Here is a 57,671-nt window from a genome sequence, read left to right as displayed (position 1 = left end):
CGAGGTCTATTTCATGGGTGTACTGGTGGCCATCGTCAAGCTGGTCGACCTGGCTGAATTGACCGTAGGGTTGGGGTTGTTCTGTTTTATCAGCCTGTTGTTGATCCAGGTTTGGCTGGAAGTGGTGATGTCACCGCACCAGATCTGGAGTGCGCTATCGGGGGAGGACCTGCATGCGGGCGATTGATGCGGGCATTCTGGTCTGCAATGAATGCCATGAGCTGAACCGGCAGGCGCCGGACAGTAAATCGCAAAGCTGCACACGTTGTGGCGCTGTAGTGCATGCGCGGCGTCCGAACAGCATCGTGCGCACCTGGGCGCTGCTGATTGCCGCGTCGATTCTGTACATTCCGGCCAACGTGTTGCCCATCATGACCGTGAGTACCCTCGGCCAAGGCAGCCCGGACACGATCATGTCCGGGGTCATTACCTTGCTCAAGCACGGCATGGTGCCGATCGCTGCAGTGGTGTTCATTGCCAGCATCCTGGTGCCGACCTTCAAGCTGGTAGGCATCGGTTTGCTGCTGTACTCCGTACAACGGCGGCAGCCGCTTTCGGCCCGGCAACGGATATTCATGTACCGCTTCATCGAATTCATCGGGCGCTGGTCCATGCTGGATATCTTCGTCATTGCCATTCTCGTGGCAGTGGTGAATTTCGGCCGAATAGCCAGTGTCGAAGCCAATTTGGGCGCCGTCGCCTTCGCAACTGTGGTGATCCTGACAATGTTTGCTGCTTTAACTTTCGATCCCCGACTGATTTGGGATAACACGGAGTCGGATGACGACCATGAGTGACCTGCCAACGGCTAAAACCCGCCCAGCCTCGAACTGGTCGGCCATCTGGATCTTGCCTTTGATCGCCTTGATGATCGGTGGTTGGCTCGCTTGGCAGGCTTACCGCCAGGCCGGTGTGGAGATTGAAGTGCGCTTCGAGTCGGGCGACGGGATCGTCGCCAACAAGACCGAGGTGATCTACAAAGGGATGCCGGTTGGCAAGGTCAAGAGCCTGGTGCTCGATGCCGAGGGTGAGAACCAGGGTGTTATCGCCACGATCGAAATGAACAAGGATGCCGAGCCGCATCTGACCAAGGGGACGCGCTTCTGGCTGGTGAAGCCCAGTGTCACCCTGGCGGGCATTTCAGGCCTGGAGACCCTGGTGTCTGGTAACTACATCGCAGTCAGCCCGGGCGAAGGTGAGCCTACCAAGCGCTTTACCGCGCTGAAGGTGGCGCCGCCACTGTCGGACAGCGAACCTGGCCTGCATCTTGTACTCAAGGCTGAACGGCTAGGTTCGCTCAACCGTGACAGCCCAGTGTTCTATAAACAGATCCAGGTCGGCCGGGTGAAGAGTTATCGCCTGTCCGAAGACCAGAGCACGGTGGAGGTCAAAGTATTCATCGAGCCGGCTTACGCCAGCCTGGTGCGCAAACACACGCGCTTCTGGAATGCCAGCGGGGTAAGCATCGACGCTTCGCTTTCGGGTGTAAAAGTGCGTAGCGAGTCGCTGTCGAGCATCGTTGCCGGAGGTATCGCCTTTGCAACCCCGGAATATCGCAAGGACAGCCCGCCTACCGACCCCAGCCTGCCGTTCCGTCTGTATGAAGACTTCGATGCAGCTCAGGCGGGGATCCGGGTCAAGGTCAAGCTCACCGATTACGAAGGCCTGCAGGCGGGCCGTACCCCGGTCATGTACAAAGGCATCCAGGTTGGCTCGCTGAAAACGCTGAAGATGGAAGACAACCTGGCCAGCGCTTCGGCCGAGCTGACACTGGACCCGCTCACCGAGGACTACCTGGTGGAAGGGACCCAGTTCTGGGTGGTCAAGCCTTCGATTTCCCTGGCGGGTATCACGGGGCTGGAGGCGCTGGTAAAAGGTAACTACATCGCCATTCGCCCCGGCGAAAAGGGCGCGCGGCCAGAGCGCGAGTTCGAGGCGCGTGCCAAGGCGCCGCCGCTGGACCTCAAGGCGCCTGGCCTGCACATGGTGCTGTTCGCCGACACCCTCGGTTCGCTGGAGGTCGGCAGCCCGGTGATGTATCGCCAGGTCAAAGTGGGGAGCGTGCAAAGCTATCAGTTCGCCCGCAACAGTAACCGCATCCTCATTGGTGTGCACATCGAGAAAGAATACGAAAAACTGGTCAACGGTTCGTCGCGCTTCTGGAACGCCAGCGGTATTACCCTGACTGGCGGTTTGTCGGGCATCAAGGTGAAGAGCGAGTCGCTGCAAACGCTGATGGCCGGTGGCATTGCCTTCGACACGCCGCGTGCGGATGTTCCGCTGAAGCGGCACATTCCGCGCTTCCGGCTGCACGAGAGCCAAGAGGCGGTGAACCGTGCGGGCACCTTGATCACCATCCGTGTCGACCGCGCGGATGGCCTGAAGCCAGGCACAGCGATTCGCTTCCGGGGCCTGGATGTGGGCAGCATCGAGAGCGTCGACTTGACCAATGACCTGCAGGCGGTGCTGCTGCGGGCGCGTATCACCGAAGCGGCGAATCGCATCGCCCGGGCCGGGACGCAGTTCTGGGTAGTCAAACCTGCGTTTGGCCTGGTGCGCACTGAGAACCTGGATACCCTGGTGACCGGCCAGTACCTGGAAGTGCAGCCGGCTACCAAAGACCGCGGGCCGCAAAGTGACTTCATTGCACTGCCCGAGGCGCCGCAGGTGGCAGGGCCAGAGGTCGGCCTGCCGTTGACCCTCAGTGCACCACGCCGTGGCTCGATCAAGCCCGGGGTGCCGGTTACTTACCGCGAGGTAGCGGTGGGTAAGGTGACAGGCTTCGAGCTTGGGCAGAGTGCTGACCGCGTGCTGATCCATATCCTGATCGAGCCGCGTTATGCCGCGCTGGTGCGCAGTGGCAGCCGCTTCTGGAACACCAGCGGCTTCGGCTTCGACTGGGGGCTGTTCAAAGGCGCGACCGTGCGCACCGAGTCGCTGGAAACCGTGATCGATGGTGGCATCGCCTTCGCGACGCCGGACGGCGAGCGGATGGGCAACCCGGCCAGGCCGCAGCAGACCTTCGCCTTGTTCGACAAGGCCGAGGACGAGTGGCTGCAATGGGCGCCGAAGATTCAGCTAGGCAAGTAACAGCAGGCAAACACAGTCACTGGGGCTGCTTTGCAGCCCGGTGGCGACCAAGGCCGCTCCTGCAAAATTGCGGTTACACCTTGGCGCATGCCCAAATCGCAGGCAACAAAAAGCCGACCCTAGGGTCGGCTTTTCGACTTTAACGTCGCTTAGGCAGCTGCAGCTTCTTTCAGCGCCTTGATGTGGCCATTCAGACGGCCTTTGTGACGAGCAGCCTTGTTCTTGTGGATGATACCTTTGTCGGCCATGCGGTCGATTACAGGTACAGCCAGAACATAAGCGGCTTGTGCTTTTTCAGCGTCTTTTGCGTCAATGGCTTTAACTACATTCTTGATGTAGGTGCGGACCATGGAACGCAGGCTGGCGTTGTGGCTGCGACGCTTCTCAGCCTGTTTTGCACGTTTCTTGGCGGAAGGTGTGTTGGCCACCGTCGAGCTCCTCGAAAGACTTTAGGTAAATAGCAAACAAAATAGGCCGCGAATCATGCCGATCAGTCGAGCGGATGTCAAGGCCACCTGCAAGGTTCCGCCGAGCGGTGCGCCAACAAGCGGGAAAGATTCCTTTCTGCTGCGCGACCTGTACACTCGGGAATTTTTGGCTCCCCTGCGAAGGCGCGGGAGTATCGCACATTCGGATGCTGTCTGGCAGCGTCCTCTGTCAATGGCGTGAATCTTTTCGATGAACCTGCTCAAATCCCTGGCTGCAGTAAGCTCGATCACCATGATTTCGCGGGTGCTGGGCTTCATTCGCGACACCATTCTGGCGCGTATCTTCGGTGCCGGCATTGCCACCGACGCTTTCTTCATCGCTTTCAAGTTGCCCAACCTGCTGCGGCGCATTTTCGCCGAAGGTGCATTCTCCCAGGCCTTCGTGCCGATCCTGGCCGAATACAAGACGCAGCAAGGCGAGGAGGCGACCCGCACTTTCGTTGCCTATATCACCGGTTTGCTCACCCTGGTCCTGGCGCTGGTGACCGCCATCGGCATCCTGGCGGCACCCTGGGTGGTGTGGGCCACGGCCCCGGGGTTTGTCGACAGCACGGAAAAGTACGAACTGACCACTGCCCTGTTGCGGGTGACCTTTCCTTATATATTGCTGATCTCCCTGTCGTCCCTGGCCGGGGCGATCCTCAATACCTGGAACCGTTTCTCGGTACCGGCCTTTACCCCGACCTTGCTCAACGTGGCGATGATCGCCTTCGCGGTGCTGCTCACGCCGTACTTCAACCCGCCGATCATGGCCCTGGCCTGGGGCGTACTGGCCGGTGGCCTGGCGCAACTGTTGTACCAGTTGCCGGCGCTGAAGAAGATCGGCATGCTCGTGCTGCCCCGCCTGAACCTGCGCGATACCGGCGTGTGGCGGGTGCTCAAGCAGATGCTGCCGGCCATTCTAGGGGTGTCGGTGAGCCAGATCTCGCTGATCATCAACACCATCTTCGCCTCGTTCCTGGTGGCTGGCTCGGTATCCTGGATGTATTACGCCGACCGCCTGATGGAGCTGCCTTCCGGCGTGCTGGGCGTGGCCTTGGGTACCATCCTGCTGCCGACCCTGGCCAAAACCTACGCCAACAAGGACCGCGAGGAGTATTCGCGGATCCTCGACTGGGGCTTGCGCCTGTGCTTCCTGCTGGTGTTGCCGTGCACCCTGGCACTGGCCATTCTGGCCGAGCCGCTGACCGTGGCGCTGTTTCAGTATGGCAAGTTCAGCGCGTTCGATGCCGCCATGACCCAGCGGGCGTTGATGGCCTACTCGGTGGGCTTGCTGGCGATCATTCTGGTCAAGGTACTGGCACCCGGCTTTTATGCGCAGCAGAATATCCGCACGCCGGTGAAGATCGCGGTCTTTACCCTGGTCTGCACCCAGCTGTTCAACCTGGCCCTGGTCGGCCCGCTGGCGCATGCCGGGCTGGCCTTGGCCATCAGCCTGGGTGCCTGCCTGAATGCCGGTTTGCTGTTCTGGAAGCTGCGCAGTCAGCGCCTGTTCGAGCCGCAGCCGGGCTGGGCGATGTTCCTGGCCAAGCTGGTGCTGGCCGTGGCGCTGATGTCGGCAGTGCTGCTGGTGGGCATGCACTACATGCCGGCCTGGGAGCAGGGCATCATGCTGCAGCGCTTCATGCGCCTCGGCGTGCTGATCGTGGCGGGGGTCGTGACCTATTTCGGCTGTTTGTTCCTGTGCGGTTTCCGCCCCCGGCATTTCGCTCGCAAGGCCTTGCACTAGGGCTACCTGCGGGTCAGGCGTCGGTTTTTCGCATTCCACGCCGCCCCTGGGCGCTGCTGCCTGTCACCGGCGCCCGGGTGTGGTTATAATCGGCCACTTTATGAGCAAGAAGCGCGTTATGCAGCTGGTTCGAGGTCTTCACAACCTGCGCCCCGAGCACCGGGGCTGTGTCGCCACCATTGGCAACTTCGACGGGGTTCACCGTGGCCACCAGGCAATCCTGGCGCGCCTGCGCGAGCGCGGCCAGGCCTTGGGCCTGCCGACCTGCGTGGTGGTCTTCGAACCGCAACCGCGCGAGTACTTCGCGCCCGATACCGCACCTGCGCGCCTGGCCCGCCTGCGCGACAAGCTCGAGCTGCTGGCCGCCGAAGGCATCGACCGGGTGCTGTGCCTGGCCTTCAACCAGCGCCTGAGCAAGCTCGGCGCCGGTGCGTTCGTCAAGACCATCCTGGTCGATGGCCTGGGCGTGCGGCACCTCGAAGTGGGCGACGATTTCCGCTTTGGCTGCGACCGCGCCGGCGACTTCGCCTTCCTGGTCGAGGCCGGCAAGCAATATGGCTTTACCGTCGAAGCTGCCAACACCGTGATTCAGGACGGCCTGCGGGTCAGCAGCACCGAAGTGCGCCAGGCCTTGGCCGACGGCAACTTCGAGCTGGCCGAGCACCTGCTGGGCCGCCCGTACCGCATTACCGGCCGTGTGTTGCACGGCCAGAAGCTGGCTCGCCAGCTTGGCACGCCCACTGCCAACATCCAGCTCAAGCGCCGCCGCGTACCGCTGTCCGGGGTCTACCTGGCCAGCATCGAAATCGACGGCAAGGCCTGGCCGGGTGTCGGCAACATTGGCGTGCGCCCCACCGTTGCCGGTGATGGGCGCCCGCACCTGGAAATTCATCTGCTGGACTATGCCGGCGACCTTTACGGCCGGCGCCTTACGGTGGAGTTCCACCACAAGCTGCGTGAAGAGCAGCGATTCGCCTCCCTGGAGGCGCTGAAGTCGGCGATCGATGCGGATATCGCCGCCGCACGTGCACATTGGCACGCTCAACCGCTAACGAAGAGCCTGAAATGACCGACTACAAAGCCACGCTTAACCTTCCGGACACCGCCTTCCCCATGAAGGCCGGCCTGCCTCAGCGCGAACCGCAGATCCTGCAGCGCTGGGACAGCATTGGCCTGTACCAGAAGCTGCGCGAAATTGGCAAGGATCGTCCAAAGTTCGTCCTGCACGACGGCCCGCCCTATGCCAACGGCAAGATTCACATCGGTCATGCGCTGAACAAAATCCTCAAGGACATGATCGTCCGTTCCAAGACCCTGGCCGGTTTCGACGCGCCGTACGTGCCGGGTTGGGACTGCCATGGCCTGCCGATCGAGCACAAGGTCGAGGTTACCCACGGCAAGCACCTGTCGGCCGACCGCACCCGCGAGCTGTGCCGCGAGTATGCTGCCGAGCAGATCGAAGGGCAGAAGACCGAGTTCATTCGCCTGGGCGTGCTGGGTGACTGGGACAACCCGTACAAGACCATGAACTTCGCCAACGAGGCGGGTGAAATCCGTGCCCTGGCCGAAATGGTCAAGCAAGGTTTCGTGTTCAAGGGCCTGAAACCGGTGAACTGGTGCTTCGACTGCGGTTCGGCGCTGGCTGAGGCGGAAGTCGAGTACGCCGATAAAAAATCCCAGACCATCGACGTGGCCTTCCCGGTTGCCGACGAAGCCAAGCTGGCTGCCGCCTTCGGCCTGGCGTCGCTGGCCAAGCCTGCCGCCATCGTGATCTGGACCACCACCCCGTGGACCATTCCAGCCAACCAGGCGTTGAACATCCATCCCGAGTTCACCTACGCCCTGGTCGACACCGGTGAGCGCCTGCTGGTGCTGGCTGAAGAACTGGTCGAGTCGTGCCTCAAGCGTTACAACCTGGAAGGCTCGGTCATCGCTACCGCCCAAGGCGCGGCGCTGGAGCTGGTCAACTTCCGTCACCCGCTCTACGACCGCCTGTCGCCGGTGTACCTGGCCGACTACGTCGAGCTGGGCGCCGGTACCGGGGTGGTGCACTCCGCGCCAGCCTACGGTGAAGACGACTTCGTCACCTGCAAGCGTTACGGCATGGTCAACGATGACATCCTTACCCCGGTGCAGAGCAACGGTGTGTATGTCGAGTCGCTGCCATTCTTCGGCGGCCAGTTCATCTGGAAGGCCAACCCGGCCATCGTCGAGAAACTCGGTGAAGTCGGTGCGCTGATGCACACCGAAACCATCAGCCACAGCTATATGCACTGCTGGCGCCATAAAACCCCACTGATCTACCGCGCTACCGCGCAGTGGTTCGTGGGTATGGACAAGCAGCCGACTACCGGCGAGCCGCTGCGTGAGCGCGCGCTGAAAGCCATCGAGCAAACCAAGTTCGTTCCGGCCTGGGGCCAGGCACGCCTGCACGCGATGATCGCCAACCGCCCAGACTGGTGCATTTCGCGTCAGCGCAACTGGGGCGTACCGATTCCGTTCTTCCTGCACAAGCAGACCGGCGAGCTGCACCCGCGCACCGTCGAACTGATGGAAGAAGTGGCCAAGCGCGTCGAGCAGCAGGGCATCGAAGCCTGGTTCAAGCTGGACGCTGCCGAACTGCTGGGCGCTGAGGCCGAGCAGTACGACAAGATCGCCGACACCCTCGACGTGTGGTTCGATTCGGGCACCACCCACTGGCATGTGCTGCGTGGCTCCCACAACATCGGCCACGCCACCGGCCCGCGCGCCGACCTGTACCTGGAAGGCTCCGACCAGCACCGCGGCTGGTTCCACTCGTCCTTGCTGACCGGTTGCGCCATCGACAACCATGCGCCGTACCGCGAGCTGCTGACCCACGGCTTCACCGTGGACGAAAACGGCCGCAAGATGTCCAAGTCGCTGGGCAACACCATCGAGCCGGAGAAGGTCAACAACACCTTGGGCGCCGATATCCTGCGCCTGTGGGTTTCGGCTACCGACTATTCCGGTGAAATGGCCGTTTCCGAGCAGATCCTGCAGCGCAGCGCCGACGCCTACCGGCGTATCCGCAATACCGCACGCTTCCTGCTCTCGAACCTGTCCGGTTTCGACCCGGCCCGCGACCTGCTGGCTCCGCAAGACATGCTGGCGCTGGACCGCTGGGCCGTGGACCGCACCTTGTTGCTGCAACGCGAACTCGAAGAGCACTACAGCGAGTACCGTTTCTGGAACGTGTACTCCAAGGTGCACAACTTCTGCGTGCAGGAGCTGGGCGGCTTCTACCTCGACATCATCAAGGACCGCCAGTACACCACCGGCGCCAACAGTGTCGCCCGCCGTTCCTGCCAGACTGCGCTGTATCACATCAGCGAAGCGCTGGTGCGCTGGATCGCACCGATCCTGGCGTTCACCGCCGACGAAATCTGGCAGTACCTGCCGGGCGAGCGCAACGAGTCGGTCATGCTCAATGGCTGGTACCAGGGCCTGAGCGAGCTGCCGGAAGGCACCGAGCTGGACCGTGGCTACTGGGACCGCGTCATGGCGGTGAAGGCCTCGGTCAACAAGGAGCTGGAAAACCAGCGTACCGCCAAAGTCATCGGCGGCAACCTGCAGGCTGAAGTGACCCTGTACGCCGATGAGGGCCTGAGCGCCGACCTGGGCAAGCTGGGCGACGAGCTGCGCTTTGTGCTGATCACCTCCGCTGCCAGCGTGGTGCCATTTGCCCAGGCGCCTGCCGAAGCGGTTGCCACCGAAGTCGAGGGCCTGAAACTGCAGGTGGTCAAGTCCGGCCACGCCAAGTGCGGCCGTTGCTGGCACTTCCGTGCCGACGTTGGCAGCCACCCGGAGCACCCGGAAATCTGCAGCCGTTGCGTCGACAACCTGACCGGCTCGGGTGAGGTGCGCCACTATGCCTAACCCTGCAGCGGGCCGCTTCGGGCGCCTCGCATGGCTGTGGCTGAGCTTGCTGGTCCTGGTCATCGACCAGGCCACCAAGCTGTATTTCAACAACGCCCTGACCATGTACCAGCAGATCGTCGTCATACCTGACTACTTCAGCTGGACCCTGGCCTACAACACCGGCGCCGCGTTCAGCTTCCTGGCCGACGGCGCCGGCTGGCAGCGCTGGTTGTTCGCCCTGATCGCCGTGGTGGTCAGCGCAGTGCTGGTGGTGTGGCTCAAGCGCCTGGGGCGCAATGAAACCTGGCTGGCCGTGGCGCTGGCGCTGGTGCTCGGTGGGGCGATCGGCAACCTGTACGATCGCATCGTGCTGGGCCATGTGGTCGACTTCATCCTGGTGCACTGGCAGAACCGCCACTACTTCCCGGCTTTCAACGTGGCCGACAGCGCCATCACCGTTGGTGCGGTAATGCTGGCGCTGGATATGTTCAAGAGCAAGAAGTCCGAGGATCCGGTCCATGACTGACACCCGTATCGGCCAGAACACCGAAGTCACCCTGCACTTCGCGCTGCACCTGGAAAACGGCGACACCGTAGACAGCACGTTCGACAAGGCCCCGGCAACCTTCAAGGTAGGCGATGGCAACCTGTTGCCGGGCTTCGAGAACGCCCTGTTCGGCTTCAAGGCCGGTGACAAGCGTACGCTGCAGGTTGCGCCAGAAAATGCCTTCGGCCAGCCCAACCCGCAAAACGTGCAAGTCATGCCGCGGTCCAACTTCGAAGGCATGGAGCTGTCCGACGGGCTGTTGATCATCTTCAACGACGCCGCCAACGCCGAACTGCCAGGGGTGGTCAAAGCGTTCGACGACGACCAGGTGACCATCGACTTCAATCACCCACTGGCTGGCAAGACCCTGACCTTCGAGGTGGAGATCCTCGAGGTGAAGGCCCTGTAAGCCTGGAGCCGAGCATGCAAATCAAACTCGCCAACCCTCGCGGCTTCTGCGCGGGGGTCGACCGGGCGATCGAGATCGTCAACCGCGCGCTGGAAGTCTTCGGCCCGCCGATCTACGTGCGCCATGAAGTGGTGCACAACAAGTTCGTCGTCGAAGACCTGCGCAACCGTGGCGCCGTCTTCGTCGAGGAGCTGGACCAGGTGCCGGATGATGTCATCGTCATCTTCAGTGCCCACGGTGTTTCCCAGGCTGTGCGCCAGGAAGCTGCTGGCCGTGGCCTGAAAGTGTTCGATGCCACTTGCCCACTGGTGACCAAGGTGCATATCGAAGTCGCCAAGTACAGCCGCGATGGCCGTGAGTGCATTCTCATCGGCCACGAAGGGCACCCGGAAGTCGAAGGCACCATGGGCCAGTACGACCCCAGCAACGGTGGCGCCATCTACCTTGTCGAAGACGAGGAAGACGTGGCCAAACTGCAGGTGCGCGACCCGGACCACCTGGCTTTCGTCACCCAGACCACCCTGTCGATGGATGACACCAGCCGTGTGATCGACGCCCTGCGTGCGCGCTTCCCGAACATTGGTGGCCCGCGCAAGGACGACATTTGCTACGCCACGCAAAACCGCCAGGACGCCGTCAAGCAACTAGCCGATGAAAGTGACGTAGTGCTGGTGGTTGGCAGCCCGAACAGCTCCAACTCCAACCGGCTGCGCGAGCTGGCCGAGCGCATGGGCACCCCGGCCTACCTGATCGATGGCGCCGAGGACCTGCAACGCGGCTGGTTCGACCAGGCTGCGCGTATCGGCATCACCGCCGGTGCGTCGGCCCCGGAAGTGCTGGTGCGTGGTGTGATCGAACAGCTCAAGGCCTGGGGTGCTACCGGCGCTGAAGAGCTGGATGGGCGGGAAGAGAACATCACGTTCTCGATGCCCAAAGAGCTGCGGGTTCGCTCGCTGATCTGACCGGCCAGGGCTTAGGTGCACGAGCTGCCTTGCGCGACGCAAGGCTGCTCGATAAGCGCGTTAGCCGGGGCAGCGCTGATTGTCGCGGTGCTCAGCCAGCAAGTTGACCCTCCCTGAAGAGGCCATCACCACTTGGTGGCGGCTGCTGGCCGCCGAGCGCTCGCACACTTCCAGGGTGATGGCGAACCAGCCGTTGCCCAGCTTCATTGGCACACCCAGGGCACTGAACTTGAACTGTTCGTCGCTGTTGCCGACGATTACCAGCGGCCTGGCCAGGCGCTGCTCACGCAGTACTTGCCGGTTGTGCTCCAGGGCTACACGCCAACCATTTCCCCAATTGCCATCCAGCGCCTGCACCAGCACCGGTTGCCCCTGCAACAGCGCGTGGCTACGGGCGCTACGCAGTGCCTGGGCCAAGTCGCGCGCCACCGCCGCCCGCTGCAGGTCATCGCTCATCCTGGCGTAGGCCGGTAGGCCGATTTGCGTCAGCAACGTCGCCACAGCCAAGGCCGACAACATCTGTATCAGTGTTACCCCACGTTGCTTCACCGTGCATTCCTCCCAGGAAGTGCTTCGCTAATAGCTTCTCGGTGGCTGGCCAGGAGGTCCAGTCGCTCAAGTTGAAGGCTATAGCGGGAAAAATCGCAGGAGGTGCAGGGATGCACGCATGGCAAAAGGGCATGACGCTGCTGGAGGTGTTTTTGGCGTTGGTGGTCGTGGCCGTGGGCATGTTCGCCGCTGCGGGGCTGCAACTGCAGGCCTTGCAAGCCACAGACAGTGCGCGCCGCGATGGGCAGGCGGCAATGGCGGCACACAGTGAGCTTGAAAGGGCACGGCGATGAGGCGCCGGCAAACGGGTGCTGGTTTGCTTGAGTTGCTGCTGGCGCTGACCATCGGGTTGATGGTGCTGGTGGCGGCCAGCCAGCTGTTCGCCTCTGTGCACCAAGCCTGGCGGCTGCAAGGCGCCGCCCTGCGCATGCAAGGGGAGGCGCGCCAGGCGCTGCTGCGCATGGCCCAGGATATTCGCATGGCGGGCATGTTTGGCTGTTTGCGCCTGAAACCTGGCGACTTTCCGGCCCAGGCTGTGCCGCCTGGCTTCGCCCGGCCAATGGAGCTGGGGCCGTCCAGCTTGAGCCTGATGGTCGCTGAGTTGCCGGGGCATACCGGCGACCCGGACTGGACCTTGCTGACCAACTGTATCGACGAGGTCAAGGTGCTGAGCCGCCGGGCACAGGCTAGCGCCACACAGATGGCGGTGCCCATCAGCCATCACCACTATGCGCACAGCGGCGGCAGGCTGTATTTCAAGCGCCGGGGCAACAATCAGCCGCTGGTCGAGCACGTGCGGGAGCTGCGCATCGTGCAGGTTGCCGGTGAGCGTGTGGATATTCAGCTGACCTTGTATGAGCCCACACTGCAACTTGAGCAGCACCACGCGTTGAGCGTGGCATTGCGCAACCCGGTACCGGCTTCATGAGCCGCCAGCGGGGTGTGGTGCTGCTGTTGGCCTTGGTCCTGAACCTGCTGCTCGGCCTGCTTATCGCATCGGCGCTGCGCGACGCGCTGGTCGAAACGCGTATGAATGGTTACCTGAGCGATGCCCTGCGCGCATTTGAGGAGGCCGAGGCCGCCTTGCAGGCCGGGGTGCACAAGCTGCAACGGGGCCCGCCGCCGCCCTCGTGCAATGCCTGCCTGCCGCCACCACAGCCACACGACCTGGCTGGCCAGTGGCAAGCCACCCCGACCGGCTATTTCCAGCTACAGAACCTGGGCATCAGCCAGCGCGCTGCGCACGTGCCCGAAGGGCAGGCGGTCACCCTATTGCGCATTACTGCCGTCAGCAAGCAAAGCCAATCCAGGCATGTACTGGAGGCGGTCTACGCCGCAGCCGACGGCACAGTCCAGCGCATCACCTGGCGACAGAGACTGAGAGGAGACTGACATGCAGCAAGGTTTGAGCCTGATGGAGTTGTTGATTGTCCTGGCCGTGACCGGCATTCTGGCAGCCATTGCCTACCCCAGTTACAGCGACCAGCTTCGGCGAGCCGCGCGCAGCGAAGTGGTTGGCCTGCTGCACGATGCCGCCCTGCGCCTGGAGCGCCACCGCGTACGCACCGGCCAATACGCCGAGGGCGACCCGGCGCTGCCCGGCGGCACCCGCCATTACAGCCTGCAGGCGCAACGCGACAGCGACACCTTCACGCTGCGCGCCCGGCGCTTGCCGCATGGGCTGATGGCGCAGGATGGCTGTGGCGACTTCCAGCTGGACCAGGCAGGGGTGCAGCGCAACCTGGGTGCCGTTGAGCACAGCGCGCACTGCTGGGGGAGCTGAAGGTTGAATGGTGCCCGGCGCATCGCGGTTTTACTTCAGGTGTTGGATCGACAGATGAGCAAGCAAGTAGTGGTGGTTGGCGGCGGGGTGATCGGCCTGTTGACGGCGTTCAACCTGGCGGCCAAGGTCGACCATGTGGTGGTGTGCGATCAGGGCGAGGTCGGCCGTGAGTCGTCGTGGGCCGGTGGCGGCATCGTTTCGCCGCTGTACCCGTGGCGCTACAGCCCGGCAGTGACTGCCCTGGCGCACTGGTCACAGGACTTTTATCCGCAGTTGGGCGAACGCTTGTTCGCCAGCACCGGTGTCGACCCCGAAGTGCACACCACTGGCCTGTACTGGCTGGACCTGGATGACGAAGCTCAAGCGCTGGCCTGGGCCGAGCGCGAACAGCGGCCGTTGAGTGCGGTGGATATCTCGGCAGCCTATGACGCGGTGCCGGTACTGGGCCCGGGTTTCAAGCGCGCCATCTACATGGCGGGCGTGGCCAATGTGCGCAACCCGCGCCTGGTGAAATCGCTGAAGGCGGCGTTGCTGGCGATGCCGAACGTGACTTTGCGCGAGCACTGCCAGATCACCGGTTTCGCCCAGCAAGGCGGGCGTGTGGCCGGGGTGCAGACGGCCGACGGTGTGCTGGCGGCGGATGAGGTGGTGCTCAGTGCTGGCGCCTGGAGTGGCGACCTGTTGCGTACGCTTGGCCTGGCGCTGCCGGTGGAACCAGTGAAGGGCCAGATGATTCTGTTCAAATGTGCCGAAGACTTCCTGCCGAGCATGGTGCTGGCCAAGGGGCGCTATGCGATCCCGCGGCGTGATGGGCACATTCTGGTGGGCAGTACGCTTGAGCATGCCGGGTATGACAAGACCCCGACCGGGGATGCACTGCAGAGCCTGAAGGCTTCGGCGGTGGAGTTGTTGCCTGAGCTGGAAGGGGCCACCGTGGTGGCGCACTGGGCCGGGCTGCGGCCGGGGTCGCCTGAGGGCATTCCGTATATCGGGCCGGTGCCGGGGCATGCGGGGTTGTGGTTGAACTGCGGGCACTACCGGAACGGGTTGGTGCTGGCGCCGGCTTCGTGCCAGCTGTTTACCGATTTGCTGACCGGTGCCGAACCGATCATCGACCCGGCGCCCTATGCCCCAGCGGGGCGTTTGGGCTGAGAATGCCGGGGCCGCTGTGCGGCCCTATCGCAGGCAAGCCAGCTCCCACGGGGATCGCATCAGGGCTGACAGGTGTTTGCCACAAGGTATGCAGCGCCTGTTAGAGCGAGCGCCGCCCGCGCGGCGCATCGCGAGCTGCGCTCGCTCCTACGTTTGTTTCGGGCCAATTATTCCTGTGGGATTTGCGCGCGAACGCCTTGGCGCATGCCTCAAAATCGCGTCGTACGAACAAGGTGGCCGCGCGCATCTGGCACAGGGGTTACTGGCCCGAAACAAACGTAGGAGCGAGCGCAGCTCGCGATGCGCCGCGCGGGCGGTGCTCAATCTCACAGGCGCTGCCATACCTTGTGGCAAACACCTGTCAGCCCTAAGGCGATCCCTGTGGGGGCTGGCTTGCCTGCGATGAGGCAGGGAAGGCCAGTAGGGTTATCAGCCTGTAATAGGCGCCTGTAAATGCCGGCTCGGGTAATGCTGCTCATACACCTTGCACACCCGCAGCACCTGATCATCGGCAAAGCGCCCGGCCACGACCTGAAGCCCCACCGGCAAGCCTTCGCGGGTGAACCCGCAAGGCACCGATGCTGCTGGTTGTTGGGTCAGGTTGAAGGGGTAGCTGAACGGCGTCCATTCCATCCATTGCCCCATCCCCGACCCAGGCGGCACGTTGTGCCCGGCCTCGAACGCCACCAGCGGCAGCATCGGCGAAACCAGCACGTCATAGCGCTGGTGGAAGGCGTTCATCTTCGCAATCAACTCCGCCCGTGCCTCCAGTGCTTGGTTGTACTGGCTCAGGCTGATGCGAGCCCCCTGTTCGGCAATCCAGCGCAGCCCAGGGTCAAGCAGCGCTCGCTGCTCATCGCTCAACGCACTGGCCAGCCGCGCTGCACCTGCAAACCACAGGGTATTGAACGTTTCCAGCGGGTCGCTGAAGCCGGGGTCCACTTCTTCGACCTGCGCTCCCAGCCGAGCCAGGCGCTGTACCGCTAGCGCCACCAGCGCCTCGATCTGCGGGTCGACCTGCACGTAACCAAAATTGGCACTGTAGGCGATGCGCAGACCATTCAGGTCTTGCTGCTGGCCCAGCCACGGAGCCTGTCGTGGCGCACCAGCCAACCCGTCACGTGGATCGGGGCGGGCGACACAGTCGAGCATCAGCACCGCGTCGTCCACCGTGCGCGTCATCGGCCCCAGGTGCGACAGTACGGTCATGGCACTGGCCGGCCATTGCGGCACATAGCCAAACGTTGGCTTGATGCCGAAGGTGCCGGTAAAGGCGCAGGGTATGCGGATAGAGCCCCCGGCATCGCTGCCCTGGTGCAGTACGCCCAGGTTCAATGCGGCAGCGGCGGCGGCACCACCCGACGAGCCACCGGCAGTCAGCCGTGTGTTCCAGGGGTTACGGGTGATGCCGTACAGCGGGTTGTCGGTTACGCCCTTCCAGCCGAACTCGGGGGTAGTGGTCTTGCCCACCAGGACTGCACCGGCCTCGCGCATGAAGGCGCTGAACGGGGCATCGACCTCCCATGGCCCGGCCGCGGAGGTGGTGCGGGACCCTTTGCGGGTAGGCATGCCACGGGTCAGGGTCAGGTCCTTGATCGAGGCGGGTAGGCCATCGAGCCGGCCGCAAGGCTCGCCCCGTTGCCAGCGTTGTTCGCTGGCCCGGGCAGCGGCACGGGCGCCTTCGCCGTCGACGTGGCAATAGGCGTTGACCGCCGGGTTGTGCTGGTCGATGCGCGCCAGCACATCGTCGACCACCTCCACAGGCGACAACTGGCGGCGCTGGTACAGTTCGAGCAGTTCGGCAGCGGTGAACTCGCCAATCGCAGTTTTCTGAGGCATTTCAGCGGGCTCCTGGGGTGGCGGCCTGGAACATGGCGCGCAGCAATACGTCGCAACCATCGGCCAGGTCCTGCGGCGCGGCATTTTCGATTTCGTTGTGGCTGATGCCGCCTTCGCACGGTACGAATATCATCCCGGCCGGGCCCAGCTCGGCGAGGAAAATCGCATCGTGGCCGGCACCACTGACAATATCCATGTGGCTCAGGCCCAGCGCACGCGCCCCTTGGCGCACGGCATCCACGCACTGCTCGGCGAAGTACAACGGCGGGAAGTCGGCCGTCGGGGTGAGCTGCCAGGCAAGGCCGTGTTTCGTTGCGCTGGTGTCGATGGCCGTGCGCACTTCACTGACCATGGCGGCGAGGTGCTCTGGGTCGAGGTGGCGCAGGTCGATGGTCATGTGCACCTGGCCGGGGATGACGTTGCGCGAGCCCGGGTGCAGGGTCAGGCAGCCTACCGTGCCGCAGGCATGCGGCTGGTGGGCGTGGGCAATACGGTTGACCGCAGCCACGACCTCGGCGGCACCGACCAGCGCATCCTTGCGCAAGTGCATGGGGGTGGGGCCTGCATGTGCTTCTACACCGGTCAGCACCAGGTCGAACCATTTCTGCCCCAGGCAGCCCTGGACCACGCCGATGGTCGTGCGCTGGTCTTCCAGTATCGGGCCTTGCTCGATATGCGCTTCGAAGTAGGCACCCACGGCATGCCCGGTAGGTACGCGCGGGCCGGCATAGCCGATGCGCTGCAGCTCGGCCCCCACCGACAGGCCCTGGTCATCGACCTTGTCCAGGGTCTGCTGCAGGTCGAACTTACCGGCGAATACCCCAGAACCCATCATGCACGGTGGAAAGCGCGAGCCTTCTTCATTGGTCCACACCACCACTTCCAGTGGGGCTTCGGTGGTCAGCTTCAAGTCGTTGAGGGTGCGCATGACTTCCAGGCCGGCCATGACCCCGTAGCAGCCATCGAACTTGCCACCGGTAGGCTGGGTGTCGATGTGGCTGCCGGTCATGACCGGCGGCAGGGCCGGGTTGCGACCGGGGCGGCGGGCAAAAATGTTGCCGATGGCGTCGACGCTGACGGTGCAGCCGGCTTCTTCGCACCAGCGTACGAACAGGTCGCGGGCCTGGCGGTCAAGGTCGGTCAGGGCCAGGCGGCACACGCCGCCCTTGGCGGTGGCGCCGAGCCGGGCCAGGTCCATCAGCGATTGCCAGAGGCGTTCGCGGCTGACCAGCGGGCCTTGGGCAAGCAGGTGCTGCGGGGGATCGATGCGGGTGTTCATGGTTCATCTCTCCTGAAAGTATCGGGTTGCTGGTACCGGCCTCTTCGCGGGCTTGCCCGCTCCCACAAGGTCCTGCGTAGTCCTTAAGGAAGTGATGCCCCTGTGGGAGCGGGCGAGCCCGCGAAGAGGCCGGTACAAAAAAACAGGTATGGGTCAGGCACTCAGGGCCAGAAAACGGTTCTTGATACTCGGGTCCTCACGGAACTGCGCCGCACTGCCCTGGTAGGCAACCCGACCCTGCTCCAGCACGTAGTGGCGGTCTGCAAGGGCATCGCAGACCATCAGGTTCTGCTCCACCAGCAGGATCGACAGCCCTTCGTCCTTGATGCGCCGCAGAATCTTCACCAGCTCGTCGACAATCACTGGCGCCAGACCTTCAGTCGGTTCATCGAGGATCAGCAGCTTGGGCCCGTTGAGCAGAGCGCGGGCGATGGCCAGCATCTGCTGCTCGCCACCGGACAGCGCGAAGCCACCGTTACGGCGCCGCTCCTTCAGCCGCGGAAACATGCTGTACACGTCCTCCAGCTGCCAGCGGCTGGTCTTGCGCACGGCGATCTTCAGGTTCTCCTCGACACTGAGCTGGCGGAAAATGCCGCGGTGCTCTGGCACCAGGGCAATGCCCAGCCGGGCAATGTCGAAGATTTCACGGCCGACCAACTGTTGGCCGTTGAAGCTGATCTGCCCCTGCCGAGGGCGAACGATGCCAAGAATGCTGCGCAAGGTGGTGGTCTTGCCGGCACCGTTGCGCCCAAGCAGTGTGACCAGTTCGCCAGCCTCGACCTTGAGCGAGACGCCTTCGAGCACATGGCTCTTGTCGTAGTAGGAATGGATCGAATCGACGTTGAGCATCAGGCGGCCTCACCAAGGTAGGCAGTGCGCACGCGTTCGTCGTTGCGCACCTGTTCAGGGGTACCCTCGACCAGGATCTGGCCGTGGCTCATTACCGTGATGCGCTGGCTGATCGACATGACGATGCTCATGTTGTGCTCGATCAACAGCACGGTATGGTCACGGCCCAGGTCGCTGATCAGGTCGGTCATGACCGGGATGTCATCAATGCCCATGCCCGAGGTGGGTTCGTCGAGCATCAGCAGGGTTGGCTTGGCGCAGATGGACATGCCCACTTCCAGCACCCGTTGCTGGCCGTGCGACAGCTCGCCGGCGAGGGTGTTGGCACGGCCAGTCAGCTGCAGGCGTTCCAGTACCTGGTCGGCGGTGTCCCAGTGGCTGCGCTTGTGCTCGACGCTACGCCAGAAGTTCAGCGCGCCCAGGCCATCGCGGCCATGGGCCGCCAGGCGCAGGTTCTCGCGTACCGACAGGTTCTGGAACAGGCTGGTGAGTTGAAACGAACGCGCCATGCCCAGTGCCACACGGCCGTGGGACGGCTTGCGGACGATGTCCTGGCCATTGAACAGGATCTTGCCCGCGGTAGCCTGGCGCTCACCGGTCAGGCAGTGGAACAGGCTGGTCTTGCCGGCGCCGTTGGGCCCGATAACGGTATGAATGGTGCCGGCGCGCACGTTGAGGTCCACGCCCGCGACCGCCTTGAACGGCCCGTATGCCAGCTCCAGCTGGCAGGTTTGCAGGAGGTAGTCGCTCATCACAAGGTCTCCTTGGTCTTGGCCTGGGGTTTGTCATGGGGGGCACGGCTAGCCAGCAGGCGCTTGGCCAGTTCGGTCAGGCCGCCCCACAGCCCACCGCGCATGAACACCACGACCAGGATCAGGATCACCCCCAGCAGCATCAGCCAGCGTGGCCACAGTTCGGACAGCACATCGCCCAACAGCACGATGGCACCGGCCCCCAGCAGCGAGCCGAACAGCGAGCCGGTACCGCCGACAATGGTCATGATCAGAATGTTCTCGCTCATCATCAGGTCGATGTTCGACAGCGGCGCAAAATGCAGCAGCATGGCGTACAGCGCCCCGGCAATCCCGGTGATGGCGCCCGACAGCATGAACACCAGGATCTTGAAATGGCGGGTGTCATAGCCGATGGCAGCAGCGCGGGTCTCGTTCTCGCGGATGGCCAGCAGGGTGCTGCCGAACGGTGAGCGAATGACCCGCAGGGCGCCGGCGAAGATCAGCAGGAACAGCACGGCGACAAACACATAGAAGTGCCGCGGGTCGGCCAGGTCGACCAGCACATGGCCGGCGATCTCGATGTTCGGCCGTGGTACGTCGAGCAGGCCGTTGTCGCCGCCGGTCCAGCCACTGAGGGTATAGGCCAGGAAATAGGCCATCTGGCTGAAGGCCAAGGTCAGCATCACGAAGTAGATGCCCGTGCGGCGTATGGCCAGGGCGCCCACCAGCAGCGCGAGGAAGGCGCCGAATACAGCGGCGCCAAGCAGCGCAGCGAACATGCCCCACTGCAGGTGGATCATCAGCAATGCCGCACCATAGGCGCCCACACCAAAGAAGATGCCTTGGCCGAACGACAGCAGGCCGGTATAGCCCAGCAACAGGTTGCAGGCCAGCGCGGCCAGGGCAAAGATCAGGATTTCAGTGGCCAGGGTGGCCGATGGCAGCAGCAACGGCAGCGCCACCAGGCTGGCGACTACCAGCAACAGCAGTGCCGGGGCACGGCCCGTGGCGATTGGCAAAGGGTTTTTTTCACTCATCTCAGGCTCTCCCGAACAGGCCATACGGACGCACCAGGATCACCGCCGCCATGGCGCCGTAGATCATCAGGCTGGCGCCTTGTGGCCACAGGCTGGTCATCATGCTTTGCACCACACCCACCAACAGGCCGCCGACCAGCGCACCGCCAAACGAGCCCATGCCGCCGATCACCACCACCACGAAGGCGATGCCGAGGATTTCCGGGCCGACGAAGGGCTGGGCCCCGCGCAGCGGCGCGAACAGCACACCGGCCACGCCGGCCAGGCCTACGCCCAGGGCGAATGTCAGGGAGAACAGGCGGAAGATATTGGTACCCAGCAGCGACACGGTTTCGGTGCTCTCGCTGCCGGCCCGCACCAGGGCGCCGAAGCGGGTGCGCTCCAGTAGCAGCCACAGGCCAACGCCGATCAGTGCGGCGAAACCGATCAGGAACAGGCGGTAGTACGGGTAGATGAAGTCACCCAGGATCAACACCCCGCGCAGCTCGGGCGGCACGGCGATGTTCTTGCCCACGGGGCCCCAGATCAGCACCGAGGCTTCCTGGATGATCAGGGCGATGCCAAGGGTAACGAGGATCTGGAAGGTGTGTGGCAGGTGATAGATGCGTTTGATCAGCAGGCGCTCGACCGCCCAGGCCAGGGCGGCCACCACCAAGGGAGCGATCAGCAGCGCCAGCCAGAAGCTGCCGGTGATGGCCACGGCGGTGTAGCACAGGTAGGCGCCAAGCAGAAAGAACGCACCATGGGCGAAGTTGACGAAGTTGAGCAAGCCGAAAATGATCGTCAGGCCTACGGCGATGAGGAAGTAGATCATCCCCAGGCCCAGGCCGTTGAGCAGTTGGAACAGGTACAAATCGAGCATGAGCGTGCCCTCGACAGCGCGCGGCGCGGCTGCCTGTACGAGTGTGAGTGACTAACGCCGCGGCTTCAGGCCAAGGCGCAACCGGTGTGGTCGGGCTCGACGAACGAGCGGCCCGAGCTGATGACTTCGGCCAAGTCGTCTTCGTCGCGCATCTGCCCTTGGGGCTTGCCGCGCAGCAGGTAGTAATCCTTGAGCACCTGGTGGTCGCCCGGGCGGATCAGCTCGTCGCCGGTCGGCCCCTGGAAACGCATGCCCTGCAGTGCTGCAGAGACGGCGGCACCGTCCAGGCTGCCGGCCTTGACGATGGCTTCGAGCATGACCTTGGTGCCGATGTAGTCGGCGGCCAGCGGGTAGTTGGGGTTGATGCCGTAGGCCTTGCGGGTGGCGGCAACCAGTTGCTGGTTCAGCGGCGTATCCACCTGGTGCCAGTACTGCGCGCCCAGGTACACGCCTTCGAGCACGTCACTGCCCAGTTCCTGGAACTGGTCGAGGCCGGCGGACCACACCATCAGTACTTTCATGCGGTCCTTGATGCCGAAGTTGACCGCCTGGCGCAGCGCGTTGGAGGCCTGGCTGCCGAAGTTGAGCAGCACCAGCACGTCGGGTTTGGCCGCGATGGCATTGGTGAGGTAACCCGAGAATTCCTGCTCTTGCAGCGAGTGATAGCTGTTGCCGATATGTTCCACGCCCTGCTCGGCGAAGACTTTGCGGGCGTTGTCCAGCAGCGCGTCGCCGAACACGTATTGCGGGGTGATGGTGTACCAGCGCTTGGCCTGCGGAAGTTGGCGAATCATCGGCACCAGGGTTTCGCGGATGGCGCCGTAGGTCGGCACCGACCAGCGGAAGGTCGAGGCGTTGCAGTCCTTGCCGGTGATTTCGTCGGCGCCCACCGGGGTCATGAACACGCCACCGGCCTTGTGTATTTCCTTGGAAACCGCCAGCGCCGAAGACGACAAGGTGCAGCCCTGGAAGAAGCGGGCGCCATCCTGGCCAATGGCTTCCTGTACCTTGCGCACGGCCTTACCGGCGTTGCCTTCGGTGTCGATGACTTTGTACTTGAGCGGGCGCCCCAGCAACTGCGGGTATTCGGCGATGGCCAGGCGCGAGCCCATGTCGGCGTACTTGCCGTAGCTGGCGAAGGCACCCGACATGGACTTGAGCCCATAGAAGGTCAACGGTTGATCGGCGAATGCCCGGTGTGCTCCCAAAGGGAGGCTACCGAAGGCACCCAGGGCAAGGCCTGCCTTGAGCAGGGTACGTCTTTGCATGGGTAACTCCTTGGTTGTGGTTATTAGGCAGGAGTGGCAATGACAAAGCGGGTACGGCCGGGCCTGTGAGCAGGCCTCTTTCCAGGCGGATCAGTGGTGGTGGTTGAACTCCAGCAGGAAGTGGCGGGCGACCTCGCCCTCCAGTGCGGTCATGTGGTGTTCGGCGTCGCACATGTGCTCGTGCATCAGCCGGCGTACGCTGGGCTCGTCACTGCCGCGCAGGGCGCTGAGCAGTTGTTTGTGGTAGTCGATGTTGGCTGCGGCGAACTGCTGGCGCTTGGGCAGGTAGGCCTTTTTCAGCACCACCAGGTCGCGCAGCAGGTCGTTGAGGAACACGGCCATGAAGCGCAGCAACGGGTTGGGGCAGCGGTGGGCCAGCAGGGTGTGGAACTCCAGCTCCGCCAGGCGCTGTTCGCGCTGGCCCTCTTCGCTGTCTTCCGGCGCACTGCAGAAGTCGATGTTGGCCTCAAGCGCGGCATAGTCCGCTTCGCTCAGCTGGCCCATTACCGACACTGCCAACTCGACCTCGATGACTTTGCGCAGCTGGTACACCTGCTCGCCGTCCAGGTGCTGAAAGTGCAGGTAGTTGCGCAGCGCTCGGCTGGCGGGCTCGGTGCCGACCTCGGCCAGGTAGGCACCACCGGCAGGGCCGGTGCGGGTGCTGACCAGGCCTTCGACCTCAAGTGCCTTGAGTGCCTCGCGGGCAGTGCCCTTGGAGCACTCGAAGTGTTCCATCAGCTCACGCTCGGTGGGCAGGCGGTCGCCGGGGTGCAGCGCTTCGGTGACGATCGAGCGCTTGACCGATTCGACGATCACATCCGACAGCTTTTGGCGCTTGCGTTTGGGTTTGAGCATTTCGCTATTTTTCATATTTATGCGGATAAATAGGATTTAGCGAATTTTGCCGGGGTGGGTCAATGCTGGGGGAGGGGGAGGAGTCGTATTTGGTGTGAAAGGGTCGGGGAGGGATATGTGAAGAGGTGTATGGACTGCAGACCCTGTGGGTGTGGGTAAACCTGCTCCCACAGGGCTCTTTGTTCAGCCTTGGCGGCCAGGACCTTGCTGCAGGTGGGCCTGGCTGCAATACCACTCGTTGCCCTGCTGCAGCGCCCGATCATTGGGCAGGTGCACGCCGCAATGGGCGCAGCGCACCATCGTCAGTGGCGCATCGAGCTTGGCTTCGGGGCGCGACTGCTGGCTGATTTTGAATTTGCGCCACAGCCAGAACGCGGCGGCGATCAGGGCGATCCAGAAAAGTAGGCGAACCATGGTGTCCAGCTTGTTGATGGAAGAAGCCGACAGTCTAGGATGCAGCCGACAAAAAAGGGAGGCCCGAGGCCTAATGCCAGTCAGTTAAGCGTTACTGGGGCTGCTTTGCAGCCCTTCGCGGGCACGCCCGCTCCCACACGTTTGGCGCTGAACTCAAGAAATGCGCAATGCCCTGTGGGAGCGGGCGTGCCCGCGAAGGGTCGCAAAGCGGCCCCAAATCACTTAACTGACGGGTATTGGCCCAAGGCCTCCCTTTCATTTACCGCGGTCGGTCAATCGAACAGACCAAAGGTCATGTAGCTGAACCAGGAGCGGTCTTTCTCGGCCTCTTTCGGGCCCTCGGGCACGATCGGGTCGCCGTTTTCATCCTTGGGCAGCAGCTCTTGCGGCATCTCGTCGCGCGCGTCCTGGAACTGCTTGACCACGTCCTGGTTGGCGCGGGTTTCACCCGGCGGCAGCGGCGTGTCGGTCTCGATCAGGCCCAGGGTGGCCTTGGACAGCCAGCCGCGGCCGTCAGACTCGGTCTGCTTGGGCTGGAACTCGCCATCGACCAGGCTTGGGTGGTCCGGGTAGTTGAGCTTGAGGGTTTCCAGGCTGGTGGCGGCCAGTTCGTCCAGGTGCATCTTCTGGTACGACTCGACCATTACCGCCAGGCCGTCGCCGACCGAAGGCGTTTCCTGGAAGTTCTCGACCACGTAGCGGCCACGGTTGGCGGCAGCCACGTAAGCCTGGCGGCTCAGGTAGTAGTCGGCCACGTGGATTTCGTACGACGCCAGCAGGTTGCGCAGGTAGATCATGCGCTGCTTGGCATCGGGCGCGTAGCGGCTGTTGGGGAAGCGGCTGGTCAGCTGGGCGAACTCGTTGTACGAGTCGCGGGCAGCACCCGGGTCACGCTTGGTCATGTCCAGCGGCAGGAAGCGCGCCAGCAGGCCACGGTCCTGGTCGAACGAGGTCAGGCCCTTGAGGTAGTAGGCGTAGTCCACGTTCGGGTGCTGCGGGTGCAGGCGAATGAAGCGCTCGGCAGCCGACTTGGCCGCCTCGGGCTCGGCGTTCTTGTAGTTGGCGTAGATCAGCTCGAGCTGCGCCTGGTCGGCATAACGGCCGAACGGGTAGCGCGACTCCAGGGCCTTGAGCTTGTTCACGGCGCTGGTGTAGCTGGAGTTGTCCAGATCAGCCTGGGCCTGCTGGTACAGCTCGGCCTCGCTGAGGTTCTCGTCGATGACTTCCTTATTCGAGGAACAGGCCGCGGTGAGCCCAAGGATGGCGATCAGCAGCAGGTGTTTCACTTGCATGGCGGCTTGCGTCCCTTTGACGGCCGCTGTTTTGGGCGGTGCCGTCCTGTTATGATGAGCGCCCCGGCCAACCCCGGGACAAAAGAAGCCGTATTTAACCACAAGCTCGCAGCCGAAACCAAAGGCTGTGCGCCCGCCGAATCGAGCATGTCCGAGATCATTCAACTTAGCGCAGAGGTCCCGTCCGAATTGGGCGGCCAACGCCTCGACCAGGTCGCCGCCCAATTGTTCGCCGAGTACTCGCGTTCGCGGCTAACTTCGTGGATCAAAGAGGGCCGCCTGACGGTCGATGGTGCCGTCGTGCGCCCTCGCGACCTCGTTCACGGTGGCTCCCAGCTTGCCCTGCAGGCCGAACAGGAAGCCCAGGGTGAGTGGGTAGCAGAAGATATCGAACTGGATATCGTCTACGAAGACGACCACATCATGGTCATCAACAAGCCCGCCGGGCTGGTCGTGCACCCGGCTGCCGGGCACGCCAGCGGCACCCTGCTCAATGCGCTGCTGCACCACGTGCCAGACATCGTCAACGTACCGCGTGCCGGTATCGTTCACCGCCTGGACAAGGACACCACCGGGCTGATGGTGGTGGCCAAGACCCTGCAGGCGCAGACCAAGCTGGTCGAGCAGATGCAGGCGCGCAAGGTCAGCCGCATTTATGAGTGCATCGTCATCGGCGTGGTCACCGCCGGTGGCAAGATCGACGCCCCGATCGGTCGCCACGGCGGTATGCGCCAGCGCATGGCGGTCACCGACGGCGGCAAGCCAGCCGTCAGCCACTACCGGGTGCTCAAGCGCTTCCGCTCGCACACCCATGTACGGGTCAAGCTGGAAACCGGCCGCACCCACCAGATCCGCGTGCACATGGCCCATGTCGGCTTTCCGCTGGTCGGCGACCAGACCTACGGTGGCCGCTTCCGCATTCCGCCGGCTGCCAGCCCCACCATGGTCGAGGCAGTGAAAAGCTTCCCGCGCCAGGCGCTGCACGCGCGGTTCCTTGCCCTGGCCCACCCGATCACCGGTGAAGTCATGAAGTGGGAGTCGCCACTGCCCGACGACTTCGTCTGGTTGCTGTCGCTGCTCAACCAGGACCGTGAGAGCTTCATCGGATGAGTGACCTGGCGCAGACGCTGCTGTTTCCCGACTGGCCGGCCCCGGCCTCGGTACGCGCCTGTGTCACCACCCGTCAGGGCGGTGTGAGCCTGCCGCCCTACGCCACGTTCAACCTGGGTGACCATGTGGGGGATGACCCTGCCGCGGTTGCCGAAAACCGTCGCCGCCTGCGCGAGCAGTTCGCCATCCAGCCAGCCTGGCTCAAGCAGGTGCATGGGCTGGAGGTGGCGGATGCCAACCCGGCCGTGGTAGCCGAGGCCGATGCCAGCTGCACCCGCCAGCCCGGCATTGCCTGCACCGTGATGACGGCCGACTGCCTGCCTGTACTGTTCTGTGACCGTGCGGGCACCCGCGTGGCGGCGGCGCATGCGGGCTGGCGCGGGCTGGCGGGTGGTGTGCTGGAAGCCACCCTCGACCGCCTGGCGCTGGCGCCCCAGGAGGTGCTGGTGTGGCTGGGGCCGGCGATCGGGCCCAAGGCTTTCGAAGTGGGGCTGGAAGTGCGCGATGCCTTTACTGCCGTGCACCCCGAGGCCGCCCGGGCTTTTGTCGAGGGCGAGCGGCCAGGCAAGCTGATGGCAGACATCTACGAATTGGCGCGCATTCGCCTGGCGGCCGGTGGGGTATCGGCTGTTTATGGCGGTGGCTGGTGCACGGTCAGTGACGAGCGGTTTTTCTCCTACCGCCGTACGCCGCAGGGTGGCCGCTTCGCTTCGCTGGTGTGGTTGCAGCCGCTCTAGCCTTGATGGGCACCGCCTGCCCCAAGCGCTAATCCAACCTGTTGATCCCGGTCAACCCCGCTACGCTTGAATCTTCCAGAATCAGCCTTATCTATAAAGGCATCTCAGGCAGGTTTCTTTATAAACAGGCGCTGTCCATCGCTCCGACCTGCCCTTTAAAGGAAGGTACACCATGCGAATAGACCGTTTGACCAGCAAGCTGCAACTTGCAATATCCGATGCCCAATCCCTGGCCGTAGGCATGGACCACCCTGCTATCGAGCCCGTGCACCTGTTGCAGGCATTGCTCGAACAGCAGGGCGGCTCGATCAAGCCACTGCTGATGCAAGTGGGCTTCGATATCAATAGCCTGCGCCAGGCACTGGTGAAAGAACTCGACCAGCTGCCGAAAATCCAGAACCCCACCGGCGACGTGAACATGTCGCAGGACCTGGCGCGCCTGCTCAACCAGGCCGACCGCCTGGCCCAGCAAAAGGGCGACCAGTTCATTTCCAGCGAGCTGGTGTTGCTGGCCGCCATGGACGAGAACAGCAAGCTGGGCAAGTTGCTGCTCAGCCAGGGTGTCAGCAAAAAGGCCCTGGAAAATGCCATCAACAACCTGCGCGGTGGCGCGGCGGTGAATGACGCCAACGCCGAAGAGTCGCGCCAGGCGCTGGACAAGTACACCGTCGACCTCACCAAGCGTGCCGAAGAAGGCAAGCTGGACCCGGTCATTGGCCGCGACGACGAAATCCGCCGTACGGTGCAGGTGCTGCAACGCCGTACCAAGAACAACCCGGTGCTGATCGGCGAACCCGGCGTGGGCAAGACCGCCATCGCCGAGGGCCTGGCCCAGCGCATCATCAATGGCGAAGTGCCCGACGGCCTGAAAGGCAAACGCCTGCTGGCGCTGGACATGGGCGCGCTGATTGCGGGTGCCAAGTACCGCGGTGAGTTCGAGGAGCGCCTGAAAGGGCTGCTGAACGAGCTGTCCAAGCAGGAAGGCCAGATCATTCTGTTCATCGACGAACTGCACACCATGGTTGGCGCCGGCAAGGGCGAGGGTGCCATGGACGCAGGCAACATGCTCAAGCCGGCCCTGGCCCGTGGCGAACTGCACTGCGTGGGCGCCACTACGCTGAACGAGTACCGCCAGTTCATCGAGAAAGACGCCGCCCTGGAGCGCCGCTTCCAGAAAGTGCTGGTAGAGGAACCGAGCGAAGAAGACACCATCGCCATCCTGCGTGGCCTGAAAGAACGCTACGAAGTGCACCACAAGGTGGCCATCACCGACGGTGCCATTATTGCTGCGGCCAAACTCAGCCACCGCTACATCACCGACCGTCAGTTGCCGGACAAGGCCATTGACCTGATCGACGAAGCGGCCAGCCGCATCCGCATGGAGATCGACTCCAAGCCGGAAGTGCTCGACCGCCTCGATCGCCGCCTGATCCAGTTGAAAGTGGAATCGCAGGCGCTGAAGAAGGAAGAAGACGAGGCAGCGAAAAAGCGCCTGGAGAAGCTGACCGAAGAAATCGAACGGCTGGAGCGCGAGTATTCCGACCTGGAAGAAATCTGGGCTTCGGAGAAAGCCGAAGTACAGGGCTCGGCGCAGATCCAGCAAAAGATCGAGCAGGCCCGCCAGGAGCTGGAAGCTGCCCGCCGCAAGGGCGACCTGAGCCGCATGGCCGAGCTGCAGTACGGGGTAATCCCGGACCTGGAGCGCAGCCTGCAGATGGTCGACCAGCACGGCAAGACCGAGAACCAGTTGCTGCGCAACAAGGTGACCGAGGAAGAGATTGCCGAGGTGGTGTCGAAGTGGACCGGTATTCCGGTATCCAAGATGCTGGAGGGCGAGCGCGAAAAACTGCTGAAAATGGAAGCGTTGCTGCACCAGCGCGTGATCGGGCAGGGCGAAGCGGTAACCGCCGTGGCCAACGCTGTGCGCCGCTCGCGTGCCGGGTTGTCCGACCCCAACCGGCCAAGTGGTTCGTTCCTGTTCCTGGGCCCTACCGGTGTGGGCAAGACCGAGCTGTGCAAGGCACTGGCCGAGTTCCTGTTCGACACCGAAGAGGCCATGGTCCGCATCGACATGTCCGAGTTCATGGAGAAACACTCCGTGGCTCGCCTGATTGGTGCGCCACCCGGGTACGTAGGGTACGAAGAGGGCGGTTACCTGACCGAGGCGGTACGGCGCAAGCCCTACTCGGTGGTGCTGCTGGACGAGGTGGAGAAGGCCCACCCGGATGTGTTCAACGTGTTGCTGCAGGTGCTGGAAGACGGCCGCCTGACCGACAGCCACGGGCGCACCGTGGACTTCCGCAATACGGTGATCGTGATGACCTCCAACCTGGGCTCGGCACAGATCCAGGAGCTGGTCGGCGACCGTGAGGCCCAGCGTGCGGCAGTGATGGATGCAGTAGGGGCGCACTTCCGTCCGGAGTTCATCAACCGTATCGACGAAGTGGTGGTGTTCGAGCCGCTGGGCCGCGAGCAGATCGCCGGCATTACCGAGATACAGCTGGGCCGCCTGCGCAGCCGCCTGCTGGAGCGCGAATTGTCGCTGAGCCTGAGCCCGGAAGCGTTGGACAAGCTGATCGCCGTGGGTTACGACCCTGTCTACGGTGCCCGCCCGCTGAAACGGGCGATCCAGCGCTGGATCGAAAACCCGCTGGCGCAGTTGATCCTGGCAGGCAAGTTCATGCCGGGTACCGCGATCACTGCCAAGGTGGACGGCGACGAAATCGTCTTTGGCTGACCTGCTTCACCATGAGCCCCGCGTTTGCGGGGCTTTTTTTTCCTGGCTGCCTGCGCTGGCCTGTTAGCGGGTCATACGTTTACCTGCAGCCTTGAAGCCTGCGCATAACCCTGGAGGAGCGGGTTCACCCGCGAAGAAGCCGGCACCGCCCCAGCAAATTCGGGCTTTCCCAGCCTGTCTGGATAACCCGCTGAAATTTTTGAAATTTTTGCTTGCATCAAAAAACGAGTGCCCCTAATATACGCCGCGTTGTCAGGCACTAAGCGAATCATCAGCAGTAACGATGGCCGAAAAACAACTTACAAATCAGTAAGTTGAATGAAAAAAAGTGGTTGACAAGCAAAACGAAGAATGTAGAATAGCCGGCCTCAGCAGCTACAACGCGAAAGCAGCGAAGCTCAAGAGTCCGAAGCGAACACAGTCTTCGGAGTAGCAAATCGGAAAGTAGTACCGAAGTTCAGTTCCGCGATAGCTCAGTCGGTAGAGCAAATGACTGTTAATCATTGGGTCCCTGGTTCGAGTCCAGGTCGCGGAGCCATCTCGGGGTGTAGCGCAGTCCGGTAGCGCGCCTGCTTTGGGAGCAGGATGTCAGGAGTTCGAATCCCCTCACCCCGACCATTTTCCGGGTCGTTAGCTCAGTTGGTAGAGCAGTTGGCTTTTAACCAATTGGTCGTAGGTTCGAATCCTACACGACCCACCATGTAAAGAAGGGCATCTCAAAGAGATGCCCTTTTTTTTGAAAGACCTCGGGGTGTAGCGCAGTCCGGTAGCGCGCCTGCTTTGGGAGCAGGATGTCAGGAGTTCGAATCCCCTCACCCCGACCATTTTTGGGTCGTTAGCTCAGTTGGTAGAGCAGTTGGCTTTTAACCAATTGGTCGTAGGTTCGAATCCTACACGACCCACCATCTACGATAAGCCCGCCTATTCAAGGCGGGCTTTTTCGTTTGCGCGGCCAAACACCGTAAGACAGTGATCGCCCACGTTTAACAGGCGCGCCTACTTCCAGCAGGACAAAAACATTGATAGCATTCGGCCATTGCGCTGCGCAATTTTTGTGATGCTTTTCACAGTCCCCAACATTCCCGGCTATACAGCTCCTCATTTCCTGCCTTTGACGCTTCTGTTGTATCCCAACGGCCAATGACGCCCGGTGGGCGACCGACGGTGGATCAAGTTCGGGGCAAATCGGCTGATAACCCCTTTGCAAGCGTAAAGATTCATACAAGGACGTAGCGACATGAAGCAGTGGCTGGGCTGTGCGGTACTGGTTGTTTGGGGCGTTGTGGCGCAAGCCGCCACTGAGGGCGATCCGTTGCTGGATGCACCTGCAGCCACTGCCAGCGAAATACGCGGGGTCTTGCGTGCACGCTCGCAGGCGGTCCTGGCCAGTGAGTTGCCCGGCCGGGTGGTGGAGATGCCGTTTGCCGAAGGCCAGGCCTTCAGCAAGGGCGATGTGCTGGTGCGCTTCGATTGCAGTGCTTATCAGGCCCAGGCCAATGCCTCCGGTGCTGCTGTGCGGGCTGCCCGGGAAGAGCTGCGCAACAAGCAACAACTGGCCGCGTTGAATTCGGTCGGCCGTTTCGAGGTAAGCCTGGCCGAGGCTCGCCAGGCGCAAGCCCAGGCCGAAGCCCAGGTTTATCAGGTGCAAGTGCAGCGTTGCCAGGTCAAGGCACCGTTCGACGGGCAAGTGGTGACACGCCGGGTGCAGGCTCACGAAAGCGTGGCCAGCGGCGCGCCGTTGCTGGAAATCGTCGACAACCGCTCGCTGGAAATCCATTTGCTGGTGCCCTCGCGCTGGCTCGGCAAACTCAAGCCTGAGCAGACCTTCAGTTTTGTCCCCGATGAAACCGGCCAACCCATTGATGCAGTGGTCAAGCGCCTGGGGGCGCGTATCGATGAGGGCAGCCAGACGCTGCTGCTGATCGCCAGCGTGCCGGCCAAGACACCAGGCCTGCTGGCCGGGATGAGCGGTACCGCCCACTTCGCCCAGCCACAATGAACGCGCCCGTTCCCGGCCCGCTGGAGCAACTGCTGGCCCATTACCTGAAGCTGGAGCGTCAGGCGCGAGCGGCTGCCTCCATCGAGGTGCTGTCGTTCAGCATGGTCAATGACAGCCAGCCGTTGTTTGGCTATCGCCACGGCGCCTTGCTGATTGCCGGCAAGGTCCGCGCCTTGACCGGCATCAGTGTGGTCGAGCCAAACGCGCCCTTCGTGGTGTTCATCGAGCGCGTGGCCGCGCAGCTGGCCAACGGCGAGCGCTTGGGCTTGCCAGGTGCAGTGCCGCAGGACAGCGTGGACTCGAACAGCCGCGATGACTGGCAGGCGCTGTCGGCACCCCATGCGTTCTGGCTACCGCTGAAAGACCGCCGTGGTGACGTTTTTGGCGGGTTGTGGCTGGCCCGGGACAACCCGTGGAGCGAGGCCGAGCAGGCGCTGCTGGCGCAGTTGGGCGATTGCTACAGCCATGCCTGGCGGGCCCTGCAACCGAGCAAGCCCTGGCGCCTGCGCTGGCCGGCCCGCACCCGCTGGGCCGTGGCCGGCGCGCTTTTGCTGTTGCTGCTGCTGCCTGTCCGGCAGTCGGTACTGGCGCCTGCCGAAGTGGTACCGCGCAATGGCCAGATCGTCGCCGCGCCGCTGGACGGTGTAATCGCCGAGTTTCTGGTCAAGCCTAACCAGCCGGTCCGTGCCGGTGAACCGCTGGTGCGCTTCGATGCCACGGTTCTCAAGGCGCAGGCCGATGTGGCCGAGCGTACCCTTGGGGTCGCCGAGGCTGAACTGAAAGCCAATACCCAACGGGCGTTTTCCGATGCCGACTCCAGTGCGCGCCTGGACATGCTGGCCGCACGCGTGGAGCAGAAGCGCGCCGAGCGCGACTACGCCCGCGACTTGCTGGCGCGCAGTGAGGTAAAGGCAGAACGCGATGGCATCGCGGTATTCGCCGATGCCCAGCGTATGCTCGGCAAGCCGATCCGTACCGGTGAAAGGCTGATGGAAATTGCCGACCCGGCGCAGGCCGATTTGCGTATCGAGCTGCCAGTTGCCGACGCCATTGGCCTGGAAACAGGAGCCGAAGTGGCGTTGTTCCTCGACAGCGATCCATTGCACCGCCATGCGGCCAAGCTTGACCGTGCGGCCTACGAAGCGCAGAGCACGCCTGCCGGCCAGTTGGCTTACCGGCTGGACGCCAGCTTCGACAACGCCCCGCCGCGTATCGGTTTGCGCGGCACCGCCAAGTTGTTCGGCGATCGCGCGCCACTGGCGCTGTATTTGCTGCGTAGGCCGTTGGCAGCGTTGCGTCAGGCGGTGGGGCTATGATGCTGCCGCCGCTACGCCCAGACTTGCAGCTCTCGGCGGCAACGCCAGGGCTGGACGGTTCGCCGCAGTGGACACTGGCCGACCCGTTGCGGGGCAAGTATTTCAAACTCGGTGCACCTGCCATGCGCCTGCTGCGCCACTGGGCCCTGGCGGACGGACTGCAAGTGCTGAAAGCGGCCAACGCCGAGCCTGGGGTGCCGTTGACCCCGCAGTCGCTGGACGAGTTGTTGAAGTTCCTGCGTGGCCACGACCTGATCAGCGGCGGCGACCCGGAGCAGGGCGCCAGCTATGCGGCCAAGGCCGCCAGCCAGCGCCAGGGCATCTGGACCCAGGTGCTGCACAAGTACCTGTTCTTTCGGATCCCGCTGTGGCGCCCGGACGCTTTTCTCAACCGTACCTGGCCATGGCTGGAGCGCCATGGGCCCAGCCTGCTGCGGGTGGGGTTGCCAGTAGTGGTGCTGTTGGGCGCCTTCCTGGTGATGCGCGACTGGGAGCGGTTTCTGGCGACATTTCCCCAGTTGTTGAGCTTTGGCGGCATGGCGGCCTTCGCCATTGCCTTGGGGTTCGCCAAGCTTTGCCACGAATTCGGGCATGCCTACATGGCCAAGCGCGCCGGTTGCAGGGTGCCGAGCATGGGCGTGGCGTTCATGGTGCTTTTGCCCATGCTGTACACCGACGTCAGCGATGCCTGGCGCGTGCAAGACCGCCGTACCCGTTTGCTGATCGGTGCCGGTGGCGTGCTGGCGGAATTGCTGCTGGCAGGCATCGCCCTGCTGGCCTGGTCGCTGCTGCCGGACGGGGCAGGGCGCACGGCGGCGTTCATGCTTGCCAGTGCGACCTGGATCACCACCCTGGTGATCAACGTCAACCCGCTGATGCGCTTTGATGGTTACTTCCTGCTCAGCGACCTGTGGGGTGTGGATAACCTGCAAGGGCGAGGCTACGCCCTGTGCCGCTGGCACCTGCGTGAAACCTTGTTCGGGTACGGCGAAGCGCCGCCTGAACACTGGTCGCCAAGCCTGCGCAAGCGGCTGCTGTGCTGGGGGTACGCGTCGTGGCTGTGGCGCGCCGTGCTGTTCTTCGGAATTGCGCTGGCGGTCTACCACTTGTTCTTCAAGGTGCTCGGCATCTTCCTGATGGTGGTCGAACTGGTGTGGTTCATCGGCCTGCCGGTGTGGAAGGAAATGCGCCACTGGTGGCAGCACCGCGACCGTGCGCAGCCACGCAAGGTGCTATGGCTGGCGGGCGGCCTGATGGCATTGCTGGCGCTGCTGCTGGTGCCCTGGCGCAGTGGGGTGGAGGTGCCAGCGATGCTTGAGGCCTCGCGGGCCAGTACCTTGCATGCACCGGTAGCGGCGCAGGTCGTGGCTGTGCAGGTACGCGACGGACAACAGGTGAGCGAGAACCAGGTGCTGGCTGTGCTGGCCTCGCCGGACCTGGAATCGCGCATGGCGATCAACCGGCGTGAAATCAGCATTCTGCAGCTGCAGTTGCGCCGCCAGTCCAGCCGCAGTACCACGGCGGTGGACAGTGGCATTCTCGAACAGCGCCTGGCCGAGGCGGTGGCGGAGTACCGCGGCCTGGCGGCACAGCGTGCGCGCTTGAGCCTGCGTGCGCCGCACGCCGGTACCGTGCGTGACCTGGCCGACAGCCTGCAGCCGGGCCGTTGGGTCAGCGCCGACCTGCCGCTGGCGCGGGTGACCGAACATGGCCTGCGCCTGCGTGGCTACCTCACAGAGGCCGACCTGTGGCGGGTAGCGCCTGGCAGCACGGGGCAATTCATAGCCGATGATTTTCTACGCAGAGCCCTGGCGGTGAGCCTGGTGGCGGTGGATGCCACCGGTGTGAGCCACATCGACCAGGAGGCGCTGGTTTCCGACCACAAAGGCCCAATCGCCGTGCGCCGTGACGAAGACAAGAAAGCCCAGCCACTGCAGGCGCAGTACGGGGCGCAATTTGCCTTGCAAGACCCGGATCAACCACCCCTTGCGCATCCGCAGCGGGGCGTCGTGGTACTGAACGGTGCCGGCGAATCGCTGGTGGCGGCAGCGTGGCGACGCATGGCCGCGATCGGGGTGCGAGAAAGTGGGTTTTAAGTAGTGCGATTGTAGGACAATTGGGATATGGTGCTATCAATTGGCCACACCTCAACGTGCGATGTCCATCGCACCGCTACATTGCTCCAGCAGTTATCGATTACAGGGAAGTTTGCTTTGATGACGAAGTACGCTGTGACGCTGCGTGCCCTGGAGACAGGCGACATGGGCTTTATCGAGCACCTGTACGCCACCAGCCGCGCTTTCGAAATGTCCCATAGCGGCTGGCCTGCGGACGAAATCCAACGGTTCCTCAGTCAGCAGTTCAACTTTCAGCACGCCTACTACCAGCAGCACTATCCCGCTGCTGACTTCTGCGTGATCGAAGCCGGCGGGCAGCCTATCGGCCGGCTTTACCTCAATTGGGGCAGCGCCCGGTTGAACATCATCGATATTGCCCTGCTGCCCGAATTCCAGGGCCAAGGTATCGGCACCGATCTGATCCACCAGCAGCTGTACCGGGCCGACCAACTCGGCCTGGCGGTCGAGCTGTTCGTGGAGAACTACAACCCGGCGCAGCGCTTGTACACACGCGCTGGCTTTGAAATCACCGATCAAAGCGGGGTTTACCTGCGCATGCGCCGTGAAGCTGCCAACCCCGCTGCGAGGATTGCCTGATGAGTGCAGTAGACGAGTTTCCAATGCCCAGCCGTGCGCAGCTCATGGCGGCCGACCCTGCTGGCTTCAAGCTGCAGGTGGGGCCTGGCGAGCATATCGCGGTCGAGCTGGTCGATCTGCGCGACGGCCTGGGCATGAGCGATGAGTATGAGTGCTTCGCCGCCATATTCGCCTTGCCCCAGGGTGTGCGGCTACCCCAGGCAGTTTTCCGCCTGACTGCCTCCGACGCTTGCCAATGGCTTGTGTTGATGACCCCGATGATGCCTTTGCGAGATGGTCGGCATGCTCTGCAGATGGTTATCCACGCCCTGCGAACGGCACACCCTTGACTTGAATCCCAACCACGCAACAAAGGAAGTGTTCGATGAGTGATCCCTTTATCGGTGAGATCAAGATGTTTGCAGGGAGCTACGCCCCGCAGGACTACGCAATGTGCCAGGGACAGTTGTTGCCGATTTCGCAAAACGCCGCATTGTTCTCGTTGCTGGGCACGACGTACGGCGGGAACGGGCAGGCGACCTTCGGGCTACCGCATTTTGGTGGCCGTGCCCCGATCGGGCAGGGGGCCAAGGCCCCAGACGTAGCCGCGCCATTTGCGCTTGGGCAAGCCGGTGGTGTGGAGAATGTCACCCTGCTCAACAGCAACATGCCGATGCATACCCATCTGCAAGTGGCCTCCCAGGCAATGGCGACCACCGACAAGCCTGGACCCAACACCTACCTGGCAGCAGCGGTGGACGGCAGCGGCAACGCGGTGAACGTCTACGGTGAAAGCCTGGTGGAGCCCACCAGCATGGCGCCGCAGTCGATCCAGGTGACAGGGGGGTCCACACCGTTCGCTGTTCGCAACCCCTACCTGGCGGTCAGCTTCATCATTGCCCTGCAGGGTATCTATCCACCCCACCCGTGGTAGTGATAACCGATGGTGACCGCGGGTCACCATCACTCTTTCAGCCGGGTTGCCAGGCAGGCAACCCAGCGTCACCAGGAGGTGCTGCATGAAATTCATCGAACGTTTCTCGCGCAAACGGGCATCGAAGCCAGTGGTTGGAGGCGGCGCGCAGCCGCCATTGCTGATGGCCCTGGAGCCGCGGATCATGTTCGATGCCTCTGTGGGGGTGGTTGCCCAGGATGCTGCGGCGACCACCGAGGCGGCAACCACGCCGGCCAAGGACAGCACGGTAGCCAATGACCAGCAGGCTGCCACGCCGCCCAGTGAACAGGGTAACCAACGCAACGAGGTCGTGTTCGTCGACGGCCAGGTGGCCGATGTCGCAGGCTTGCTGCAAGGGCTGGCGGGTAACGCCGAAGTGGTCATCCTCGACCCGGCCAAGGATGGCCTGCAACAGATGGCCGACTACCTCAATGGCCGCGAAGGGCTGGATGCCATTCATCTGCTGTCTCACGGTGCCGATGGCAGCGTGCAGATGGGCAACGTATGGCTGGCAAGCAACAACCTGGCCGAGCATCGGGCGGCACTGCAGAGCATTGGCTCGGCATTGAAGGCCGACGGTGATCTGCTGCTGTACGGTTGCAATGTCGGTGAAACGGCCAAGGGCCAGGCCTTCATCGATGAGCTGTCGGCCATTACCGGTGCCGATGTGGCGGCCTCGGCCGACGATACGGGTGCCGTGGACTTGGGTGGCAACTGGAGCCTCGAGCGTACCAGCGGGCTGATTGAAAGCACCGCGCTCGGGGCGCAGCTGGGCGGCTATCAAGGCTTGTTGGCTGCCAGCTTCACCGGTGGTGCCAACCCCACTGCACCGGTGCTGGCGTCGGGCAACCTGCCGAAGATGGTCATCGGCGACTTCAACGGCGACGGCCGTGATGACATCCTGTACCAGGTTGGCAGTGCCGGCAGTGCATGGAAGTTCGCGGCCGGCAACACCGACGGTAGCTTCACCGTGGTCGACCAGGCGCAGTCGCCTTTTGCTGGCGTCGTGCTGCTCGATGCCGCCACCAACGGTACCAACTATTACACCGCCGACTTCGACAACGATGGCGACCTCGATGTGCTGGGTGTCAGCAACACGACCGGCCCGGCCTATTTGTATCGCAACAACAACGGGATGTTCATCCGCGAAACCGCCAGCGGCTTCAATGGCACGCAATTCGGCGTGCGCCTGGTGGTGGGCGATTTCAACGGCGATGGCGCGGCCGACATCCTCTATCAGCCTGGTACCGTAGACTCCGCCAACCCTTGGCGATATGCCCAGAACAACGGCAACGGCACTTTCACCGACATGGTTCAGGCCGCCTCGCCCTTTGCCTCCTTCAGCCTGTCGCCCTACAGCACTTTCAATTATCGGGTGGTGGATTTCGAAGGGGATGGTGACCTAGACATCCTCTATGTGGCGAACAACTCAAGCCCCATTCTGTACCGCAACACTGGCGGCGTATTCACGCAGGTGGCGACCAACGCGCCTGCGGCGACGTTCGGCGGGCGTACCATCTGGGGCGATTTTGACGGGGACGGTGATGCCGACCTGTTCTGGCAGGTTGGCGCGAACGGCACCGATTGGAACTACGCCACCAACAATGGCGATGGCACCTTCAGCACGGTTGCCCGCTCTGCTTCGCCGTTCGCCGGCTTGACCATGGTCGACTTCGGCTTCACCAACTTCCGTACCGGCGACTTCGACGGCGACGGCGATAGCGACCTGATCGGTTCTGCAGCAGGGGTCTCTGCCAGCGTCTACTTCCAGAGCGGCTCCGCGCCCAGGCTGATCAGCGCCAGCCCGGCAGACGACGCGCTGAACGTTTCACCTGGCGCCAACATCACCTTGACGTTCAACGAGAGTGTCACCAAGGGCAGCGGCAACATCTACATCGTGCGCACCTCGGACAACACCATCGTCCAGACCATCGATGTAACCTCTGCCAGCATCATCGGCAGCGGCAACACCTGGATCATCGACCCTTCCGATCTGGCCCAGGGTACCGCTTACGCCGTGCGTATCGACCCGAAGACGTTCGTCAATGCCGATGGCAAGGTGTACCTGGGCATCAGCAGGAACACCACGCTCAACTTCGTCACCGCCACCAGCGCCGCGCCGGTAATCGCCAACCTCAATGGCGATACCGTCACCTATGTGGAAAAAAGCTCCGGGGTGCTGCTCGACCAGAGCGGCAACGCCGTGGTCACCGATGCCGACTCCGCCCAGTTCGGCGGCGGCAACGTGCGCGTGGCGCTCACCTCGGGTGGTATAGACAACCAGGATGTGCTGTCGATCTTCAGTACTGGCACGGCTGCCGGGCAGATCTCGACATCAGCCAACAGCGTGCTGTACAGCGGCGTGATCATCGGGACCTTCACCGGCGGCACCAGCGGCAACCCGCTGGTCGTTGCCCTCAACGCCAATGCCAGCCCCGCCGCCGTATCGGCGTTGCTGCAGAGCCTGGTGTACAACAACAGCAACACCACTGACCCGAGCAGTGGCGCGCGCACTGTCAGCGTCACCGTCACCGACGAGACCGGCACTACCAGCACAGCCGCGTCGGTTACCGTCAACGTGCTGGCGGTCGACGATGCGCCTGTCGTCACTGGCGCCGGCAGCAACCCGACATTTGTCGAACATGGCGCTGCCGTCACCGTGTTCAGTGGTATCGCGATAGACACCGTCGAGCCTGGGCAGAGCATCATAGGCCTGCAGGTGACTGTGGCCGGTGTGGCCGACGGGGCATCCGAGAAGCTGATCATCGACGGTACGGCCGTGGCCCTGGTCAGTGGCACCGCATTCACCAGCAACAACGGCCTGATTGTGCTGGTTTCAGGTACAGGTACAGTCACCCTCGACATCCTCGGCAACAATTACTCCACCGCCACCGCGCAGAGCATCATCAACAGCATTGCCTACCATAATGAGAGCAGCGCCCCGAGTGGTGCTGCGCGGGTAGTGACGTTGACCCAGGTGCGCGACAGCGGTGGGGCCACTAACGGTGGCAATAACACCTCCACGCCGAATATCGCCAGTGTGATCACCGTGCAAGCGGTCAACGACGCCCCCACCCTCAGCGGTGGCCCTTACGTGATCGCCCCGTCCACCGAAGACACCTCGAGCACCGCCGTGGGCGTTGCCAGTATCCTCGCCAGCGCGGCCTCCAATGACGTGGACACGGGCGGCGCGGCGTTTGGCATCGCCATCACTGCCACCACCGGCCGTGGCACTTGGCAGTACTCCACTGACGGCATGGCCTGGACCGATTTCGGCAGTGTTTCGGCCAGCAGTGCCTTGCTGCTGAGCGCCAGCAGCCAGGTGCGTTACATCCCCGACGGCGCCAACGGCGAGAACGTCGATTTCACCTACCGCGCCTGGGACAACACCATTGGTGGGGCGTCGGCGAACGGCATGCGCAGCACCGCCGACACCACGAGCAATGGCGGCGCCAGCGCATTTTCCACAGGCACCGCCCAGGCCACCTTGGTGGTCACATCGGTCAACGATGCACCAGTACTGACCTCGGTCAACCCGACCCTGACCGGTCTGACCGACACCGCCACCAGCAATACCGGCGACCCGGTCAGCTCGCTGCTCGGTGGTGTCACCGATGTGGACAATGGCGCGCTCCAGGGTATCGCCGTCACGGGCATGACCAGCACCTACGGCAGGTGGCAGTACAGCACCAACGCCGGTGCCAGCTGGAACGATATCGGCAGCGCATCCGACACCGCCGCACTGCTGCTGCGCCCGGTCGATCGTGTGCGTTTCGTGCCCGATGGTGTGCATGGCGAGACCGCCACCATCGCTTACCGCGCCTGGGACCAGACCGAAGCCCAGGGCCTGCAGGGCTTGCACACGAACATCAGCAGCCTTGGCGGCAGCGGTGCGTTCTCCAGCGCCACCGATACCGCCAGTGTGCTGGTAACGGCGGTAAACGACGCACCTGTGCTTACTGGCAGCGGCGGCACTGTGAACTGGACCGAGGGCAACAATGTTACGTCTACCCCGGTAGCGATCGACAGCGGTATCGTCATCACTGACCCGGATGGCCCGGGCATCAGCTCGGCGACCGTGAGCCTGGGTGGCAACTACATCCTCGGTGAGGATACCCTGGGTTTCACCGCCAACCCGGCCACCATGGGCGACATCACCGGCAGTTTCGATGCCATGACAGGCGTGCTTACCCTGACCTCCGCTGGGGCCGCAACCCAGGCGCAGTTCCAGGAAGCATTGCGTTCGGTCACCTACAGCAACAGCTCCGACACCCCAACCCTCAGTACCCGCACGGCATTGATCACGGTTAACGACGGCGGCCTGGACTCCAACGTGGTGACCCGCAGCATCACCCTCACCGCAGTCAACGACGCACCGCTGATCAGCGCACCCAGCAATGTCACGGTAACCGAGGACAGTGCGTCGCCGATCACCGGCATCATCCTGAATGATGTCGACTCCAGCAGTGGCACGCTGACCTTGACCGTGGCCTCCGGCGCGCTCAGCGCCACCAGCGGTAGCGGTGTTACCGTTGCCGGCAGCGGGTCGGCATTGACGCTGAGCGGTAGCCTGGCGGCAATCAACAACTTCATTGCAGCCGGCAGCCTCAAGTACACAACGGCGTTGAACGCCAACACCAGCGTTACCCTTGGCCTGAGCGTGGACACCGCCAGCGTCGGCACCGACACGCGCAGCCTGACCCTCGACGTGGCACCGGTGAACGACTCGCCGACCATCAGTGGTCCGGTTAGCATCAATGTCACCGAGGACGTGCCCAAATCCCTGGCCGGTGTCACCTTTGGCGATGTCGACGCCGGCACCGGCAGCGTCCGGGTGGTGTTCAGCGTGGCCAGCGGCAATGGCACCTTCACGGCTACCAGCAGCAGCGGGGTCACCGTCAGCGCCAATGGCAGCAACGCCATCACACTGGAAGGTACCGTCGCCGACATCAATACCCTGGTCAGCAACGGTCGACTGACCTTCCTGGGCGCGCCGAACGCGACCGGGGTCAAGACCATGTCGATCTCGATCAACGATAACGGCAACACCGGAAGTGGTGGTGCACTGCAGGTCAACGCCAACATCGCGCTGGTGATTGCGGCGGTCAACGATGCGCCAGTCAACAACCTCCCCGTCGCCCAGACCGTGCAGCAGGACGGCGCGCTGGTGTTCAACAACGCCAATGGCAACCTGATCAGCATTACCGACGTGGATATCGGCGGCAACGTCATGCAGCTGGCCCTGACGGCCAGCAACGGGCTGATGACCCTTGGTTCGCTCGCAGGGCTGACCTTCAGCCTCGGCGACGGCGCCAGCGACAGTGCAATGACGTTCAGCGGTACGCTGGCGGCCATCAATACCGCGTTGAACGGCCTGACGTTCACGCCGCAGCCCGGCTTCAACGGCGTCGGCTCCATCACTTTCGAAAGCAACGACCAGGGATACAGCGGCAGTGGCGGTATCAAGAGCGACGTAGACACGCTGTCGATCACCATTGCGCCAGCCAACCCGGCGGTCACGAGCGTGGCGGCGGGGTTTGGCGACGGCACATACAAAGTTGGCGACCAGATCGACATCCTGGTCAACTTCGACAGCGCAGTGGTGGTCGACCAGAGCGGCGGAAGCCCGACCCTGCTGCTGGAAACCGGTGCCATCGATCGCCAGGCGGCGTATATCGGTGGCTCGGGCAGCAACCAGCTGGTGTTCCGCTACACCGTACAAGCCGGGGACGTCAGCGCCGACCTCGACTACGCCAGCACTGCCGCGCTGGCGCTGAACGGCTCGACCCTGCAGGGCACCAGCGGTCATGTGGCGATACTGACCCTGCCGGCCGTCGGTGGCGCCGATTCGCTGGCTGGTCAGCAGGCCATCATCGTCGACGGTGTGGCCCCGAGTATCACCAACGTGGTGCTGCCAGCAGATGCCACCTATCGTCTGGGGGATGCCCTGAGGTTCACGGTCAACTTCAGCGAGGCGGTGGTCGTGAACACTGCTGGCGGCACCCCACGCATTCAAGTGACCCTGGATACGGGCGGTATTGCATACGCCGATTACCTGGCTGGCAGCGGCACCAGCGCCCTGGAGTTTGCCCTGGTGGTCGCCGCCGGCCAGCTGGATGCCAACGGCATTACCGTGGCTGGCGGCATCGAGCTCAATGGCGGCAGCTTGACCGACCTGGCTGGTAATGCCAGCGATACGGCCTTTACCGCTGGCAACAGCAGCGGCGTACTGGTAGATGGCGTGGTGCCGGGCGTGGCCAGTGTGCTGGTGCCGGCAAGCGGCAGCTACAAGGCCGGCGATGTCCTGAGCTTTACCGTCAACACCAGCGAAGTGGTGTTCGTCGGCGGTTCACCGCGCTTGGCCCTGGAGGTGGGTGGGGTTGCCCAGTACGCCACGCTGGTAGCGGGCAACGGTAGTTCCAGCCTGGTGTTCCAGTACACGGTGCAGGCTGGTGATACCGACGCCAACGGCATCAGCATCACCAGCCTGGACTCTGCCGGCGGCAGCATCACCGATGCGGCTGGCAATGCCATGCAACTGGCGTTGAATAACGTCGGCAGTACGGCGGGCGTGTGGATCGATACCCAGGCGCCGGCTGTAGTCGCCATGCTGCGCAGCACGCCCTCGCCAACAGGTGGCGAAGTGGTGCAGTTTGCCGTCACATTCAGTGAAGAGGTTTCCGGGGTAGACCTGGCTGACTTCGCGCTGGTACTGACCGGCAGCGCCAATGGCACCATCACCGACATCTACAACCTGAACAACGCCAGCTACATCGTGACGGTCAGCGGTGTGACGGGTGCTGGCACCCTTGGGTTGGGCATGAATGCAGCCGGCACCGGGATTGTCGATGGGGCTGGGAATGCCATCTCGGGCGGGTTTGTCGGGGAAGCCTACACGGTCGACCGCGTGGCACCTGCGGTGATCAGTGTCGATGTGCCTGCCGATGGCAGCTACGTGGCCGGCCAGAATCTGGACTTCACCGTCAACCTGGGCGAGGCCACGGTGGTCGACACCGCGGGTGGCACGCCGCGTATCGAAGTGATGCTGGATAATGGTGAAGTTGCCTACGCAACGTACTTGTCGGGCTCCGGCAGCACTGCGCTGGTATTCCGCCTGAGCGTGGTCACCGGCCAGGTCGATAGCGACGGCATTACCCTGGGCAACGCCATTCAACTGAACGGCGGCACCTTGCGCGATGCAATCGGCAACAACGCCGATCTGGCCTTGAACAACGTCGGCGACACCAGGGGCGTGCAGGTGGATGCTGTAGTGCCGGTGGTCGACAGCGTGGGCTTGCCGCAAGACGGTAGCTATAAGGCGGGTGACGTCCTGACGTTCACCGTCAATGCCAGTGAAGGTGTTGTGGTCGATACTACGGGCGGCACGCCGCGCCTGGCGCTGACCGTGGGCGGTGTCACCCGTTATGCCAGCTATGTATCTGGTGCGGGCAATGGCGCGCTGGTGTTCGAGTACACCGTGCAAGCTGGTGACAACGATGCCGACGGCATCGCAGTGGCCGGCAGCATCGATCTCAACGGCGGCAGCATCAAGGACCCTGCGGGTAACGACCTGGCCCTGTCGCTGGGCGCAGTCGGCAGTACCGCTGGCGTATTGGTGGACAGCGTGGTGCCGGGCGTGACCAGCATCGTGCGCGCCGATGCCACGCCCACCAATGGCAGCTCGATCAGCTACACCGTTACCTTCAGCGAAGATGTCAGCGGTGTGGACGCCAGCGACTTCACCGTCAGCTATGACGGAACTGCGGGCGGTAGCCTCGCCAGCGTGACCCAGGTCGACGGCAGGACCTACACCGTAGTGATCGACAACCTCACGGGTGAGGGCGATATCACGCTGGCCCTGAACGGCAGTGGGACGGGCATCGCTGATGCAGCAGGCAATGCCGTGGGTGCGGGACTGACCGGTGAAACCTACTCAGTGGACCGCACTTCACCGTCGGTTACCAGCGTCAGCGTGCCGGCCAACGGCAGTTATGTGGCCGGGCAAAACCTGGACTTCACCGTCAACTTGAGCGAAGCGACCCTGGTCGATACCAGCGCTGGTACGCCGCGTATCGAGGTCACACTCGATAATGGTGAAGTCGCCTACGCAACGTACGTGTCCGGTTCCGGCAGCACTGCGCTGGTATTCCGCCTGAGCGTGGTCACCGGCCAGGTCGATAGCGACGGCATCACCCTGGGCAACGCCATTCAACTGAACGGCGGCACCTTGCGCGATGCGGTCGGCAACGACACCACCCTGGTACTGAACAACGTCGGCGACACCAGTGGCGTGCAGGTGGACGCTGTAATGCCGGTGGTCAACAGCGTGGGCTTGCCGCAAGACGGCAGCTACAAGGTGGGTGACGTCCTGAGCTTCACCGTCAATGCCAGTGAAGGTGTTGTGGTCGATACTACGGGCGGCACGCCGCGCCTGGCGCTGACCGTGGGCGGTGTCACCCGTTATGCCAGCTATGTATCTGGTGCGGGCAATGGCGCGCTGGTGTTCGAGTACACCGTGCAAGCCGGTGACAACGATGCCGACGGCATCGCATTGGCCGGCAGCATCGATCTCAACGGCGGCAGCATCAAGGACCCTGCGGGTAATGACCTGGCCCTGTCGCTGGGCGCTGTCGGCAGTGCAGGCGTGCTGGTAGATACCGTGATACCCAGCGTGACCAGCATCGTACGCGCCGATGCCACGCCCACCAATGGCAGCTCGATCAGCTACACCGTTACCTTTAGCGAAGATGTGAGCGGCGTGGACGCCAGCGACTTCACCGTCAGCTATGGCGGGACTGCGGCAGGTAGCCTGGCCAGCGTGACCCAGGTCGACGGCCGAACCTACACCGTGGTCATAGCGGGCCTCACCGGCACTGGTGGTGTCACCTTGGCCCTCAACAGCAGCGGTACGAGCATCGCTGATGCGGCAGGCAACGCTATCAACACCGGCCTGGTCGGTGAAACCTATGCAGTGGACCGCACTTCACCGTCGGTTACCAGCGTCAGCGTGCCGGCCAACGGCAGTTATGTAGCGGGGCAAAACCTGGACTTCACCGTCAACTTGAGCGAAGCGACCCTGGTCGATACCAGCGCTGGTACGCCGCGTATCGAGGTCACACTCGATAATGGCGAAGTCGCCTACGCAACGTACGTGTCCGGTTCCGGCAGCACTGCGCTGGTGTTCCGCCTGAGCGTGGTCACCGGCCAGGTCGATAGCGACGGCATCACCCTGGGCAACGCCATTCAACTGAACGGCGGCACCTTGCGCGATGCGGTCGGCAACGACACCACCCTGGTACTGAACAACGTCGGCGACACCAGTGGCGTGCAGGTGGACGCTGTAATGCCGGTGGTCAACAGCGTGGGCTTGCCGCAAGACGGCAGCTACAAGGTGGGTGACGTCCTGAGCTTCACCGTCAATGCCAGTGAAGGTGTTGTGGTCGATACTACGGGCGGCACGCCGCGCCTGGCGCTGACCGTGGGCGGTGTCACCCGTTATGCCAGCTATGTATCTGGTGCGGGCAATGGCGCGCTGGTGTTCGAGTACACCGTGCAAGCCGGTGACAACGATGCCGACGGCATCGCATTGGCCGGCAGCATCGATCTCAACGGCGGCAGCATCAAGGACCCTGCGGGTAATGACCTGGCCCTGTCGCTGGGCGCTGTCGGCAGTGCAGGCGTGCTGGTAGATACCGTGATACCCAGCGTGACCAGCATCGTACGCGCCGATGCCACGCCCACCAATGGCAGCTCGATCAACTACACCGTTACCTTTAGCGAAGATGTGAGCGGCGTGGACGCCAGCGACTTCACCGTCAGCTATGGTGGGACTGCGGCAGGTAGCCTGGCCAGCGTGACCCAGGTCGACGGCCGGACCTACACCGTAGTGATCGACAACCTCACGGGTGAGGGCGATATCACGCTGGCCCTGAACGGCAGTGGGACGGGCATCGCTGATGCAGCAGGCAATGCCGTGGGTGCGGGACTGACCGGTGAAACCTACTCAGTGGACCGCACTGCGCCGTTGGTCACCAGCGTCAGCGTGCCGGCCAGTGGCAGCTATGTAGCGGGGCAGAACCTGGACTTCACCGTAAACCTCGGCGAAGCGACCCTGGTCGATACCCGCAATGGCACCCCGCGCATCAAGGTTACCCTCGATAATGGCGAAATCGCCTACGCCACATACCTGTCCGGCTCGGGTAGCACGGCCTTGGTGTTCCGGCTGACAATCGCCAGCGGCCAGCAGGACAGCGATGGCATCACCCTTGGCAGTGCCATCGAACTGAACGGCGGCACGCTACGCGATGCGCTCGGCAATAACGCTGATCCAGCGCTTAACGGCATTGCCGATAGCAGTGGCGTTCAGGTAGACGCGATCGTCCCGGTGATCGACCGGGTCAGCTTGCCGGCTAATGGCAACTACAAGGCCGGCGATGTGCTGACCTTCACCGTCAGTACCAGCGAGCCCGTGCTGGTCGATACCAGCAGCGGCACCCCACGCCTGGCGTTGGTGCTGGGCGGGGTGACCCGCTATGCACAGTACGTTTCCGGCTCTGGTAGCGCGCAGTTGGTGTTCGCCTACACCATTGAGCCCGGCAACAACGCCAGCGGCGGGGTGGCCTTGGGCGCAAGCATGGACCTGAACGGCGCCACGCTCGGTGACGCGGCTGGCAATGCCCTGAACCTGGCGCTTGGCAACCCTGGCACGGGCAGCGGCATCATCATCGATACCACCGCACCGCAGGTCAGCGACATCGTGCGCGTCGACACGACGCCTACCAACGCTGGCACGCTGCGTTACACGGTGACCTTCGACGAAAGCGTGTCCGGCGTGGACAGTGCCGACTTCACCCTGGCCTTTACCGGCAGCGCGAGCGGCCGCATCGCAGGGGTGCAACAGGTGGATGGTCGCACGTACATCGTCACCGTCGACAGCCTGGCCGGTGCCGGTAACGTGCGCCTGGACCTGAACCCCAGCAGTACCGGCATTGAGGATGCATCCGGCAACCCAGTCAGGGGTGGCCTGGCCGGTAGTGTCTACAGTGTCGATCGTGTGGCGCCGTCTGTCACCGACGTGGCTGTGCCGGTTAGCGGCACTTATGTCGCTGGCCAGTACCTGGACTTTATCGTCAGCACCGATGAAGCGGTGCTGGTGGACACAGGTGACGGTGCACCGCGCCTGGCTATCACCCTGGATGACGGGCGCGTGGCATACGCCGACTACCTGGCCGGGTCGGGTAGCAACAGCCTGGTGTTCCGCCTCAATGTCACCAGCGGCATGGCGGGCAACAACAGCCTCAGTGTCGGCACTGCCATCGACCTCAATGGCGGCAGCATTCGCGATGCCCGCGGCAACCAGGCACAAGCCACCCTGAACAACGTCGACGATACCCGAGGCATTCTGGTCGATGCCCGCGCACCGCGAGCCAGCAGTATCGTGGTAGACGGGCCGGTACTGCCAACTGATCGGAGCATCAGCTTCACCCTGACCTTCGACGAGGCGGTATCGGGCGTAGATGCCAGCGATTTCAGCGTGCTGGGCACCAGCAGTGCCAGCGGGGACGTGCAGACCGTGCAGCGCATCGATGCCACCACCTACCGCATCGTGGTGGGTAACTTGCGCGGCCAGGGCGCCTTGGCCTTGAGCCTCAATGCCTTGGGCAGTGGTATCCAGGACAGCGCCGGCAATACCCTGGCGACCAGCTTGGTGAGCCCGGCACAGAGCACGCAGGCGCAAGACGTGGGTGACCTGCAATACCGCCTGAACCCGCCGCAGCCGGTTGACGTACCGCAAGCTGTGCAGTTGCAGCCGCAAGTGCCTGGCATGCCGGCCAATGCAGGGGTTTCCCCGTTGCTGCCAGCATCGTTGTTCGAGGTGCGCAGTGTGGGCGGCGACTTGCAGCCGTTGGGCACGATCTTCCTCGCCAATGGGGGCAGTGCCCCAAGCTTCATCGCCCAGGTATTCGGCAGCAGCGACAGCAGTGCCGGGCAGAGTGGTTTTGCAGGCTTTGGCAATGGCGGCAACAGCGTGTTTGGCAGTAGTACGCTGGCGGCCATCTTCAACCACGATGTACCCGGCGTCAGCGCACTGAATGTGTTCAACGGCACCCAGTGGCGCCCGGCCGAACTCGAGCAAGGCTTGCGCGGGGTGTTTGGCGCGCCGAGCTTCAGCCAGCAGTTGCAGCAACTCAACGAAAGCGAACTGCGCCAGGTGCGCGACCTGGCTCAGGCCTTGGCCCAACCGGCGCAGATCGGACGGCAGGTATGAAATACAGCACAACACATGATCAACATGCCGTACCAGGGGGCGGCCCAAGGATGAATAAAAGTCATAAACTGTTCGGTGCCAGCTTGCTGGCGCTGGCCATCAGCGGGTGTGCTGTAACCAGTCAGCCTATCGACCGCAGTGCTAGCGAAGCCCGTGCGCGTACCGACCTGGCCACCATGTTCAAGGGGCAGGAGCCCCTGAGCGGCCCCCTGACCCTGCACCAGGCCATGGCCCGCGCGGTCAAGTACAACCTCGAAGCGCGGCTGAAAGTCATGGAAGAGGCACTGGCCAAGCGCCAGGTCGACCTCGCCCAGTTCGACATGCTGCCACGCATGGCGCTGGATGCCGGTTACGTCGGGCGCAACAACGTGGGGGCGTCCAGCAGCCAGAGCATCCGCACCGGCACCCAGTCCCTGGAGCCGTCCACTTCGCAAGACCGTGACCGTGAAGTGGCCGACCTGACCATGGTGTGGAACGTACTGGACTTCGGCGTCAGTTACGTCAGCGCCAAGCAGCAGGCAGACCAGCGCCTGATTCTTCAGGAACGCAAGCGCAAGGTGATTCACACCATCACCCAGGACGTGCGTTCGGCCTATTGGCGCGCGGTGGCGGCGCAGCGCTTGCTAAGCCAGATCGACGCCTTGATGGGGCGTATCCAGCAGGCCCGCGACAACAGCCAGCGCATGGCCACCCAGCGCATCGGCGACCCGGTGCAGACCCTGAGCTACCAGCGCGCGCTGATCGAAGCCACGCGCCAGCTGGAAGAGCAGCGCCGCGCCTTGTCGTTGGCCAAGACCGAGCTGGCCGCACTGATCAACCTGCCGCTGAACACCGACTTCACCCTGGCCCCCGAACAAGGCTATGCAGTGCCACAGTTCACCGGCGACCTGGCCAAGCTCGAAGAGCAGGCCCTGGCCAGCCGCCCGGAACTGCGCGAGCAGGACTACCAGGCGCGCATCAGCGCCGCAGAAACCCGCAAGGCCATGCTGCGTATGCTGCCGGGGCTGGAGTTTTCCGCTGGCGGGCACTACGACAGCAACTCGTTCCTGACCAACCAGAGTTGGGCCGACTACGGCGTGAAAGTGACCTGGAACCTGTTCAACGTGCTTTCGGCCCCCACAGCCATCAAGGTTGCCGAAGCCGGTGAGGACGTGGCCGCCGCGCGGCGCCAGGCGATGTCGATGGCGGTGCTTGCGCAGTTGTATGTGGCCAACGCCAACTACCAGGAGTCGGTGCGGCAGTTCCGTACCAGTGAGGAGCTGGCCACGCTCGATGGCGAGATTGCCGGCCAGTTGCGCAACCGCTTCCAGACCCAGAACATCGGCGAGCTGGAGCTGATCCAGGGCGAGTTGAACAACCTGCAGACGCAGTTGAAGCGCGACCTTGCCTACGCAGAACTACGCAACGCCTACGCGCAACTGTATGTGAGTTCGGGCACCGATCTGCTGCCGGATACCTTGCCGGACAGCAACCTGCAGACCATCGCCACGGCGTTGCAGAACGGCGAGGCGAACTGGAACCACTGATCGCTGTAGGAGCGGCCTTGTGTCGCGATGGGCTGCACAGCAGCCCCGGGGATACCGGCCAAAATCCGGCCCCCGGGGCCACCGCACCAAGCAAGGGCTACACCTGCAAATCGCCCATTCAGTGCAATTTCAACCGCGGCTCGGTACCCCGGCCAATCTTGCTGCCCAACATCATCAATGCCGTACGGAAGAACCCGTACAACGCCATCTGGTGCATGCGGTACAGCGACACATAGAACATCCGCGCCAGCCAGCCTTCCAGCTTCACGCTGCCCATCAGGTTACCCATCAGGTTGCCCACCGCGGAGAAGCGCGACAGAGAAACCAGCGAGCCGTAGTCCTTGTAGGCATAAGTGGGCAGCGGCTTGTTCTCCAGCCGCGCTTTAAGGCTTTGCGCCAGCATCGACGCCTGCTGGTGCGCCGCTTGCGCCCGTGGCGGTACATTGCGGTCGCTGTCTGGCTGCGGGCACGCCGCACAGTCGCCAAAGGCGAAAATGTTGTCGTCGCGGGTGGTTTGCAGGGTAGGGCGTACCACCAGCTGGTTGATGCGGTTGGTTTCCAGGCCATCGATGTCCTTGAGGAAACCGGGCGCACGGATACCGGCCGCCCACACCTTCAAACTGGCCTGGATCACCTCGCCGTCCTTGGTTTTCAGGCCGTCTTCGGTGACTTCGCTGACAGCGGCATTGGTCATGACCTTGACCCCGAGTTTTTCCAGGGTCTTGTGCACCGGTACGCTGATGCGCTCCGGTAGCGCCGGCAGAACGCGCGGGCCGGCCTCGATGATGGTGATGTGCATGTCCTTGGGCTGGATGCGGTCCAGGCCATAGGCCGCCAGCTCATGGGCCGCGTGGTGCAGCTCGGCCGCCAGCTCCACACCGGTGGCGCCCGCACCCACAATGGCTACGCTGATTTTCTCGCTGGCCACGTCGCCGGCGTGGGCACGCAGGTAGTGGTTGAGCAGTTGCTGGTGGAAGCGCTCGGCTTGCTTGCGGGTGTCCAGGAACAGGCAGTGCTGCGCCGCGCCCAGGGTGCCGAAGTCGTTGGTATTGGAGCCCACGGCAATGACCAGGGTGTCGTAGCCCAGGGTACGTGCAGGCAACAGCTCGCGCCCCTCTTCGTCCAGGGTGGCGGCCAGTTGGATCTGCTTGCCCTCACGGTCCAGGCCGCTCATGCGCCCCAGCTGGAAGTTGAAGTGGTTCCACTTGGCCTGGGCCACGTAGTTCAGTTCGTCTTCCGAGGAGTTCAGCGAGCCGGCGGCCACTTCGTGCAGCAGTGGCTTCCAGATGTGCGTGAGGTTGGTGTCGACCAGGGTGATGTCAGCCTGCTTGCGCTTGCCCAGGCTTTTACCCAGGCGGGTCGCCAGTTCCAGGCCGCCGGCGCCGCCGCCGACAATCACGATGCGATGAGTCATGGGGATATCTCATAAGGTTTACGGAATGCTTGCCCTTTGGGGGCGGCCGCAAACTGCACGAGGGGAGGGCGAGCGCAAGGCAGCTCATAGCACCAGTCCACTCAGCAGGCGGCTGACAAGGCCCAACCCGATGGTCACGGCCACCACCAGCACAAGGAGCAGCCATGGCCGGAAGGGCCGGCGCTCGACTTGGTGCTGAGGGGCGCGCAGATACTCATCGACTCGACGCTGATCTTCCGGGTTCAGGCGGCTGGTCATGGTAGGGCCTCGTCAGGTAGACGTAAGAGACTGCACAAACGCTACAGCGTTCGTGCAAGCGCTTGAAACAAATGATAATGCTTTCTATCCCTGGCGCCGAGTGTACGCCATCGCAAACACTCGCTGCACGGGATCAAAGACTGATGCCAACGTCGAAGACGATGCTGCGCCCCAGGTTGCTGCGCAGGAAATCCGGCGCATCGGGGTGGGCGAACAGCACGCGGGCAAAGGTTGGCCCGACCAGCGACAGCGAGCGCCAGCCCTGGCGCAGGTATTCGGTGGGCGGCGGGAAGTGGGTGTTCAGGTCCAGCACCTCGCGCTTTAGGCTGGAAAACGCAATGATGTCCAGCTCGTTCAGCTCCAGCCCGCGCTCGCGATAATTGCGCGCCTTCTTGCGCAAGGTGGGCGCCAGCCGCCCGAGCAGTTCGGTGGCACTGATGCGCCGTGGGCGGGCTTCGCGGCGCACCAGTTGCGCCAGGGAAAATGCACTGCGCCGGCGCTGCAGCTCTTCGCGCCATTCATCATTCAGGCGGCGGCCCTCGTCGAGCACGAAAAACACCTCGAAGGCGGCGTCGCGGAACAGCACGTCGGGCGGCTCTTGCCCGGCCGGGGTGAAGTCTTCGCTGCGGTAGGGAATGTTCAGCCCCTGCAACAGGCGCTGGCACACCCACCGCTCCCGCTCCCACTTGCGGGCGTTGGAGAGGAAGGCATTGGCTTGTTCGGCCTGAATGGTCAGCAGGCGCAGGTAGTCGGAGTCATCCATGCACACAAGCTTAGCCGTTAATCGATGGCAGCAAGAGGCGCGCATGCGGCCGCAGGCCGTCCGCTGCAGAGGGGCCGGGAAGTTTGCGTGTACACTGCCCTTATCCACAAGCCGGCAAGGGGCATTATTCAGTGATCAGCGCACAGGTGTTGTCTGGCACCACCCTGAGCCTTGGCTGGCTGGGTTACGTGCCGCTGCTGGCCTGGGCCGCCAGCCAGGTTCGCTGGGTGGAACTGCTTGCCGACCGGCGCCGCCAGCACCTGCTGTTTGGCACGGTGTTCTGCCTGTTCGCGTTGTGGCTGGTAAGGCGCGATTTCGATACCGGCGTGGCGTACCACTTCATCGGCATGACGGCGGTTACCCTGTTGCTGGACTGGCCACTGGCCGTGCTGGGCGGTTTCATGGCCCAGCTTGGCCTGCTGGTGCTGGGGCGCCAGGACCTGGCGGCGTTGGGGGTCAATGGTCTGTTGCTGGTGGGTTTGCCGGTGCTGATCACCGAGGTGTGCGCCCTTGTGGTGGAGCGGGCACAACCGCGAAACCTGTTCGTTTACATCTTCTGCTCAGGGTTTTTCCCTGCCGCACTCACGGTGCTGGTCTGCGTGCCGGTGGCGCTAGGGCTATTGTGGCTGGACGGGCGCTTTGCGCTGCCAGAGTGGCTTGGCGACTTTGTCGGTTACCTGTGGCTGATGATGTTCCCCGAAGCGTTCATCAACGGCATGGTGATCAGTGCGCTGGTGGTGTTTTGCCCGGACTGGCTGGAAACCTTCAACCGCACGCGGTATTTGCAGGCGCCGTGGAAGGACGATGAGCACTGAGCCCGCAGGCTAGGCCGGTGCATCATCGCCTGGCCGGCAGGTGGATCAGTTCAATGCCGCGACTCCAGGTCGCCTGAATACAGCTCGTCCTCGGACTCCTGCGCCCCAGGAATCTTGTGTTCCTCCGCAGCCCAGGCACCCAGGTCGATCAGCTTGCAGCGGTCTGAGCAGAACGGCCGGAACGCGCTTTTCTCGGTCCATTCCACAGGTGCGCCACAGGTCGGGCAATCGACGGTCAATGGCTGGCTCATGGCTGGCCTCCTTTCAAAGTCAGGTAAAAGTGGTGCAGGCGGTCAATCTGCTCATGCAGCGCGGCAAGGTCACCGTCATTGACCACCACATCGTCGGCATGGCGCAAGCGTTCCTCGCGGGCCAATTGGGCCTTCAGGATCGCCTGCACCTGCTCGGTACTGGTGTTGTCCCGGGCCAGGGTACGCGCCACTTGCAACGCCTGCGGCGCATCGATCACCAGCACGCGCTGGGTCTTGTGGTGCTGCCCCGACTCGATCAGCAGCGGCGACACGTAGATCGCATACGGCGACTCTGCCTTGGCCAGGTAGCTGAAAATCTCTTGCCCGATCAGCGGGTGCAGCAGTTGCTCCAACCATTTGCGCTGCGCGGGGTCGGCGAAAATCAGCTGGCGCAGCGCGGCACGGTCGAGCTGGCCATCGGCCTGCAGCACCCCCGCGCCAAAGCGCTCGACAATGCTGGCCAGGGCCGGGCGGCCGGGCTCGACCACCCAGCGCGCAGCCTGGTCGGCGTCGACCAGGTGCACGCCAAGCTCGACGAAGCGCTCGGCGGCGGCGCTTTTGCCGCTGCCAATGCCGCCAGTCAGGCCGAGAATCCAGGGGGTAAACGCCGCAGTGGTCATCAGTATCCCAGCAGTTGCAGGTAAGAGGCGTATATTTCATCACCCCAGAGCACGGCAATCCACCCCGCAATGGCCAGATATGGGCCAAACGGCATCGCCGCGCCTAGTGCGTGCCGGTGCAAATGCAACAAGCACAGGCCAACCAGCGCCCCGACCACCGACGACAACAGCAGCGTCAACGGCAGCACCTGCCAGCCACCCCAGGCGCCGATCAGCGCCATCAGCTTGAAGTCGCCATAACCCATGCCTTCCTTGCCGGTGACCAGCTTGAACAGCCAGTACACCGACCACAGGCAGAGGTAACCCGCCACCGCCCCCCACACCGCACTGCCCAGCGGCACATACACGGCAAAGGCGTTGACGATCAGCCCCAGCCACAGCATCGGCAGCACCAGTACGTCCGGCAACAGCTGGTGATCGGCATCGATCAGGCTCAGGGCCAGCAGGCACCAGGTCAACGGCAATGCCAGCAATGCCTCGGCTGACGCACCAAAACGCCAGGCCACCAGCAGCGACAGCAGCGCACTGGCCACTTCCACCAGTGGGTAACGCGGGCTGATGCGGGCCTTGCAGGCAGAGCAGCGCCCACGCAAGGCCATGTAGCTGAGCACTGGAATGTTTTGCCACGGGCGAATCGGGTGTGCGCACTGCGGGCAGCGCGAAGCGGGCAGGCACAGGTCGAAGCGCGGGTGCTGCGTAGTCGGCAGCCCCAGAACCTGCTGCGCTTCACGCTGCCATTGGCGCTCCAGCATGATCGGCAGGCGGTACACCAGCACATTCAGAAAGCTGCCTACCAGCAGGCCGAGCACGCTCGCCAGGGTGTAGAAGTACGCCGGCTGTTCAGCCAGCAAGGTCCATAAAGTCATGTTCAGATCAAGCTACCCAACTGGAAGATCGGCAGGTACATCGCCACTACCAGGCCACCCACCAGCAAGCCCAGGACCAGCACGATGGCCGGCTCCAGCAAGCTGGTCAACTGGTCCAGCGCCTGGCTGACCTGTTCCTCATAATGGCTGGCGGCTTTGTCCAGCATCGTGTCCAGCGTGCCGCTGGCTTCACCGATGGCCGTCAGTTGCACCAGCAAGGGTGGAAACAGCGGCTCACCCGCCATCGCCTGGTTCAGCCCCTGCCCATTGGCCATACCCTGGCGCAAGCGCAGCACCGCCTGTTCGTGCAACTGGCCCCCGGTTACCCGCGCCACCGTACCCAGGGCATCCAGCAAGGGCACCCCGGCCGCATAAGCGGTTGCCAGGCTACGCGCAAAGCGCGCCAACGCCGCCTGCCCCAGCAGCGTGCCGAATACCGGCAAGCCCAACACCAGGCGCCCAAGCCACAACCGCGCAGGCGCATGCCGGCGGCACAGCTGGCGCCCGGCAAAACCTAGCACCAGGCCCAGCGCCAGCAACATCGGCGCAAACCGGCCGAACCCTGTGGACAAGTCGATCACCCACTGGGTAAATGCCGGCAATTGCGCGCCCATGCCTGCGAACATGTCCTCGAACCTGGGTATTACCTCCAGCAACAACACCGCCGACACACCCAGCCCGGTCAGCAACAGCAGCAACGGGTAGACCATCGCCTTGCGCACCTTCTTCTGCAGCGCCCGCCGCTGTTCCAGCATGCCTGCCAGCTGCTCCAGCTGCCGGTCCAGCGTGCCCGACTGTTCGCCCACCCGTACCAGGTTGCAGTACAGCGCATCGAACCAGCCCGGGTGGCGTTGCAATGCATTCGCCAGCCCCAGGCCCGCAGCTACATCCTGTTTCAATCTAACCAGCAGCGCAGCCAGGACAGCACCACAGCCACTGCGCCCCATCACCTCGAACGCCTGCAACAGCGGCACCCCGGCCTTGAGCAAGGTCGCCAACTGCCGGCTGAAACCTGCCGGGTCGGCCTTTTCCCGCCGCTTTGGCAGCTTGAGGCCAAGCCCGCTGGCCGGCCGCAAACTGGCCACGTTGATGCCTTGGCGAATCAACCCGGCACGTACATGGGCCGGGCTGGGCCCAGGCGTTTGGCCACTGACCGGCGCGCCATTGGCGTCGGTGCCGTGCCAGCTGTAGAGGGGGGGGGTAGTGGTCATGCGAAGGTCCTTTTGTTGCCCGTGCGACAAGCCTGGAAACAGCTTGCCGCGCCTATGCCAGGGCGCGCGTCCATGATGCTCACTAGAGTAGTTCAGCGATGATGAAGCCCAAGCAGGCAGGGGTGACAAAAGGTGACTGTTCAGGCCTACTGCGCCGCTGTCGCTTGGGGCGAGATTGACCCTAACGAGTACGCGTATCAAAAAGGAAACTGTTCATGAAAGGGCAACGCGGTATCACCCTGATCGAACTGATGATCGTTGTGGCGATCATCGGCATTCTGGCGACCATCGCCTTACCGATGTACACCAACCACCAGGCCCGCTCCAAGGCCGCGGCCGGCTTGCTGGAAATCAGCGCCCTGAAAACGGCGATGGACCTGCGCCTGAACGACGGCAAGGATGTAGCCGGCGTAGCCGAACTGGGCGGCCAGCCGGCAACGGCCCATTGCGCGATTACCGCCAACGGCAAGGCGGCCGATAGCAGCGGCAGCCTGGTGTGCACCCTGGTGGACGCACCGGCCACCGTGCTGGGCAAGGCCCTGACGTTGACCCGTTCGGCAACGGGCTGGGCGTGCACCACCGACATCGAAGAAGACCTGGCGCCGAAGGGCTGCAAGGGGGCCTGAGGGCAGGGCAATAAAGTAGTGGAAACAGGGGTTTGCGTAACAGGTGCGAGCAGTGGTACGTTGCGCTACACGCCGGTGTAGCTCAGTCGGTAGAGCAGCGCACTCGTAACGCGAAGGTCGCAGGTTCGATTCCTGTCTCCGCACCACATCCAGCTCCACTGCATTCCGCTGAGTGCGTTGGAAGCTCTCTAAACCGGCCTTCTGGCCAATGCCAGTCAGTTGAGTAATTTGGGGCCGCTTTGCGACCCTTCGCGGGCACGCCCGCTCCCACAGGGGTCGCGCATTTCTCGAGTTCAGCGCCAAACGTGTGGGAGCGGGCGTGCCCGCGAAGGGCTGCAAAGCAGCCCCAGTAACGCTTAACTGTAAGCGTCCGGCGAACTCACCTTGCGTAAGTCAGGCCGGCACCCACTGATGCGGCAGCAACTGTCCGATCTCACTGGCCCGTTGGGTCGGCAGCCGCGTCAGTACATCCTTGAGATAGGCATACGG

General features: G+C 63.4%; 47 protein-coding genes and 6 tRNA genes (1 of these 53 running past the window's edge). 33 read left to right on the top strand and 20 right to left on the bottom strand.

The window, feature by feature from the left end:
* The 3 genes in view from DMX12_RS22225 to DMX12_RS22215 are tightly spaced (each overlapping or abutting the next) and all read left to right on the top strand, a layout consistent with a single transcriptional unit that may run on beyond the window.
* A protein-coding gene (locus tag DMX12_RS22225; protein ID WP_009682077.1) for a paraquat-inducible protein A crosses the window boundary here: on the top strand, window positions 1-187 show its final stretch. It extends 473 nt beyond the left edge of the window; 187 of the gene's 660 nt are visible here — the last part of the coding sequence; its start codon lies off the left edge, out of view; its stop codon occupies window positions 185-187.
* The gene (locus DMX12_RS22220) at window positions 174-797 is read left to right on the top strand and encodes a paraquat-inducible protein A (protein WP_054913778.1); all 624 of its coding nucleotides are present in this window, start codon (window positions 174-176) and stop codon (window positions 795-797) included. The genes DMX12_RS22225 and DMX12_RS22220 overlap by 14 nt, the downstream gene beginning before the upstream one ends.
* Window positions 790-3,090, top strand: coding sequence for a PqiB family protein (locus DMX12_RS22215; RefSeq protein WP_110679456.1), 2,301 nt, complete (start codon window positions 790-792; stop codon window positions 3,088-3,090). Before DMX12_RS22220 ends, DMX12_RS22215 begins: the two co-directional genes overlap by 8 nt.
* A 149-nt stretch (window positions 3,091-3,239) precedes the next feature.
* On the opposite strand, the gene rpsT is transcribed toward DMX12_RS22215, so the two are convergent.
* The gene (gene rpsT, locus DMX12_RS22210) at window positions 3,240-3,518 is read right to left on the bottom strand and encodes a 30S ribosomal protein S20 (RefSeq protein WP_003247625.1); all 279 of its coding nucleotides are present in this window, start codon (window positions 3,516-3,518) and stop codon (window positions 3,240-3,242) included.
* Between the two features lie 250 nt (window positions 3,519-3,768).
* On the opposite strand from rpsT, the gene murJ reads away from it, so the two are divergent.
* The 6 genes from murJ (at window position 3,769) to ispH (ending at window position 11,104) form a co-directional block, all read left to right on the top strand.
* Entirely contained in the window at window positions 3,769-5,307 is a 1,539-nt protein-coding gene (murJ, locus tag DMX12_RS22205) for a murein biosynthesis integral membrane protein MurJ (RefSeq protein ID WP_009682080.1), read from the top strand.
* Window positions 5,308-5,425: 118 nt separating this feature from the next.
* A complete protein-coding gene (gene ribF / locus DMX12_RS22200; RefSeq protein ID WP_110679455.1) occupies window positions 5,426-6,376 on the top strand; it encodes a bifunctional riboflavin kinase/FAD synthetase in 951 nt (316 codons plus the stop codon).
* Window positions 6,373-9,204 carry an isoleucine--tRNA ligase gene (ileS, locus tag DMX12_RS22195; RefSeq protein WP_054906125.1) on the top strand — a complete coding sequence of 944 codons (2,832 nt, stop codon included), beginning with the start codon at window positions 6,373-6,375 and terminating at the stop codon, window positions 9,202-9,204. Before ribF ends, ileS begins: the two co-directional genes overlap by 4 nt.
* Window positions 9,197-9,712: a signal peptidase II gene (lspA, locus tag DMX12_RS22190; protein WP_003247609.1), complete on the top strand. Its 516-nt coding sequence runs from the start codon at window positions 9,197-9,199 to the stop codon at window positions 9,710-9,712. Before ileS ends, lspA begins: the two co-directional genes overlap by 8 nt.
* Entirely contained in the window at window positions 9,705-10,142 is a 438-nt protein-coding gene (gene fkpB, locus DMX12_RS22185; RefSeq protein WP_009682083.1) for an FKBP-type peptidyl-prolyl cis-trans isomerase, read from the top strand. The genes lspA and fkpB overlap by 8 nt, the downstream gene beginning before the upstream one ends.
* 14 nt (window positions 10,143-10,156) lie before the next feature.
* Window positions 10,157-11,104 (top strand): 4-hydroxy-3-methylbut-2-enyl diphosphate reductase, encoded by a 948-nt coding sequence (ispH, locus tag DMX12_RS22180; protein ID WP_029886696.1) that lies wholly within the window; start codon window positions 10,157-10,159, stop codon window positions 11,102-11,104.
* Window positions 11,105-11,164: 60 nt separating this feature from the next.
* Here the strand turns inward: ispH and DMX12_RS22175 are convergent, their stop codons facing one another.
* Entirely contained in the window at window positions 11,165-11,653 is a 489-nt protein-coding gene (locus DMX12_RS22175) for a GspH/FimT family pseudopilin (protein WP_029886697.1), read from the bottom strand.
* A 110-nt stretch (window positions 11,654-11,763) separates the two neighbouring features.
* Here DMX12_RS22175 and DMX12_RS22170 point away from each other — a divergent pair, with 110 nt between their 5' ends.
* Genes DMX12_RS22170 through thiO form a run of 5 tightly spaced genes read left to right on the top strand, consistent with a single transcriptional unit; the run spans window position 11,764 to window position 14,588 of the window.
* The gene (locus DMX12_RS22170; RefSeq protein ID WP_110679454.1) at window positions 11,764-11,946 is read left to right on the top strand and encodes a prepilin-type N-terminal cleavage/methylation domain-containing protein; all 183 of its coding nucleotides are present in this window, start codon (window positions 11,764-11,766) and stop codon (window positions 11,944-11,946) included.
* A complete protein-coding gene (locus DMX12_RS22165; RefSeq protein WP_110679453.1) occupies window positions 11,943-12,581 on the top strand; it encodes a PilW family protein in 639 nt (212 codons plus the stop codon). The genes DMX12_RS22170 and DMX12_RS22165 overlap by 4 nt, the downstream gene beginning before the upstream one ends.
* Window positions 12,578-13,045: a hypothetical protein gene (locus DMX12_RS22160; RefSeq protein WP_110679452.1), complete on the top strand. Its 468-nt coding sequence runs from the start codon at window positions 12,578-12,580 to the stop codon at window positions 13,043-13,045. Before DMX12_RS22165 ends, DMX12_RS22160 begins: the two co-directional genes overlap by 4 nt.
* Window position 13,046: 1 nt before the next feature.
* Window positions 13,047-13,436 carry a type IV pilin protein gene (locus DMX12_RS22155; RefSeq protein ID WP_110679451.1) on the top strand — a complete coding sequence of 130 codons (390 nt, stop codon included), beginning with the start codon at window positions 13,047-13,049 and terminating at the stop codon, window positions 13,434-13,436.
* 54 nt (window positions 13,437-13,490) lie between these two features.
* Complete coding sequence (gene thiO / locus DMX12_RS22150; protein ID WP_110679450.1) at window positions 13,491-14,588, top strand: glycine oxidase ThiO; 1,098 nt, start codon at window positions 13,491-13,493, stop codon at window positions 14,586-14,588.
* Window positions 14,589-15,017: 429 nt separating this feature from the next.
* Here the strand turns inward: thiO and DMX12_RS22145 are convergent, their stop codons facing one another.
* From DMX12_RS22145 to DMX12_RS22100, 10 genes are all read right to left on the bottom strand, one after another.
* Complete coding sequence (locus DMX12_RS22145; RefSeq protein WP_110679449.1) at window positions 15,018-16,427, bottom strand: amidase; 1,410 nt, start codon at window positions 16,425-16,427, stop codon at window positions 15,018-15,020.
* A 1-nt stretch (window position 16,428) separates the two neighbouring features.
* Complete coding sequence (locus tag DMX12_RS22140; protein WP_110679448.1) at window positions 16,429-17,706, bottom strand: Zn-dependent hydrolase; 1,278 nt, start codon at window positions 17,704-17,706, stop codon at window positions 16,429-16,431.
* Between the two features lie 153 nt (window positions 17,707-17,859).
* Window positions 17,860-18,555, bottom strand: a complete 696-nt coding sequence (locus DMX12_RS22135) for an ABC transporter ATP-binding protein (protein WP_110679447.1) — start codon at window positions 18,553-18,555, stop codon at window positions 17,860-17,862.
* Window positions 18,555-19,307, bottom strand: a complete 753-nt coding sequence (locus tag DMX12_RS22130) for an ABC transporter ATP-binding protein (protein WP_110679446.1) — start codon at window positions 19,305-19,307, stop codon at window positions 18,555-18,557. The genes DMX12_RS22135 and DMX12_RS22130 overlap by 1 nt, the downstream gene beginning before the upstream one ends.
* Window positions 19,307-20,326 carry a branched-chain amino acid ABC transporter permease gene (locus DMX12_RS22125; RefSeq protein ID WP_110679445.1) on the bottom strand — a complete coding sequence of 340 codons (1,020 nt, stop codon included), beginning with the start codon at window positions 20,324-20,326 and terminating at the stop codon, window positions 19,307-19,309. The genes DMX12_RS22130 and DMX12_RS22125 overlap by 1 nt, the downstream gene beginning before the upstream one ends.
* Before the next feature lies 1 nt (window position 20,327).
* Window positions 20,328-21,188, bottom strand: coding sequence for a branched-chain amino acid ABC transporter permease (locus DMX12_RS22120; protein WP_029887332.1), 861 nt, complete (start codon window positions 21,186-21,188; stop codon window positions 20,328-20,330).
* Between the two features lie 65 nt (window positions 21,189-21,253).
* Window positions 21,254-22,456, bottom strand: a complete 1,203-nt coding sequence (locus tag DMX12_RS22115; RefSeq protein WP_009683011.1) for an ABC transporter substrate-binding protein — start codon at window positions 22,454-22,456, stop codon at window positions 21,254-21,256.
* 90 nt (window positions 22,457-22,546) lie between these two features.
* The gene (locus DMX12_RS22110) at window positions 22,547-23,311 is read right to left on the bottom strand and encodes a FadR/GntR family transcriptional regulator (RefSeq protein WP_110679444.1); all 765 of its coding nucleotides are present in this window, start codon (window positions 23,309-23,311) and stop codon (window positions 22,547-22,549) included.
* A 183-nt stretch (window positions 23,312-23,494) separates the two neighbouring features.
* Window positions 23,495-23,725 carry a PP0621 family protein gene (locus DMX12_RS22105; protein ID WP_029887329.1) on the bottom strand — a complete coding sequence of 77 codons (231 nt, stop codon included), beginning with the start codon at window positions 23,723-23,725 and terminating at the stop codon, window positions 23,495-23,497.
* 272 nt (window positions 23,726-23,997) lie between these two features.
* Window positions 23,998-25,017 carry an outer membrane protein assembly factor BamD gene (locus tag DMX12_RS22100; protein WP_009683008.1) on the bottom strand — a complete coding sequence of 340 codons (1,020 nt, stop codon included), beginning with the start codon at window positions 25,015-25,017 and terminating at the stop codon, window positions 23,998-24,000.
* Window positions 25,018-25,164: 147 nt separating this feature from the next.
* On the opposite strand from DMX12_RS22100, the gene rluD reads away from it, so the two are divergent.
* From rluD to DMX12_RS22020, 16 genes are all read left to right on the top strand, one after another.
* Window positions 25,165-26,127, top strand: coding sequence for a 23S rRNA pseudouridine(1911/1915/1917) synthase RluD (rluD, locus tag DMX12_RS22095; RefSeq protein ID WP_009683007.1), 963 nt, complete (start codon window positions 25,165-25,167; stop codon window positions 26,125-26,127).
* A complete protein-coding gene (gene pgeF / locus DMX12_RS22090) occupies window positions 26,124-26,864 on the top strand; it encodes a peptidoglycan editing factor PgeF (protein ID WP_110679443.1) in 741 nt (246 codons plus the stop codon). The genes rluD and pgeF overlap by 4 nt, the downstream gene beginning before the upstream one ends.
* Before the next feature lie 172 nt (window positions 26,865-27,036).
* Complete coding sequence (gene clpB, locus DMX12_RS22085; RefSeq protein WP_110679442.1) at window positions 27,037-29,601, top strand: ATP-dependent chaperone ClpB; 2,565 nt, start codon at window positions 27,037-27,039, stop codon at window positions 29,599-29,601.
* Between the two features lie 462 nt (window positions 29,602-30,063).
* Window positions 30,064-30,139, top strand: a tRNA-Asn gene (locus DMX12_RS22080).
* Window positions 30,140-30,142: 3 nt separating this feature from the next.
* Window positions 30,143-30,219, top strand: a tRNA-Pro gene (locus DMX12_RS22075).
* Window positions 30,220-30,225: 6 nt separating this feature from the next.
* Window positions 30,226-30,301: transfer RNA gene (locus DMX12_RS22070), tRNA-Lys, on the top strand.
* A 47-nt stretch (window positions 30,302-30,348) separates the two neighbouring features.
* Window positions 30,349-30,425, top strand: a tRNA-Pro gene (locus tag DMX12_RS22065).
* A 5-nt stretch (window positions 30,426-30,430) separates the two neighbouring features.
* Window positions 30,431-30,506, top strand: a tRNA-Lys gene (locus DMX12_RS22060).
* A gap of 332 nt (window positions 30,507-30,838) precedes the next feature.
* Window positions 30,839-31,600, top strand: coding sequence for an efflux RND transporter periplasmic adaptor subunit (locus DMX12_RS22055; protein WP_054913981.1), 762 nt, complete (start codon window positions 30,839-30,841; stop codon window positions 31,598-31,600).
* Window positions 31,597-32,916: an efflux RND transporter periplasmic adaptor subunit gene (locus tag DMX12_RS22050; RefSeq protein WP_110679441.1), complete on the top strand. Its 1,320-nt coding sequence runs from the start codon at window positions 31,597-31,599 to the stop codon at window positions 32,914-32,916. Before DMX12_RS22055 ends, DMX12_RS22050 begins: the two co-directional genes overlap by 4 nt.
* On the top strand, window positions 32,913-35,012 hold the full coding sequence (locus DMX12_RS22045) for an efflux RND transporter periplasmic adaptor subunit (protein WP_177411281.1): 2,100 nt from the start codon (window positions 32,913-32,915) through the stop codon (window positions 35,010-35,012). The genes DMX12_RS22050 and DMX12_RS22045 overlap by 4 nt, the downstream gene beginning before the upstream one ends.
* A gap of 120 nt (window positions 35,013-35,132) precedes the next feature.
* Complete coding sequence (locus DMX12_RS22040) at window positions 35,133-35,630, top strand: GNAT family N-acetyltransferase (RefSeq protein WP_110679440.1); 498 nt, start codon at window positions 35,133-35,135, stop codon at window positions 35,628-35,630.
* Window positions 35,630-35,959 (top strand): hypothetical protein, encoded by a 330-nt coding sequence (locus DMX12_RS22035; RefSeq protein WP_054913984.1) that lies wholly within the window; start codon window positions 35,630-35,632, stop codon window positions 35,957-35,959. Before DMX12_RS22040 ends, DMX12_RS22035 begins: the two co-directional genes overlap by 1 nt.
* A gap of 35 nt (window positions 35,960-35,994) precedes the next feature.
* Complete coding sequence (locus DMX12_RS22030; protein ID WP_110679439.1) at window positions 35,995-36,543, top strand: phage tail protein; 549 nt, start codon at window positions 35,995-35,997, stop codon at window positions 36,541-36,543.
* A gap of 85 nt (window positions 36,544-36,628) precedes the next feature.
* A complete protein-coding gene (locus DMX12_RS22025; RefSeq protein WP_110679438.1) occupies window positions 36,629-48,832 on the top strand; it encodes a DUF4347 domain-containing protein in 12,204 nt (4,067 codons plus the stop codon).
* A 50-nt stretch (window positions 48,833-48,882) separates the two neighbouring features.
* Window positions 48,883-50,358, top strand: a complete 1,476-nt coding sequence (locus DMX12_RS22020; RefSeq protein WP_054913683.1) for a TolC family protein — start codon at window positions 48,883-48,885, stop codon at window positions 50,356-50,358.
* A 118-nt stretch (window positions 50,359-50,476) separates the two neighbouring features.
* On the opposite strand, the gene DMX12_RS22015 is transcribed toward DMX12_RS22020, so the two are convergent.
* The 3 genes from DMX12_RS22015 to DMX12_RS22005 form a co-directional block, all read right to left on the bottom strand.
* Window positions 50,477-51,772, bottom strand: a complete 1,296-nt coding sequence (locus tag DMX12_RS22015; protein WP_110679437.1) for an NAD(P)/FAD-dependent oxidoreductase — start codon at window positions 51,770-51,772, stop codon at window positions 50,477-50,479.
* A gap of 84 nt (window positions 51,773-51,856) precedes the next feature.
* A complete protein-coding gene (locus DMX12_RS22010) occupies window positions 51,857-52,030 on the bottom strand; it encodes a DUF3094 family protein (protein ID WP_033744188.1) in 174 nt (57 codons plus the stop codon).
* A 133-nt stretch (window positions 52,031-52,163) separates the two neighbouring features.
* Window positions 52,164-52,793 carry a DUF1780 domain-containing protein gene (locus tag DMX12_RS22005; RefSeq protein ID WP_009683003.1) on the bottom strand — a complete coding sequence of 210 codons (630 nt, stop codon included), beginning with the start codon at window positions 52,791-52,793 and terminating at the stop codon, window positions 52,164-52,166.
* Window positions 52,794-52,924: 131 nt separating this feature from the next.
* Between DMX12_RS22005 and DMX12_RS22000 the strand changes: the two genes are divergently transcribed.
* The gene (locus DMX12_RS22000; protein WP_054903879.1) at window positions 52,925-53,608 is read left to right on the top strand and encodes an energy-coupling factor ABC transporter permease; all 684 of its coding nucleotides are present in this window, start codon (window positions 52,925-52,927) and stop codon (window positions 53,606-53,608) included.
* 50 nt (window positions 53,609-53,658) lie between these two features.
* Here DMX12_RS22000 and yacG read toward each other — a convergent pair whose 3' ends face one another.
* From yacG to DMX12_RS21980, 4 genes are read right to left on the bottom strand one after another with little or no spacing between them, the layout of a single operon-like run.
* The gene (yacG, locus tag DMX12_RS21995) at window positions 53,659-53,859 is read right to left on the bottom strand and encodes a DNA gyrase inhibitor YacG (RefSeq protein ID WP_009683001.1); all 201 of its coding nucleotides are present in this window, start codon (window positions 53,857-53,859) and stop codon (window positions 53,659-53,661) included.
* Window positions 53,856-54,479 carry a dephospho-CoA kinase gene (gene coaE / locus DMX12_RS21990; protein WP_110679436.1) on the bottom strand — a complete coding sequence of 208 codons (624 nt, stop codon included), beginning with the start codon at window positions 54,477-54,479 and terminating at the stop codon, window positions 53,856-53,858. The genes yacG and coaE overlap by 4 nt, the downstream gene beginning before the upstream one ends.
* Complete coding sequence (locus DMX12_RS21985) at window positions 54,479-55,345, bottom strand: A24 family peptidase (RefSeq protein WP_110679435.1); 867 nt, start codon at window positions 55,343-55,345, stop codon at window positions 54,479-54,481. The genes coaE and DMX12_RS21985 overlap by 1 nt, the downstream gene beginning before the upstream one ends.
* Window positions 55,346-55,347: 2 nt before the next feature.
* Complete coding sequence (locus tag DMX12_RS21980; protein ID WP_110679434.1) at window positions 55,348-56,556, bottom strand: type II secretion system F family protein; 1,209 nt, start codon at window positions 56,554-56,556, stop codon at window positions 55,348-55,350.
* A gap of 215 nt (window positions 56,557-56,771) precedes the next feature.
* On the opposite strand from DMX12_RS21980, the gene DMX12_RS21975 reads away from it, so the two are divergent.
* Both DMX12_RS21975 and DMX12_RS21970 read left to right on the top strand, forming a co-directional pair.
* Window positions 56,772-57,182, top strand: coding sequence for a pilin (locus DMX12_RS21975; protein ID WP_029884908.1), 411 nt, complete (start codon window positions 56,772-56,774; stop codon window positions 57,180-57,182).
* Window positions 57,183-57,253: 71 nt separating this feature from the next.
* Window positions 57,254-57,328: transfer RNA gene (locus DMX12_RS21970), tRNA-Thr, on the top strand.
* Between the two features lie 247 nt (window positions 57,329-57,575).
* Here DMX12_RS21970 and DMX12_RS21965 read toward each other — a convergent pair.
* The coding region (locus DMX12_RS21965) for a transposase domain-containing protein (protein WP_143485438.1) at window positions 57,576-57,671 on the bottom strand (96 nt) is incomplete at its 5' end.

The organism is Pseudomonas sp. MB-090624, from assembly GCF_003205245.1.
GTDB classification, from domain to species: Bacteria; Pseudomonadota; Gammaproteobacteria; order Pseudomonadales; family Pseudomonadaceae; genus Aquipseudomonas; species Aquipseudomonas juntendi.
Note: the sequence above shows the minus strand (reverse complement) of the source record. Positions and strands in the feature narration are given on the sequence as shown.

Excerpts from the sequence above, each read along its gene's own strand:
- ileS (WP_054906125.1), top strand. The coding sequence starts at position 6,373 with ATGACCGACTACAAAGCCACGCTTAACCTTCCGGACACCGCCTTCCCC.
- murJ (WP_009682080.1), top strand. The coding sequence starts at position 3,769 with ATGAACCTGCTCAAATCCCTGGCTGCAGTAAGCTCGATCACCATGATT.
- DMX12_RS22105 (WP_029887329.1), bottom strand. The coding sequence starts at position 23,725 with ATGGTTCGCCTACTTTTCTGGATCGCCCTGATCGCCGCCGCGTTCTGG.
- DMX12_RS22030 (WP_110679439.1), top strand. The coding sequence starts at position 35,995 with ATGAGTGATCCCTTTATCGGTGAGATCAAGATGTTTGCAGGGAGCTAC.
- thiO (WP_110679450.1), top strand. The coding sequence starts at position 13,491 with ATGAGCAAGCAAGTAGTGGTGGTTGGCGGCGGGGTGATCGGCCTGTTG.
- DMX12_RS22160 (WP_110679452.1), top strand. The coding sequence starts at position 12,578 with ATGAGCCGCCAGCGGGGTGTGGTGCTGCTGTTGGCCTTGGTCCTGAAC.
- DMX12_RS22220 (WP_054913778.1), top strand. The coding sequence starts at position 174 with ATGCGGGCGATTGATGCGGGCATTCTGGTCTGCAATGAATGCCATGAG.
- DMX12_RS22050 (WP_110679441.1), top strand. The coding sequence starts at position 31,597 with ATGAACGCGCCCGTTCCCGGCCCGCTGGAGCAACTGCTGGCCCATTAC.
- rluD (WP_009683007.1), top strand. The coding sequence starts at position 25,165 with ATGTCCGAGATCATTCAACTTAGCGCAGAGGTCCCGTCCGAATTGGGC.
- DMX12_RS22125 (WP_110679445.1), bottom strand. The coding sequence starts at position 20,326 with ATGAGTGAAAAAAACCCTTTGCCAATCGCCACGGGCCGTGCCCCGGCA.
- DMX12_RS22100 (WP_009683008.1), bottom strand. The coding sequence starts at position 25,017 with ATGCAAGTGAAACACCTGCTGCTGATCGCCATCCTTGGGCTCACCGCG.
- DMX12_RS22140 (WP_110679448.1), bottom strand. The coding sequence starts at position 17,706 with ATGAACACCCGCATCGATCCCCCGCAGCACCTGCTTGCCCAAGGCCCG.
- lspA (WP_003247609.1), top strand. The coding sequence starts at position 9,197 with ATGCCTAACCCTGCAGCGGGCCGCTTCGGGCGCCTCGCATGGCTGTGG.
- DMX12_RS22005 (WP_009683003.1), bottom strand. The coding sequence starts at position 52,793 with ATGGATGACTCCGACTACCTGCGCCTGCTGACCATTCAGGCCGAACAA.
- DMX12_RS22055 (WP_054913981.1), top strand. The coding sequence starts at position 30,839 with ATGAAGCAGTGGCTGGGCTGTGCGGTACTGGTTGTTTGGGGCGTTGTG.
- coaE (WP_110679436.1), bottom strand. The coding sequence starts at position 54,479 with ATGACCACTGCGGCGTTTACCCCCTGGATTCTCGGCCTGACTGGCGGC.
- DMX12_RS22035 (WP_054913984.1), top strand. The coding sequence starts at position 35,630 with ATGAGTGCAGTAGACGAGTTTCCAATGCCCAGCCGTGCGCAGCTCATG.
- pgeF (WP_110679443.1), top strand. The coding sequence starts at position 26,124 with ATGAGTGACCTGGCGCAGACGCTGCTGTTTCCCGACTGGCCGGCCCCG.
- DMX12_RS21975 (WP_029884908.1), top strand. The coding sequence starts at position 56,772 with ATGAAAGGGCAACGCGGTATCACCCTGATCGAACTGATGATCGTTGTG.
- DMX12_RS22015 (WP_110679437.1), bottom strand. The coding sequence starts at position 51,772 with ATGACTCATCGCATCGTGATTGTCGGCGGCGGCGCCGGCGGCCTGGAA.
- DMX12_RS22025 (WP_110679438.1), top strand. The coding sequence starts at position 36,629 with ATGAAATTCATCGAACGTTTCTCGCGCAAACGGGCATCGAAGCCAGTG.
- DMX12_RS22155 (WP_110679451.1), top strand. The coding sequence starts at position 13,047 with ATGCAGCAAGGTTTGAGCCTGATGGAGTTGTTGATTGTCCTGGCCGTG.
- DMX12_RS21985 (WP_110679435.1), bottom strand. The coding sequence starts at position 55,345 with ATGACTTTATGGACCTTGCTGGCTGAACAGCCGGCGTACTTCTACACC.
- DMX12_RS22165 (WP_110679453.1), top strand. The coding sequence starts at position 11,943 with ATGAGGCGCCGGCAAACGGGTGCTGGTTTGCTTGAGTTGCTGCTGGCG.
- ribF (WP_110679455.1), top strand. The coding sequence starts at position 5,426 with ATGCAGCTGGTTCGAGGTCTTCACAACCTGCGCCCCGAGCACCGGGGC.
- DMX12_RS22120 (WP_029887332.1), bottom strand. The coding sequence starts at position 21,188 with ATGCTCGATTTGTACCTGTTCCAACTGCTCAACGGCCTGGGCCTGGGG.
- yacG (WP_009683001.1), bottom strand. The coding sequence starts at position 53,859 with ATGAGCCAGCCATTGACCGTCGATTGCCCGACCTGTGGCGCACCTGTG.
- DMX12_RS22115 (WP_009683011.1), bottom strand. The coding sequence starts at position 22,456 with ATGCAAAGACGTACCCTGCTCAAGGCAGGCCTTGCCCTGGGTGCCTTC.
- DMX12_RS22110 (WP_110679444.1), bottom strand. The coding sequence starts at position 23,311 with ATGCTCAAACCCAAACGCAAGCGCCAAAAGCTGTCGGATGTGATCGTC.
- DMX12_RS22215 (WP_110679456.1), top strand. The coding sequence starts at position 790 with ATGAGTGACCTGCCAACGGCTAAAACCCGCCCAGCCTCGAACTGGTCG.
- DMX12_RS22020 (WP_054913683.1), top strand. The coding sequence starts at position 48,883 with ATGAATAAAAGTCATAAACTGTTCGGTGCCAGCTTGCTGGCGCTGGCC.
- DMX12_RS22040 (WP_110679440.1), top strand. The coding sequence starts at position 35,133 with ATGACGAAGTACGCTGTGACGCTGCGTGCCCTGGAGACAGGCGACATG.
- fkpB (WP_009682083.1), top strand. The coding sequence starts at position 9,705 with ATGACTGACACCCGTATCGGCCAGAACACCGAAGTCACCCTGCACTTC.
- DMX12_RS22130 (WP_110679446.1), bottom strand. The coding sequence starts at position 19,307 with ATGAGCGACTACCTCCTGCAAACCTGCCAGCTGGAGCTGGCATACGGG.
- ispH (WP_029886696.1), top strand. The coding sequence starts at position 10,157 with ATGCAAATCAAACTCGCCAACCCTCGCGGCTTCTGCGCGGGGGTCGAC.
- DMX12_RS22145 (WP_110679449.1), bottom strand. The coding sequence starts at position 16,427 with ATGCCTCAGAAAACTGCGATTGGCGAGTTCACCGCTGCCGAACTGCTC.
- DMX12_RS22045 (WP_177411281.1), top strand. The coding sequence starts at position 32,913 with ATGATGCTGCCGCCGCTACGCCCAGACTTGCAGCTCTCGGCGGCAACG.
- DMX12_RS22170 (WP_110679454.1), top strand. The coding sequence starts at position 11,764 with ATGCACGCATGGCAAAAGGGCATGACGCTGCTGGAGGTGTTTTTGGCG.
- DMX12_RS22010 (WP_033744188.1), bottom strand. The coding sequence starts at position 52,030 with ATGACCAGCCGCCTGAACCCGGAAGATCAGCGTCGAGTCGATGAGTAT.
- clpB (WP_110679442.1), top strand. The coding sequence starts at position 27,037 with ATGCGAATAGACCGTTTGACCAGCAAGCTGCAACTTGCAATATCCGAT.
- DMX12_RS22135 (WP_110679447.1), bottom strand. The coding sequence starts at position 18,555 with ATGCTCAACGTCGATTCGATCCATTCCTACTACGACAAGAGCCATGTG.
- DMX12_RS21980 (WP_110679434.1), bottom strand. The coding sequence starts at position 56,556 with ATGACCACTACCCCCCCCCTCTACAGCTGGCACGGCACCGACGCCAAT.